General features: G+C 64.7%; 50 protein-coding genes and 2 pseudogenes (2 of these 52 running past the window's edge). 29 read left to right on the forward strand and 23 right to left on the reverse strand.

The window, feature by feature from the left end; all coding sequences use genetic code 11:
• The 3 genes from ACRQ5J_RS16505 to ACRQ5J_RS16515 form a co-directional block, all read right to left on the reverse strand.
• On the reverse strand, positions 1–1,964 hold the 5' portion of the coding sequence (locus ACRQ5J_RS16505) for an ATP-binding protein (RefSeq protein ID WP_432378114.1). Its footprint begins 2,245 nt before the window's first position; 1,964 of the gene's 4,209 nt are visible here — the first part of the coding sequence; it begins with the start codon at positions 1,962–1,964; the stop codon falls past the left edge of the window.
• A gap of 85 nt (positions 1,965–2,049) precedes the next feature.
• Positions 2,050–2,241, reverse strand: a complete 192-nt coding sequence (locus ACRQ5J_RS16510) for a DUF1653 domain-containing protein (protein WP_432378116.1) — start codon at positions 2,239–2,241, stop codon at positions 2,050–2,052.
• Positions 2,242–2,273: 32 nt separating this feature from the next.
• A complete protein-coding gene (locus ACRQ5J_RS16515; protein WP_432378118.1) occupies positions 2,274–2,891 on the reverse strand; it encodes an MSMEG_1061 family FMN-dependent PPOX-type flavoprotein in 618 nt (205 codons plus the stop codon).
• 91 nt (positions 2,892–2,982) lie between these two features.
• Between ACRQ5J_RS16515 and ACRQ5J_RS16520 the strand changes: the two genes are divergently transcribed.
• The gene (locus tag ACRQ5J_RS16520; RefSeq protein ID WP_432378120.1) at positions 2,983–3,750 is read left to right on the forward strand and encodes an AraC family transcriptional regulator; all 768 of its coding nucleotides are present in this window, start codon (positions 2,983–2,985) and stop codon (positions 3,748–3,750) included.
• Between the two features lie 62 nt (positions 3,751–3,812).
• Here ACRQ5J_RS16520 and ACRQ5J_RS16525 read toward each other — a convergent pair whose 3' ends face one another.
• Entirely contained in the window at positions 3,813–4,427 is a 615-nt protein-coding gene (locus ACRQ5J_RS16525; RefSeq protein ID WP_432378122.1) for a trimeric intracellular cation channel family protein, read from the reverse strand.
• Positions 4,428–4,543: 116 nt separating this feature from the next.
• Between ACRQ5J_RS16525 and ACRQ5J_RS16530 the strand changes: the two genes are divergently transcribed.
• A complete protein-coding gene (locus ACRQ5J_RS16530; protein ID WP_432378124.1) occupies positions 4,544–5,458 on the forward strand; it encodes an HTH-type transcriptional regulator ArgP in 915 nt (304 codons plus the stop codon).
• Here ACRQ5J_RS16530 and ACRQ5J_RS16535 read toward each other — a convergent pair.
• On the reverse strand, positions 5,427–6,185 hold the full coding sequence (locus ACRQ5J_RS16535) for an IclR family transcriptional regulator (protein WP_432378125.1): 759 nt from the start codon (positions 6,183–6,185) through the stop codon (positions 5,427–5,429). The genes ACRQ5J_RS16530 and ACRQ5J_RS16535 overlap by 32 nt on opposite strands.
• Positions 6,186–6,305: 120 nt before the next feature.
• Between ACRQ5J_RS16535 and ACRQ5J_RS16540 the strand changes: the two genes are divergently transcribed.
• Genes ACRQ5J_RS16540 through ACRQ5J_RS16560 form a run of 5 tightly spaced genes read left to right on the forward strand, consistent with a single transcriptional unit; the run spans position 6,306 to position 10,800 of the window.
• Complete coding sequence (locus tag ACRQ5J_RS16540; RefSeq protein ID WP_432378127.1) at positions 6,306–7,169, forward strand: branched-chain amino acid ABC transporter permease; 864 nt, start codon at positions 6,306–6,308, stop codon at positions 7,167–7,169.
• 1 nt (position 7,170) lies between these two features.
• On the forward strand, positions 7,171–8,172 hold the full coding sequence (locus ACRQ5J_RS16545; RefSeq protein ID WP_432378129.1) for a branched-chain amino acid ABC transporter permease: 1,002 nt from the start codon (positions 7,171–7,173) through the stop codon (positions 8,170–8,172).
• Entirely contained in the window at positions 8,165–8,929 is a 765-nt protein-coding gene (locus tag ACRQ5J_RS16550) for an ABC transporter ATP-binding protein (RefSeq protein WP_432378131.1), read from the forward strand. The genes ACRQ5J_RS16545 and ACRQ5J_RS16550 overlap by 8 nt, the downstream gene beginning before the upstream one ends.
• A complete protein-coding gene (locus tag ACRQ5J_RS16555; protein WP_432378133.1) occupies positions 8,916–9,623 on the forward strand; it encodes an ABC transporter ATP-binding protein in 708 nt (235 codons plus the stop codon). The genes ACRQ5J_RS16550 and ACRQ5J_RS16555 overlap by 14 nt, the downstream gene beginning before the upstream one ends.
• Before the next feature lie 22 nt (positions 9,624–9,645).
• The gene (locus ACRQ5J_RS16560; RefSeq protein WP_432378135.1) at positions 9,646–10,800 is read left to right on the forward strand and encodes an ABC transporter substrate-binding protein; all 1,155 of its coding nucleotides are present in this window, start codon (positions 9,646–9,648) and stop codon (positions 10,798–10,800) included.
• A gap of 102 nt (positions 10,801–10,902) precedes the next feature.
• Here ACRQ5J_RS16560 and ACRQ5J_RS16565 read toward each other — a convergent pair whose 3' ends face one another.
• The gene (locus ACRQ5J_RS16565; RefSeq protein WP_432378137.1) at positions 10,903–11,505 is read right to left on the reverse strand and encodes a TetR/AcrR family transcriptional regulator; all 603 of its coding nucleotides are present in this window, start codon (positions 11,503–11,505) and stop codon (positions 10,903–10,905) included.
• An 85-nt stretch (positions 11,506–11,590) separates the two neighbouring features.
• Between ACRQ5J_RS16565 and ACRQ5J_RS16570 the strand changes: the two genes are divergently transcribed.
• Genes ACRQ5J_RS16570 through ACRQ5J_RS16610 form a run of 9 tightly spaced genes read left to right on the forward strand, consistent with a single transcriptional unit; the run spans position 11,591 to position 18,322 of the window.
• The gene (locus ACRQ5J_RS16570; protein ID WP_432378139.1) at positions 11,591–12,868 is read left to right on the forward strand and encodes an NAD(P)/FAD-dependent oxidoreductase; all 1,278 of its coding nucleotides are present in this window, start codon (positions 11,591–11,593) and stop codon (positions 12,866–12,868) included.
• Complete coding sequence (locus tag ACRQ5J_RS16575) at positions 12,865–13,632, forward strand: DUF1365 domain-containing protein (protein ID WP_432378141.1); 768 nt, start codon at positions 12,865–12,867, stop codon at positions 13,630–13,632. The genes ACRQ5J_RS16570 and ACRQ5J_RS16575 overlap by 4 nt, the downstream gene beginning before the upstream one ends.
• Positions 13,629–14,834: a class I SAM-dependent methyltransferase gene (locus ACRQ5J_RS16580; protein WP_432378143.1), complete on the forward strand. Its 1,206-nt coding sequence runs from the start codon at positions 13,629–13,631 to the stop codon at positions 14,832–14,834. The genes ACRQ5J_RS16575 and ACRQ5J_RS16580 overlap by 4 nt, the downstream gene beginning before the upstream one ends.
• Positions 14,803–15,363 (forward strand): chalcone isomerase family protein, encoded by a 561-nt coding sequence (locus ACRQ5J_RS16585; protein ID WP_432378145.1) that lies wholly within the window; start codon positions 14,803–14,805, stop codon positions 15,361–15,363. Before ACRQ5J_RS16580 ends, ACRQ5J_RS16585 begins: the two co-directional genes overlap by 32 nt.
• Positions 15,360–15,794 carry an MFS transporter gene (locus tag ACRQ5J_RS16590; protein ID WP_432378147.1) on the forward strand — a complete coding sequence of 145 codons (435 nt, stop codon included), beginning with the start codon at positions 15,360–15,362 and terminating at the stop codon, positions 15,792–15,794. Before ACRQ5J_RS16585 ends, ACRQ5J_RS16590 begins: the two co-directional genes overlap by 4 nt.
• Positions 15,791–16,606, forward strand: a complete 816-nt coding sequence (locus ACRQ5J_RS16595; RefSeq protein ID WP_432378149.1) for an MFS transporter — start codon at positions 15,791–15,793, stop codon at positions 16,604–16,606. Before ACRQ5J_RS16590 ends, ACRQ5J_RS16595 begins: the two co-directional genes overlap by 4 nt.
• The gene (locus ACRQ5J_RS16600) at positions 16,603–17,136 is read left to right on the forward strand and encodes a DUF3833 domain-containing protein (protein WP_432378151.1); all 534 of its coding nucleotides are present in this window, start codon (positions 16,603–16,605) and stop codon (positions 17,134–17,136) included. Before ACRQ5J_RS16595 ends, ACRQ5J_RS16600 begins: the two co-directional genes overlap by 4 nt.
• Complete coding sequence (locus tag ACRQ5J_RS16605; RefSeq protein ID WP_432378153.1) at positions 17,124–17,900, forward strand: SDR family NAD(P)-dependent oxidoreductase; 777 nt, start codon at positions 17,124–17,126, stop codon at positions 17,898–17,900. The genes ACRQ5J_RS16600 and ACRQ5J_RS16605 overlap by 13 nt, the downstream gene beginning before the upstream one ends.
• A complete protein-coding gene (locus tag ACRQ5J_RS16610; RefSeq protein WP_432378154.1) occupies positions 17,897–18,322 on the forward strand; it encodes a nuclear transport factor 2 family protein in 426 nt (141 codons plus the stop codon). The genes ACRQ5J_RS16605 and ACRQ5J_RS16610 overlap by 4 nt, the downstream gene beginning before the upstream one ends.
• Here ACRQ5J_RS16610 and ACRQ5J_RS16615 read toward each other — a convergent pair.
• Positions 18,319–18,750 (reverse strand): DUF2177 family protein, encoded by a 432-nt coding sequence (locus ACRQ5J_RS16615; RefSeq protein WP_432378156.1) that lies wholly within the window; start codon positions 18,748–18,750, stop codon positions 18,319–18,321. The genes ACRQ5J_RS16610 and ACRQ5J_RS16615 overlap by 4 nt on opposite strands.
• A gap of 152 nt (positions 18,751–18,902) precedes the next feature.
• On the opposite strand from ACRQ5J_RS16615, the gene ACRQ5J_RS16620 reads away from it, so the two are divergent.
• From ACRQ5J_RS16620 to ACRQ5J_RS16630, 3 genes are read left to right on the forward strand one after another with little or no spacing between them, the layout of a single operon-like run.
• A complete protein-coding gene (locus tag ACRQ5J_RS16620) occupies positions 18,903–20,201 on the forward strand; it encodes an MFS family transporter (protein ID WP_432378158.1) in 1,299 nt (432 codons plus the stop codon).
• Positions 20,201–21,178, forward strand: coding sequence for a lipid A-modifier LpxR family protein (locus ACRQ5J_RS16625; protein ID WP_432378160.1), 978 nt, complete (start codon positions 20,201–20,203; stop codon positions 21,176–21,178). Before ACRQ5J_RS16620 ends, ACRQ5J_RS16625 begins: the two co-directional genes overlap by 1 nt.
• A 51-nt stretch (positions 21,179–21,229) precedes the next feature.
• Entirely contained in the window at positions 21,230–23,227 is a 1,998-nt protein-coding gene (locus ACRQ5J_RS16630) for a TonB-dependent receptor plug domain-containing protein (RefSeq protein WP_432378162.1), read from the forward strand.
• On the opposite strand, the gene ACRQ5J_RS16635 is transcribed toward ACRQ5J_RS16630, so the two are convergent.
• The 5 genes and pseudogenes from ACRQ5J_RS16635 to ACRQ5J_RS16655 all read right to left on the reverse strand — a co-directional run.
• A complete protein-coding gene (locus ACRQ5J_RS16635) occupies positions 23,228–23,785 on the reverse strand; it encodes a heme-degrading domain-containing protein (protein WP_432378164.1) in 558 nt (185 codons plus the stop codon).
• Positions 23,786–23,835: 50 nt separating this feature from the next.
• Positions 23,836–24,600: a sulfite exporter TauE/SafE family protein gene (locus ACRQ5J_RS16640; RefSeq protein ID WP_432378166.1), complete on the reverse strand. Its 765-nt coding sequence runs from the start codon at positions 24,598–24,600 to the stop codon at positions 23,836–23,838.
• A 98-nt stretch (positions 24,601–24,698) separates the two neighbouring features.
• The gene (locus ACRQ5J_RS16645; RefSeq protein ID WP_432378168.1) at positions 24,699–25,652 is read right to left on the reverse strand and encodes an Rpn family recombination-promoting nuclease/putative transposase; all 954 of its coding nucleotides are present in this window, start codon (positions 25,650–25,652) and stop codon (positions 24,699–24,701) included.
• A 51-nt stretch (positions 25,653–25,703) separates the two neighbouring features.
• Positions 25,704–28,241, reverse strand: coding sequence for a TonB-dependent receptor (locus tag ACRQ5J_RS16650; protein WP_432378170.1), 2,538 nt, complete (start codon positions 28,239–28,241; stop codon positions 25,704–25,706).
• Between the two features lie 71 nt (positions 28,242–28,312).
• Positions 28,313–28,681 (reverse strand): annotated as a pseudogene (locus ACRQ5J_RS16655) (TonB-dependent receptor plug domain-containing protein); the annotation flags it as partial.
• Positions 28,682–28,922: 241 nt separating this feature from the next.
• On the opposite strand from ACRQ5J_RS16655, the gene ACRQ5J_RS16660 reads away from it, so the two are divergent.
• Complete coding sequence (locus tag ACRQ5J_RS16660; protein ID WP_432378172.1) at positions 28,923–30,332, forward strand: glycoside hydrolase family 88/105 protein; 1,410 nt, start codon at positions 28,923–28,925, stop codon at positions 30,330–30,332.
• Here the strand turns inward: ACRQ5J_RS16660 and ACRQ5J_RS16665 are convergent.
• The 4 genes from ACRQ5J_RS16665 to ACRQ5J_RS16680 are packed head-to-tail and all read right to left on the reverse strand — an operon-like array spanning position 30,329 to position 35,794.
• Entirely contained in the window at positions 30,329–31,759 is a 1,431-nt protein-coding gene (locus ACRQ5J_RS16665) for a glycoside hydrolase family 28 protein (RefSeq protein WP_432378174.1), read from the reverse strand. The genes ACRQ5J_RS16660 and ACRQ5J_RS16665 overlap by 4 nt on opposite strands.
• Positions 31,756–32,958 carry a glycoside hydrolase family 88/105 protein gene (locus ACRQ5J_RS16670; protein ID WP_432378175.1) on the reverse strand — a complete coding sequence of 401 codons (1,203 nt, stop codon included), beginning with the start codon at positions 32,956–32,958 and terminating at the stop codon, positions 31,756–31,758. Before ACRQ5J_RS16670 ends, ACRQ5J_RS16665 begins: the two co-directional genes overlap by 4 nt.
• The gene (locus ACRQ5J_RS16675) at positions 32,955–34,622 is read right to left on the reverse strand and encodes a glycosyl hydrolase (RefSeq protein ID WP_432378177.1); all 1,668 of its coding nucleotides are present in this window, start codon (positions 34,620–34,622) and stop codon (positions 32,955–32,957) included. The genes ACRQ5J_RS16670 and ACRQ5J_RS16675 overlap by 4 nt, the downstream gene beginning before the upstream one ends.
• Positions 34,619–35,794 (reverse strand): glycosyl hydrolase, encoded by a 1,176-nt coding sequence (locus ACRQ5J_RS16680; RefSeq protein WP_432378179.1) that lies wholly within the window; start codon positions 35,792–35,794, stop codon positions 34,619–34,621. Before ACRQ5J_RS16680 ends, ACRQ5J_RS16675 begins: the two co-directional genes overlap by 4 nt.
• A gap of 108 nt (positions 35,795–35,902) precedes the next feature.
• Here ACRQ5J_RS16680 and ACRQ5J_RS16685 point away from each other — a divergent pair, with 108 nt between their 5' ends.
• A complete protein-coding gene (locus ACRQ5J_RS16685) occupies positions 35,903–37,858 on the forward strand; it encodes a GDSL-type esterase/lipase family protein (RefSeq protein WP_432378181.1) in 1,956 nt (651 codons plus the stop codon).
• Here ACRQ5J_RS16685 and ACRQ5J_RS16690 read toward each other — a convergent pair.
• On the reverse strand, positions 37,800–40,271 hold the full coding sequence (locus ACRQ5J_RS16690; RefSeq protein WP_432378183.1) for a glycoside hydrolase family 2 TIM barrel-domain containing protein: 2,472 nt from the start codon (positions 40,269–40,271) through the stop codon (positions 37,800–37,802). The genes ACRQ5J_RS16685 and ACRQ5J_RS16690 overlap by 59 nt on opposite strands.
• 222 nt (positions 40,272–40,493) lie before the next feature.
• Here ACRQ5J_RS16690 and ACRQ5J_RS16695 point away from each other — a divergent pair, with 222 nt between their 5' ends.
• Complete coding sequence (locus ACRQ5J_RS16695; RefSeq protein WP_432378185.1) at positions 40,494–42,155, forward strand: sodium:solute symporter family transporter; 1,662 nt, start codon at positions 40,494–40,496, stop codon at positions 42,153–42,155.
• 85 nt (positions 42,156–42,240) lie between these two features.
• On the forward strand, positions 42,241–43,536 hold the full coding sequence (locus tag ACRQ5J_RS16700; RefSeq protein ID WP_432378187.1) for a glycoside hydrolase family 28 protein: 1,296 nt from the start codon (positions 42,241–42,243) through the stop codon (positions 43,534–43,536).
• 83 nt (positions 43,537–43,619) lie between these two features.
• Here ACRQ5J_RS16700 and rhaI read toward each other — a convergent pair whose 3' ends face one another.
• On the reverse strand, positions 43,620–44,915 hold the full coding sequence (gene rhaI / locus ACRQ5J_RS16705) for an L-rhamnose catabolism isomerase (protein WP_432378188.1): 1,296 nt from the start codon (positions 44,913–44,915) through the stop codon (positions 43,620–43,622).
• Positions 44,916–44,925: 10 nt separating this feature from the next.
• Positions 44,926–47,025, reverse strand: coding sequence for a bifunctional rhamnulose-1-phosphate aldolase/short-chain dehydrogenase (locus tag ACRQ5J_RS16710; protein ID WP_432378190.1), 2,100 nt, complete (start codon positions 47,023–47,025; stop codon positions 44,926–44,928).
• 337 nt (positions 47,026–47,362) lie between these two features.
• On the opposite strand from ACRQ5J_RS16710, the gene ACRQ5J_RS16715 reads away from it, so the two are divergent.
• The 6 genes from ACRQ5J_RS16715 to ACRQ5J_RS16740 are packed head-to-tail and all read left to right on the forward strand — an operon-like array spanning position 47,363 to position 54,186.
• Positions 47,363–48,229, forward strand: coding sequence for a DeoR/GlpR family DNA-binding transcription regulator (locus ACRQ5J_RS16715; RefSeq protein ID WP_432378192.1), 867 nt, complete (start codon positions 47,363–47,365; stop codon positions 48,227–48,229).
• Positions 48,230–48,252: 23 nt separating this feature from the next.
• Complete coding sequence (rhaS, locus tag ACRQ5J_RS16720) at positions 48,253–49,236, forward strand: rhamnose ABC transporter substrate-binding protein (RefSeq protein WP_432383670.1); 984 nt, start codon at positions 48,253–48,255, stop codon at positions 49,234–49,236.
• A gap of 12 nt (positions 49,237–49,248) precedes the next feature.
• Complete coding sequence (locus ACRQ5J_RS16725; RefSeq protein ID WP_432378194.1) at positions 49,249–50,829, forward strand: sugar ABC transporter ATP-binding protein; 1,581 nt, start codon at positions 49,249–49,251, stop codon at positions 50,827–50,829.
• Complete coding sequence (locus ACRQ5J_RS16730; protein ID WP_432378196.1) at positions 50,826–51,824, forward strand: ABC transporter permease; 999 nt, start codon at positions 50,826–50,828, stop codon at positions 51,822–51,824. The genes ACRQ5J_RS16725 and ACRQ5J_RS16730 overlap by 4 nt, the downstream gene beginning before the upstream one ends.
• A 20-nt stretch (positions 51,825–51,844) precedes the next feature.
• Positions 51,845–52,837, forward strand: coding sequence for an ABC transporter permease (locus tag ACRQ5J_RS16735; RefSeq protein ID WP_432378198.1), 993 nt, complete (start codon positions 51,845–51,847; stop codon positions 52,835–52,837).
• The gene (locus ACRQ5J_RS16740; RefSeq protein WP_432378200.1) at positions 52,834–54,186 is read left to right on the forward strand and encodes an FGGY-family carbohydrate kinase; all 1,353 of its coding nucleotides are present in this window, start codon (positions 52,834–52,836) and stop codon (positions 54,184–54,186) included. Before ACRQ5J_RS16735 ends, ACRQ5J_RS16740 begins: the two co-directional genes overlap by 4 nt.
• On the opposite strand, the pseudogene lldD reads toward ACRQ5J_RS16740, so the two are convergent.
• The 4 genes and pseudogenes from lldD to ACRQ5J_RS16760 form a co-directional block, all read right to left on the reverse strand.
• Positions 54,183–55,312: pseudogene (lldD, locus tag ACRQ5J_RS16745) on the reverse strand (FMN-dependent L-lactate dehydrogenase LldD). The gene ACRQ5J_RS16740 and the pseudogene lldD sit on opposite strands and share 4 nt — an antisense overlap.
• A 73-nt stretch (positions 55,313–55,385) precedes the next feature.
• Entirely contained in the window at positions 55,386–56,429 is a 1,044-nt protein-coding gene (locus tag ACRQ5J_RS16750; protein WP_432378201.1) for an alpha/beta hydrolase, read from the reverse strand.
• Positions 56,426–56,611 (reverse strand): hypothetical protein, encoded by a 186-nt coding sequence (locus ACRQ5J_RS16755; RefSeq protein WP_432378202.1) that lies wholly within the window; start codon positions 56,609–56,611, stop codon positions 56,426–56,428. The genes ACRQ5J_RS16750 and ACRQ5J_RS16755 overlap by 4 nt, the downstream gene beginning before the upstream one ends.
• A 108-nt stretch (positions 56,612–56,719) precedes the next feature.
• Positions 56,720–56,848: the 3' portion of a bifunctional aconitate hydratase 2/2-methylisocitrate dehydratase gene (locus tag ACRQ5J_RS16760; protein WP_432378204.1), read on the reverse strand. The gene runs 2,457 nt beyond the window's last position; only the last 129 of its 2,586 coding nucleotides appear in the window; the start codon falls outside the window, past its right edge; it ends in the stop codon at positions 56,720–56,722.

The raw sequence follows: 56,848 nt of genomic DNA on the forward strand, positions 1-56,848 counted from the left end.
AGCAGCGACTTCAGATAGGCGCGCATATCGTTGTTGTCGTCGGCGATCAGAATGCGCGGGCGCTGCTGGAGCGCCGCCAGCAGGTCGCCGGACGCCGGCCGTGGCGGCAGCAAGCCTTGATCTTCATCCGGCAGCCAGCGCAAGGCCTCTTCCACGAAAGCGGCGCCGGTGCGCGGCGTGCCGCTGCTGGCCAGCGCCGGATCGGCATCGTGCGCGGCCACGCGGTCGGCCGGCAAATGCCCATGGCCGAACGGAATGTCGACGTCGAAGCGCGTGCCCTCGCCCACCACGCTGTGCACGGCGATCTGGCCGCCGTGCAGGCGCACCAGCTCCTGGATCAGCGCCAGGCCGATGCCGCTGCCCTCATATGTACGCCCCGGCGCGCCCTCGATGCGGTGGAAGCGTTCGAAAGTACGCGGCAGCTCGTGCGCCGGAATGCCGCCGCCGGTATCGATCACCGACAGCCGCGCCATGCCCGCGTGCGCGCGCAGCGTCAGCGTCACGCCGCCTTGCAACGTAAACTTGAACGCGTTCGACAGCAGGTTGAAGACGATCTTTTCCCACATGTCGCGGTCGACGTAGGCCGGTTCCGGCAACGGCGGCAGGTCGAGCGTGTAGCTCAGCCCACCCTTGGCCATGGCCGATTCGAACACGCCGGCTAGTTCCAGCGTCAAGCGCGCCAGGTCCACCGGCTGATAGCTGGCCTGCACGCGGCCGGCCTCGATGCGCGAAAAATCCAGCAGCGAGTTCACCAGCTTGAGCAGGCGCAGCGCGTTGCGGTGCGTGGTCTCGATGCGGCGCCGCTGTTCGTCCGACAGGCCGTCGTTGGCCAGCGCATCGTCCAGCGGACCGAGAATCAGCGTCAGCGGCGTGCGGAATTCGTGCGAGACGTTGGAGAAGAACGCCGTCTTGGCGCGGTCGATGCGCGCCAGCTCCTCGGCGCGGCGCTGCTCCTGCTCATAAGCGGTGACATTGCCGACCGCCGTGTTGAAGGCGGCGCTCAGCAGGCCATAGAAATTGCGGTAGTCGTCGTCCACCGCGCGGCGCGCGCTGACGCCGGCCACCACAAAGCCGAATACCTCCTGCTGGCCCGGCAGGCTGACCGGCAGCACCAGCGCGGAATCGGGCGCTTCCTCATACGGTCCGCAAGCGGCGCCGCCGAAGCGCGGCGCCAGTCCATCGACCTGGCGCGGCTTGCCGTCGGCGCCGGCCGCGGCGAACGGCCATACCAAGTCGTCCATGCCGGTCCGCAGCGGCGCCGGCGCGCTGCCCGCATCGATGCCGGCATGGCCGCGCAGATGCAGTTCGCCGCTTGCCTCGTCGCGCTGGTAGAACAGCAGGAACGGCACATCCAGCGACAGTTGTTCGTATTGCACGTACTGCGCCGCCACTTCGCCGCCGATGTCGTCCACCGTGCGCGCGTCGGCAATGCCGGCGCTCAGGTCGCGCAAGGTTTGCGTGCGGCGCGCGTTCAGCACCATCGCCGTGGTTTCGGTAATCGGGTGGAAGATGCCGCCGACATCGCCGGATTCATCGCGGATCGGCGAGAACGAAAACGTCATGAACGCTTCTTCGAGGTAGCCGTCGCGGTCCAGGAACATGCGCTGGTCCTTGATATACGTGCCCTCGCCCTGTTGCGCGCGGTCGAATTTGTCGCCGACCACCGGCAAGGCGGTGGCCCAGCACACCTTGAACGGTTCGCCCATCGACTGCGGATGCTTGCCGCCACAGATGGGCCGGTAGGCGTCGTTATAGATCTGGATATATTCCGGGCCCCATGCCACCAGGATCGGGAAGGTCGAGGACAGGCACAGGCTGACCGTGGTGCGCAGGCTCTGCGGCCAGCCGTCGATCGGCCCCAGCGGCGTGCGCGACCAGTCGATGGTGGCGATCAGGGCGGCCATTTCGCCGCCTCCCGCGAGCCAGTTGATATCGGTGGTAGTGCTGGACAGCTGGGAGGACATAGCGGCAATCTGGAAGGTGGACCCCTATTCTACCGTGCGTCCCGGCTATTTCGATTGCTTTTAGCCAATCGTGTTGCCAACCGCGTCACTCCTCGATCGGCGTAAAGCGCTGCACCTGCCGGCCTTCGACCTCGATCTGCTCGAAAAACACCGAGCGCGGACGGCACCAGATCGAGCCATCAGCGGCGCGGTACACAATAATCGGCGTCAAGTCCGCCTCCATGGTGGCCTCGCAGACCAGCTCGTAGATCCCGCCCTTGTAATGCCTGAATCGCATCGTTCCCTCCGTAAAACCCTTATTTTACTGCGCTAGTACAGGTCGTTGCGGACGGCATGATCGTAATGGCCGTTGACCTGCGCCACCTGGGCAGCGTCCATATCGGCCTGCGGATCGGCCATCTTGCTGAAGCGCGCGATCATCTGGCCGACTGTCGGCAACCGCGCGCGGTCCAGTTGCGACTCGGGCTGCCACAGCCTGGCGCGGTTGATGGCTTTGCCGCAATGCAGCAGTACCTCGTCAATGGCGACCACGGTGGCGGTCCTCGGCGTCTTGCCGCCCTCGCCCAGTCGCGCCAGCAGGGCCGGATCGGTCGATACCGTGCCGCGGCCATTGATGCGCATGAAGAGCTCCAGGCCCGGGAAGATGAACAGCATGCCCATCCTGTCGTCGCGCACCAGGTTGCGCAGCGATTCGATGCGGTTGTTGCCCGGGCTGTCCGCATACGCCACCGTGCGCTCGTCGAGCACATGCACAAAGCCCGGCGGCCCGCCGCGCGGCGAGGCGTCCAGTCCCTTGTCGCTGCCGGTCGCCAGGCAAAAGAACGTTGCCACGCTCAGATATTCCCGATGGAAGTCGAGCAAGCGGTCCATGACCGCCCGCTGGATCATCTCGGACGGCGGCGCGTAAAGTGCATCCAGGTCTACCATGTTGTGCCCCTAAGTTGATATGGGCACCAGATTAATGCTATTTTAGTGGCGGCTATAACCCATCCAAGCCATTTGATATCATTTATCCGCCATGGCATTCAAGATCGATCCACATTTCGCCACCGATGGCCCGCCCATCATTGTCGCCGTCGGCAGCCAGCAAACCGAGCTGGCCTCGGCGCCGCACAGCCATCCGCGCGGGCAATTATGCGGCTCGCTACGCGGCCTGCTGTCGATCGACGTGGCCGAAGGCGTGTGGGTGGTGCCGGCCATCCACGCGGTCTGGCTGCCGCCGCATCATCCGCATGGCGGCCGTTCGCACGGACCCTTCCACGGCTGGAGCGCCTATATCGCGCCGGCCGCCTGCCGCGACCTGCCCGACCGGCCTTGCATGATCCGCACCTCGGCGCTGCTGAAAGAGGCGGTGCTGCGCGCCAGCACTTGGCCGGCCGGCGAATGGGACCAACGCACCGCCAACGTGGCTGCCGTGATCCTCGACGAGATCCGCAGCCTGCCGGTCGAGCCGCTGGGCCTGCCGCTGCCGCACGATCCGCGCCTGATGCGCATCGCCCAGGCCATCATCGGCGATCCCACCGACGAACGGGACCTGGAAGCCTGGGCCGCGTGGGGCGCGCTCAGTTCGCGCACGCTGAGCCGCCGCTTCGTCGCCGAGACCGGCTTCAACTTCACCGCCTGGCGCCAGCGCGCCCGCCTGATGCGCTCGCTGGAAATGCTGGCCGACGATGTGCCGGTGCAGCGCGTGGCGCTGGACCTCGGCTACTCGACCGCCAGTGCTTTCATCAGCCTGTTCAGGCGCACCTTCGGCGAGACGCCGGCCAACTACCGCCGCCATCTCTAGCGCCTTGCAGGTCCGTGCCGGAAGCGGCCTGCGCGGCGAATGCCGCGGCGCGCCGACGGCCGCTACGCGATGTCGTCGGCCGTCTCCAGCACCGGCAAGGCCAGCACGAAGTAAATTGCCACCAGGCGGAAGCAGAAGCCGACACCCAGCGCCACCAGCGTGGCGACATGCTGGTCAACGTGGAAATGCAGCAGCGCCATGTACAGCGCGCCGGTGCCCAGCGCCACGGTGGCGTACAGGTCGCGGCGCAGCACCAGCGGCACCTGGTTGCACAGGATGTCGCGCAGCAGGCCGCCGGCAATGCCGGTAATCATGCCCATCAACACCACCACCGCCACATGCACGCCCGCGCTGGCGGCGATGTCGCAGCCGATGATGGAGAACGCCACCAGCCCCAGCGCGTCGAGCACCAGGAAGGCCGCGCGCAGGCGGTGCACCAGGCGCGCGGTCAGCGCGGCCACAATCGCCGCGCCTATCGTGTACACCAGGTACTCGGGATGCTGGACCCAACCCAGCGGATAATGCCCCAGCAGCATGTCGCGGATCGAGCCGCCGCCCAGCGCCGTGACAGTGCCGACCACGGCCACGCCAAACAGGTCCATCTTGCGGCGCAGGGCCATCAGCGCACCGGACGCGGCTTCCGCCGAGATGGCGATCAGGTAAATAATATGGAGCAATTGCTACGCCTTCAGGTAAAGTGCCGCATTCTGCCTGTCAACATGGCAAACATGAAGCAACTTAAGGCGTTTTCGCCTACGATGAATTTTTCTTCAGATACGTCTTCCGATACAGCATGGACCTGGAACCGAAACAGAACGAAGCCTTTCTTGCCGTCGCCGACACCGGCAGCTTCGAACGCGCCGCCGCCCGGCTGAACATCACGCCATCGGCGGTGTCGCAGCGGATACGGGCGATGGAGTCGTCGCTGGGGGCGGCGCTGATCCTGCGCACCCGCCCCTGCCGGCCGACGCCGGTGGGCCAGCGCCTGCTGCAATACCTGCGCCGCGCCGAACTGCTGCAAAACGACCTGCGCGCCGACCTGCTGAACCTGGACGCCGGCCCCACCACCGTGTCCCTGGCGCTGAACTCGGACAGCCTGGGCACGTGGTTCTTTCCAGCCATGGCCAGCCTGCTGGCGAAGGACCGCTTCATTCTCGACCTGGTGGTGGAGGATCAGGACCACACGTTCGCGCTGCTCAAGACCGGCATGGTCATCGGCTGCATCAGCACCGACGCCGAGCCGATGCGCGGTTGCAGCGCCGAGGCGCTGGGCACCATGCGCTACCGCCTGATGGCCAGCACCTCGTTCTGCCAACGCTGGCTGCCGGAAGGCCTGACGCGCGACGCCGCCCGCCGCGCCCCGGTGGTCGCCTACACCCGCAAGGACACGCTGCAATCGAGCTTCCTGCTGACCCACTTCGGCCTGCCGGAAGGCGCTTATCCCAGCCATTACGTGCCGGGCGCGGTCGCCCACTTCAACGCCGTGCGCTACGGCGCCGGCTATGCGATGGTGCCCGAATGGCTGTTGTCCGGCGCAGAACACGCCAGCGATCCGCTGATCGACCTGGCGCCCGCGCATCCGACCGATATCGCGCTGTACTGGCATACGTGGACCGTGCAGTCGCCGCGCATGGAGGAACTGTCGACCCACATCGTCGAGGCGGCCGGCCGCATTCTTACTCCTCCAGCCGCCGCGCAATCCCGATAAGCCGCGGCCTGACCTCATCGAGCAGGTATTCGCGCGATACGCTGCTTGCCGGCCCGCCGCAATTGATCGACATCCGCTGGCCGCCTCCGACCGGCATGAAGCTGACGGCGACGCCGTTGATATCCGGCTGCCATTCGCCGAACGAGGTGGCGCAGCCGTACTGCTGCTGGTCGTGCAGCGCACGATCCAGGCCGTTTTGCATGCTCTGGTGGATCATTTCATCGAGGTCGCGCGCGCGGTCGAGGATTTCCTTGCGCTCGGCATCCGTCGCCCTGGCCAGATAGGCGCGGCCCAGTGCCGAGGCCGCCAATTGCAGGCGCGCGCCCACTTGCAGCGACAGCGACAACGCCGCCGCGCTGCGGCAGACATCCACATAAATCATCGACAGGCGGTCGCGCACCGCCAGCGCCACCGTGGTGCCGGAAAAGTCAGCCAGCTCCTGCATCAGCGGCCGCGCCAGGTCGCGCACGTCCAGGCCCTGCAACATGGTGCTGCCGAGCCGCAGCGTGGCGGCGCCCAGCACATATTTTCCGTTGCCGTCCTGCGTCAGATAGCCGAGCCTGGTCAGCGTATAGGTGAAGCGGGTCACGGTCGACTTGGGCAACTTGCAGCGCTCGGCGATCTGCTGATTGCTGAGGCCCTTGTCAGCGACGCGGAAACAGGCCAGCACCTCCAGCCCGCGCGCCAGCGCCGTGATGAAATACCGCTCTTCCAGACTCGCCTGCATTAAATCTCTCCGTTGCAAAAAAACCATTTGCCGAGCTTTCAAAAAAGCAGTACGCTCGTTCTATTCCATTCTACACAACTCGGTTTTGCACAGCAAAACTATCATAATGATGGAGACACAATGGAGTTATTTCTGCAACAGGTCCTCAACGGCCTGACGCTGGGCGGCGTGTATTGCCTGGTGGCGTTGGGGCTCACGCTAGTCTACGGCATTCTGCATGTGCCAAACTTTGCGCATGGCGCGTTTTACATGGCGGGCGCCTATGCCGGCTTTTTCCTGATGGAGCGTCTCGGCTATCACTACTGGATCGCCATGGCGGGCGCGGCGGCGGCGGTGGCGTTGATCTCGGTGCTGTCGGAACGGCTGGTGTTCCATCCGTTGCGCAAGGCGCCCTACCTGCATCACATGATTGCCTCGATCGGGATTCTGCTGTTTCTGGAGGCCGGCATGCAGGCGATCTGGGGCGCGGACTTCCACCGCATGAGCAGCCCTTACCCGCAAATCCTGAGCTTCGGCGATCTCACCTTGCCGGCGCAGCGGCTGATGATCATCGTCGCGGCCTTCGTGCTGGTGCTGCTGTTGCAACTGTTCCTCAAGAAAACTATTACCGGCGCCACCATCGTCGCCATGGCGCAGAACCGCGACGGCGCCGCGCTGGTCGGCATCGACGCCAACCGCGTGGCGATGCTGACCTTTGCCATCGCCGGCGCGCTGGCCGGCATGGCGGCGGTGCTGTACGCGCCGATCAACCTGGTCCACAGCGGCATGGGCCACCTGGTCATCACCAAGGCTTTCGTCATTATCGTGCTGGGCGGTATGGGCAGTGTGCCGGGCGCGATTGCGGGCGGGCTGATCATCGGCTTCGCCGAATCCTTCGGCGCCTTCTATATTTCCACCGATTACAAGGACATCATCGCCTTTGCGCTGCTGGTGCTGATCTTGTCGCTGCGTCCGCAAGGACTGTTCCAGAAAGGAGCGCACTAGCATGAGCCACGCCGCTAAACTCGGCTGGAGCGCCTTGCTGCTGTTCGGCCTGGCCTTCCCGTTCATCGCCGGCAACGACTATCACCTGACCGTGATGTCGACCGCCTATATCTACGCCATCGCCACCGTCGGCCTGAACCTGATCACCGGCTACACCGGCCAGTTCAACCTGGCGCACAGCGGCTTCATGGCGGTGGGCGCCTACACCGTCGGCATCCTTACCGTCGATTACCAGGTGTCGTTCTGGGCGGCGTTCGCGCTGTCCGGGCTGGTCGCCGCCGGCATCGGCTTTTTTGTCGGGCTGGTATCGCTGCGGCTGAAGACGCACTTCTTTTCCATCTTCACGCTGTGCGTCGGCTACATCATGTACCTGCTGATCGAGAAATGGGAAAGCCTGACGCACGGCACGGTCGGCATCGTCGGCATCCCGGCGCCGGAATCGATTGCCGGACTGGATTTCTCCGAGCCGCGCACGCAATACTATCTGGTGCTGCTGTTCCTCGTGGCCAGCATGTGGATCATGCACCGCATCGTCCATTCGCTGCTGGGCCATACCTTCATCGCGATTCGCAACAGCGACGATCTGGCGCAGGCGCTCGGCATCAACCTGATGCGCAACAAGCTGCTGGCCTTCATGCTGTCGGTGTTCTTCGCCGGCCTGGCGGGCGGACTGTACGCGGGCTATGTGCGCTTCCTCGGCCCGGACCTGGGCCGCGTCGAACACACGTTCGACATGACCATGTATATGCTGGTCGGCGGCATCGGCACGCTGGCCGGGCCGCTGCTCGGCGCGATTACCGTGCCGTGGGTGACGCAGCAGCTGCAATTCCTGCAGGACTACCGCTTTGTCGTGTTCGGACCGCTGCTGGTGGTGCTGGTGATTTTCCTGCCGCATGGCATCGTCGGCACCTGGATCGCGCGACGCAAGCGCAAGGCCGCCGCTCGCGCAACGCCGGCGCCCCGGCTGCACGTGGCGGCAAGCAAAGGAGTGCGCCGTGCTTGATATCGCCTCCATCACCAAGCGCTTCGGCGGCCTGACGGCGGTAAACGACGTCAGCGTGCGCTTTGAAGCCGGCACCATCAACGCCATCATCGGACCGAACGGCGCCGGCAAGACCACTTTTTTCAACCTGGCCAGCGGTGCGCTGCGTCCGTCCGCGGGCCGCATCGTGTTCGATGGCCGCGACGTCACCGGCCTGCGCGCCGACCAGATGGCGCGCCTCGGCGTCGCCCGCACCTTCCAGAACACCACGCTGTTCGACAACGCCAGCGTGCTCGACAACCTGATCGTCGGCCACCGCCTGCGCACGCGCGCCAACCTGGTCGACGTGCTGCTGGGCACGCGCCGGCTGCGCGACGAGGAAGCGGCCAGCCGTGCCAAGGCGCGCGAGGCGCTCAACTTCGTCGGCCTGTCGCATCTGGAAGCCCGGCTGGCCGGCGACATTTCGCAGGAGCAGCGCAAGCGCGTGGCGTTCGCGCTGGCGCTGGCCACCGATCCCAAGCTGCTGTTGCTGGACGAGCCGGCCGGCGGCGTCAATCCCGAGGAGACGGCGGGGCTGGCCGAGCTGGTGCGCAAGATGAAGGCGATGGGCCTGACCGTCTGCCTGATCGAACACAAGATGGACATGATCATGAACCTGGCCGACAACATCCTGGTGCTGAACCACGGCGAGAAAATCGCCGAGGGCACGCCGGCCGAAGTGCGCGCCAATCCGGTCGTCATCGATGCCTATCTGGGGAGCGAACATGCTGACGCTTGAACAAGTCTCGCTGGCCTATGGTGGTTTTCAGGCGCTGCACGGCGTCGACATCCACGCCGCCGAGGGCGAACTGGTGGTGCTGCTGGGCGCCAACGGCGCCGGCAAGAGTTCGATCTTCCACACCATCAGTGGCCTGCGCCGCGCCAAGGCCGGCAGCATCCGCTTCAACGGCCGCGAGCTGGTCGGCCGCAAGCCGGCGCAGATCGTCGCCGACGGCCTGGTTCACTGTCCCGAGGGCCGGCAGCTGTTCCCCGGCATGTCGGTGCTGAAGAACCTGCTGCTGGGCGGCTACGTCCACCGCCGCGACAGCCGTGGCAGCCAGCGCATTCTCGACGAAGTGTTCGGCCTGTTCCCGATCCTGCATGAGAAAAAGGATAGCCCGGCCGGCGCGCTGTCCGGCGGCCAGCAGCAGATGGTGGCGATCGGCCGCGCGATGATGGGCCGGCCCAAGGCGCTGCTGCTGGACGAGCCGTCGCTGGGCCTGGCGCCGCTGGTGGTCAAGCAGATGTTCGACATCATCGCCCGCATCAACCAGGCCGGCACCACGGTGCTGCTGGCTGAACAGAACGCCTACGCGGCGCTGAACATCGCCAGCCGCGCCTACGTCATTGAGCAAGGAAAGATCGTACTGGAAGGAAGTCGTGAAGAACTGCTCGGCAACGAGCAAGTGCGTAAAGCCTATATCGGCGCGTAGTTCCATAACTAAGGAGACCATCATGCAAAACCGCTTCAATGTCGCCGTGCTCGCCCTGAGCCTGGCCGCCATCGGCACCGGCGCCCAGGCGCAGGAAACCATCCGGATCGGCTATTCGGGGCCGCTTAGCGGCGGCGCCGCGCTGTACGGCAAGAACGTCCTGAGTGGCATGCAGATGGCGGCCGATGAAATCAACGCCAGGCCGGTCGACATCGGCGGCAAGCGCTACAAGGTGGAAATCGTCGCGCTGGATGACAAATACAATCCGAGCGAAACCGGCATCAACCTGCAACGGCTGGTGCAGCAGCACAAAACCGCCGTGGTGCTGGTGCCGCATTCGGGCGGCGTGTTCGCCGCGCAGGCATCGAACGAAAAGCTGAAGGTGCTGCTGCTGGCCTACACCAGCCTGCCCCAGGCGACCGAACGCGGCAACAAGCTGACGGTGCGCATTCCGCCCGACTTCACCACCTATATTTCGCCGTTTGTGAAGACCGCGATCGGCAAGTACGGCAAGAACGTGGCGCTGGCGCAGGCCGATCACGACTACGCCAAGGCCTGGTCGGCGGCCTTCAGGCCGGCATGGGAAGCTGCCGGCGGCAAGGTGGTGGCGGACAATCCGATGTCGTACAACAAGGCAGCGGACTTCTACAGCGGTGTCAGCCGCGTGATCCAGGCCAAGCCGGATGTGCTGTTCATCGGCGGCGCCTCGGAGCCGACCGCGCTCGTGGCCAAGCAGGCGCGCGAACTGGGGTTCAAGGGCGCGTTCATTGTGCTGGACCAGGCCAAGCTGGATGAGATGGCCAAGGTTACCGGCGGCTACGCCGCGCTCGAAGGCGCGGTCGGCGTGATGCCGATGAGCGGCGACGATCGTCCGGATGCGGCGGCGTTCACCGCGCGTTATCGCAAGGCGAACGACGGCAAGGACCCAAGCAGCGAAGTCGCGCTGAATTATTCGGCGGTGCATGCGACTGTCGCGGCGATGAAGCTGGCGGGCACGGTTGGCGACGCTAGCGCGATTCGTGCGCAGATGGATAAGGCGTTCCGGTCGCTGCCGGGGCAATACAATCCGGCCAGCGTTGAGGGGCTCGATGCGAACGGCGGCGCGATCGTTAATGCCATTGTTGCCTCGGTGGAGAACGGCAAGCTGAAAGGCACGCTGCTGCGCGCCGCACAGTAATCCCCCACACCGTCATTCCCGCGCAGGCGGGAATCCATGCTGAGATGGCCTGCCTGCGGTCTATGGATTCCCGCCTGCGCGGGAATGACGGTGGGGGCGGGGCTACAGGCCTTGAAACGCCACCGTCAGCATATGTCGCACGATATCGTCATCGCTCATCTTGCTAAATTTGCTGAGAAACTCCACCGCCGGATCGCAGGTGCGCGCATAGTAGCTGAACAAAATCACATCACTCGGCAGGGCGGCGTTCAGCAACCCTGCCTTCTGTCCCTGCTTGACCAGCGCCTCCAGCTGGCGATTCAATTTCACCACGCGCAGCATATACTTCACATTGCGCATCAACATATCCCGCACATGCGGACTGGTCGACGGCAGGAACGGCAAACCGCCGCCCAGCCGCACCCGCAGCGCCCATTCCAGCAGCGCCGACAGCTTCTGCACCGGACCCAGCGCCGGGTCCATCGCCGCCACCTGCTCGATCGCCCCGTCCAGCAGGCGGATCATCGCCTCGCCGACCAGTTCTTCCTTGGACTTGAAATGCTTGTACAGGCTCGGCTTCGAAATACCGACCGCGCCAGCCACATCGTCCATGGTCATCAAGTCATAGCCCTTGCCGCTCAACACGGTGGTGGTGGCGTCAAGAATGGCGCTCTCGCGCAGCTTGAACGCCTGATCCTTGAAGCTGAATTTTGAAAGAATACTCATTGGTAAATTTTCGCTACTAATCAGTAGCATTTCTAATTTGTTGGTAGTAATATTAGCATATCGGTAGCTCAACAATGCTAAAACCATGCAAAACCGCAAACGTATTGCCGTCATCGGCGCAGGCATTTCCGGCCTGGCCGCCGCCTACTTCCTGCAACGCCGCCACGACGTGGTGGTGTTCGAGGCCGGCAGTTATCTGGGCGGCCACGCCAACACCGTCGATATTCAGGTCGAAGGCCAGCATTGCGCGGTTGATACCGGATTTCTGGTCTACAACGAAAAAACCTATCCCAACCTGATCGCATTGCTGGATGAATTGGGCGTGGCCAGCATTGCCAGTGACATGTCGTTTGCCGTGTCGATGGACGACGGCGCGCTCGAATGGGCCGGCACCAACCTCGACACCGTGTTCGCCCAGCGCCGCCGCATCGCCTCGCCAGCCTTCCTGCGCATGCTGCGCGACATCCTGCATTTTAATGGCCGCGCCGAGGCGTTTCTTGCGCAAAGCCAGAGCGACGGCGCGACGCTCGGCGATCTGCTGGCCCGCCAAGGCTACGGCAATCTGTTCCGCGACGCCTATTTGCTGCCGATGGCGGCGGCCATCTGGTCCAGCTCGCCGCGCGACATCCTCGGCTTCCCGGCCGCGACTTTCCTGCGCTTTTGCCTGAATCACGCGCTGCTGCAAGTGAACGGCCGCCCGCAGTGGCGCACCGTGCGCGGCGGCTCGCGCAACTACGTGCAGGCCATCGCCGCCACGCTGGCCGATGTGCGGCCGAACACGCCGGTGCGCTCGCTGCGGCGGGAGAGCGGCAAGGTAGTGGTCGATAGCGGCGCACAGGCCGAAGCTTTTGACGATGTGGTCCTTGCCACCCATGCGCCGGCCACATTGGCCATGCTATCAGACGCCAGCGCCGACGAGCGCGCCATTCTTGGCGCCGTGCGCTATCAGCCCAACACCGCCTGGCTGCACACCGATGCGCGCCTGATGCCCCAACGCCGCAAGGTCTGGTCGGCATGGAACTACCTGTCGACCCGGCAGTCGGACGGCAGCCGCCCGGTGTGCGTCAGCTACTGGCTGAACCAGCTGCAAAGCCTGCCGTTCGCCACGCCCGTGGTGGTCACGCTCAATCCGCCAGCGCCGCCGGCGGCCGACAAGGTGCTGGCCCGCTTTGAATACGATCATCCGATCATGGACCAGCCGGCGATCGATGCGCAGCAAGCCTTATCCGGCATTCAGGGCAAAGGCGGCCTGTGGTACGCCGGCGCCTGGACCGGCTACGGCTTCCACGAAGACGGCCTGAAGTCTGCGCTGCGGATTGCCGCCGCCTTCGGCGTCGCGCCAGCCTGGACCACGCTGCCATGAACAGCTCCGCGCCGGCCCAACTGGTCCACGCACGCGTGATGCATGCGCGCTTGCGGCCGGTATTGCATCGCTTTGTCTACCCGGTGTTTTATGTGCGGGTCAACCTGGACCGGCTGGACAGCTGCCAGTCGGCCTGGTTCGGCATCGACCACCGCCGGCCGCTGTCGCTCCGTACCCGCGACTATGGCCCGCGCGACGGCTCGGACCTGGCCTCGTGGATGCGCGCGCTGCTTGCCGCGCATGGCGTCGAGGCCGATGGCGCAATCTGGCTGCAGACCTTTCCGCGCGTGTTCGGCTACGTATTCAACCCGGTCAGCTTCTGGCATTGCCACGACGCCAGCGGCCGCCTGCGGGCGGTACTGGCCGAGGTCAACAACACCTTCGGCGAAACCCACCGCTACCTGCTGCAACTGGACGGCAATGGCCACGGCGCCTGCGTCAAGCAGATGCATGTGTCGCCATTCTGCGCAACCAGCGGCGGCTACCACTTCCGTTTCCGGCTCGACGCCGCCCGTCCGCACACCGCCATCGATTATCACGACGATCAGGGCTTGCTGATCCGCACCACCCTGTCCGGCCGGCCGCAGCCGATGAGCGGCGGCGCCGCAGCCGCCGCCCTGCTGCGCTATCCGCTGCTGGGCCTGGGCATCGTGTTCCGCATCCACTGGCAGGCACTGCGCCTGTGGCTGAAGGGCGTGCCCTTCTTCCGCAAGCCGCCGCGTTCCATTCCCCACATCACCGTCCACGAGGAGCCGCTCCAATGAGCCAAACGCTGTCGACCACCATACAGGCCGCCCCTGCCGCCGCACGGGTCTTCCTGAATCTGCTTGGCCGCATCGGCGCCGGCCACCTGGAACTGATCACGCCCGACCACACCCGCATGGTGTTCGGCAACGCGCATGCGGCGCCCGGCGCCACGCTGGAGGTGCACGACTGGCGCGCCTGCGGCCGCATCCTGCGCGCCGGCGATATCGGCCTGGCCGAAGCCTGGGCGGCCGGCTGGGTCAGCAGCCCGGACCTGGTGGCACTGCTGCGGCTGGCGATCCGCAACGAGGCGGCGCTGGAGCCGGCGCTGTTTGGCGGCGTGCTGGCGCGCTGCTGGTATCGGCTGCGTCATTGGCTGCGGCCGAATACCCGCGAGGGCAGCCGCCGCAACATTCATAGCCACTACGATATCGGCAACGATTTTTACCGGCTGTGGCTGGACCCGAGCTGGACATACTCCGCCGCCATCTTCGACGGCGACCACACCCAGCCGCTGGCGCAGGCGCAGTATCGCAAATACCAGCGCATCATCGACACGCTCGGCCTGCGCGCCGGCGACCGCGTGCTGGAAATCGGCTGCGGCTGGGGCGGGTTTGCCGAGCAGGCGGCGCGCCAGGGCATTCATGTGCATGGGCTGACGATTTCGCCGTCGCAGCTGGCGATTGCCCGCCAGCGCATCGACGCCGCCGGCCTTGGCCACCTGGCGCAGCTGGAGCTGCGCGATTACCGCGATATCGACGGCACTTACGACGCCATCGTGTCGATCGAGATGTTCGAGGCCGTCGGCGAGCGCTACTGGCAGGGCTATTTCGATACCGTGGCGGCGCGCCTGAAGCCCGGCGGGCAGGCGCTGGTGCAGTCGATTACCATCGATGAACGCCATTTCGAGCGTTATCGCAGCACCACGGATTTCATTCAGGAGTACATTTTCCCCGGTGGCATGCTGCCTAGCGTCGAGCGCTTTGAGCGTGGCGCCGCGCGCGCCGGGCTGCGTTCGACCGACCATTACGCTTTCGGCCGCGATTATGCCGAGACCTTGCGCCGCTGGCGCAGCGCCTATCACGCCCACGATGCGCAGGTGCAGGCATTGGGCATGGATAGTCATTTCATGCGCATCTGGGACCTATATTTTGCCTATTGCGAAGCCGCGTTTGATGAGGACCGTACCGATGTCGTCCAGTTCCATCTGCACAAATCCTGAGCGCCGGCGGCTGCTGCGCGCTGCGGTGCTGCTTGCTTGCGCCGGTTGGTGCGGGCAAGCGGCGGCGCAGGATTGGCGCGCGGTGCTGCCACAGGCGCAGGCTATCGGCGGTGGCGACCTGACGTGGTTCGGCTTGCGCATCTACCGCGCCACCTTGTGGTCGGCCAGCAAGCCGGTGGACCTTACGCAACCGTTTGCCTTGCAGTTGCATTATTACCGCGATATCAGCAGGCAGCGGCTGGTGGGCACCAGCATCGATGAAATCCGTCGCCTGAGCCGTGCACCGATTGCCGACACCACGCTGAAGCGCTGGGAGGCGCAGTTGTTGGCGGCGTTTGTCGACGTCAGCGCGGGGGATGAGCTGACCGGCGTGTATCTGCCGGGACACGGCATGCAGTTGTATGATCGTCAGCGCCTGCTGGCCGAGCTGGATGACGACGCGCTCGCACGGGCCTTCTTCGATATCTGGCTGAACCCGCAGAGCCGCGACCAGAAGCTGCGTCAGCGCCTGATGGGGGCGCAGCCATGAGCAATGCCGCATACGGCCTGCTTGGCGCACCGCTGGCGATGGCGGCGTTGCCGTTGTTCGTGCAGTTGCCGGCCTACTACGCCGCGCATCTCGGCATGGCGCTGGGGCCATTGGGCGTGGTGCTGTTTGTCGCGCGCGGCATCGATATGTTGCAGGACCCGCTGCTGGGGCATTTGCTTGATCGCACGCCGCAGTGGCGTCGACGCTGGATGGCGCTGGGCGCGGTGGTGCTCACCCTGACCTTCGCCGCGCTGTGGCTGCCGCCGGTGGTGACGCCTGACGTCGCCATGGGCGTCTGGCTGGCGCTGATGCTGGTGCTGGCTTATGGGGCGCACAGCCTGGTTAACATCGCTTACCTGGCTTGGGGGCACGCCTGCCCGGCGCCTTGGGGGCGGCAGCCTGGCGCGAAGGCCTGGGCCTGGCAGGCATGATAGCCGCCAGCCTGATTCCGGCCGCCATTCTTGCCGGCGACCCAGCGCAAGTGCGCACCCGCCTGGCCGCATACAGCGCCGTCTACGCGCTGTTAATGCTGGCAGGAATGCGCGCCCTCGCCCGCCACGCGCCGCAACCGGCCACCACCGCGCAGGCTGCCGTTGATGCTACCGGCGGTAGTTCGGCCGAAGGCTGGCGAGCTTCGGTGCGAGAGCTGGCGCGCAACCAGGCGATGCGGTCGCTATTGCTACCGTACTTTCTGAACGCGCTGTCGGTTGCCGTGCCGGCCACGCTGGCGCTGTTTTATATTGCCGATCAACTGCGCGCACCGCAGTTGTCCGGTGTTTTCCTGGCTTGCTACTTTGGCGCCGCCGCGTGCGGACTGCCGGCGTGGACTGCTCTGGCGCGAAAATATGGCCCGCTGCGTTGCTGGCGCTACGGCATGGCGCTGTCCATCGCCGGCTTCTGCGGCGCGGCGCTGCTCGGCCATGGCGACCTGACCGCCTACGCCTTCGTTTGCATCGCCGCTGGCGCCGCGCTCGGCGCCGACCTGGCCTTGCCGCCGGTGCTGCTCGGCCAGGCGCTGGGCGACCGCCTCGGCGCCGGCTACGGCCTGTTCACGCTGCTGGGCAAACTGGCCCTGGCGCTCGCCGGCCTGGCGCTGCCCCTGCTATCGTGGCTCGACTACCGTCCCGGCCAGTCCGGCGGCATCAGCCTGGTGCTGGCCTACGCCGTCCTGCCCTGCCTGATCAAACTACTCGCCATCGCGGCACTGAGCCGCTGCACCGACACCACCAGGAGCATTCCATGAAACACATCCTCACCGTCCTACTGGCCGCGCTACTGGCGGGCTGCGCCGGTCCCGACATCCAGCAGTACAAGACCAACACTCCGCAGCTGGACCTGACGGAGTACTTCACGGGCGTCACCGACGCCTGGGGTATGTTCCAGAACCGCAACGGCGAAGTGACCAAGCGCTTTCACGTGGAGATCATCGGCAGCCAGCAGCAAGGCCAGCTGACGCTGGACGAACGCTTCCGCTACGACGACGGCACCACCCAGCAACGCATCTGGCGCCTGGCCAGGGACAGCAACGGCCAATGGCGCGGCACTGCCGATGATGTCAAGGGCGAAGCCCAGGGCAGCACTGCCGGCAACGCCCTGCGCTGGCAATACACGCTGCTGCTGCCGGTCGACGGCGCCACCTACGAAATGCAATTCGACGACTGGATGTTCCTGATCGACCGCTGCACCATGCTCAACCGCGCAAGCATGCGCAAATTCGGCATCGAATTCGGCCAGGTCACGCTCACTTTCCGGAGGCGCGCATGCACGCCTTGAACGCCCCGGTCCGCGACTGGGCAGAACTGCGCGTCTGGATCGTCGGCGCCTCCAGCGGCATCGGCGCCGCGCTGGCACAAGAGGCGCTGCAAGCGGGCGCCCGCGTCGCCCTGTCGGCGCGTCGCGCCGAGCGCCTGCAAACCGTTGCCGGCGGCCACCCGCAAGCGCTGATCGCCGCTTTCGACATCCTCGACCAGCAGGCATGGGGCCGGCACCACGACGCTATCTGCGAACAATTCGGCGGCATCGACCTCATCGTCTTCTGCGCCGCCGATTACCGGCCCGAACGCAGCTGGGATATCAAGGCCGACCGCGCCGCCCATACGCTGGCCACCAATCTCGGCAGCGTCTATACCGGCCTCGCCACCGTCTTGCCGGCAATGCTGGAACGCGGCAGCGGCGGCATTGCCATCATCGCCAGCGTGGCCGGCTACTTTGGCCTGCCCAACGCCAGCGTGTATGGCCCGAGCAAGGCGGCACTGATCAATCTGGCGGAACTGCTATACGTGGACCTGCGACCGCGCGGCCTCAACGTCTACCTGATCAATCCCGGGTTCGTGCAGACGCCGCTGACCGCCAAGAACGACTTCACCATGCCGGCGCTGCAAACGCCGCAAGCGGCCGCGCGCGCCATCCGCGACGGCATCACCGCGGGGCGCTTTGAAATCCACTTCCCGCGCCGCTTCACGCTGGCGCTCAAGCTGGTGCGCTGGCTGCCCTACCGGCTGCGCTTCCCGCTGATCTCGCGGCTGGTGCGCACATGACGACTACGCTGAACCCGCTGCTGGAATGGTACGCCACGCTGGCTCCGCACACCGTCGGCCGCGTGTGCGAATTTTACGCCGCCGACGCGCAATTCCGCGATCCGTTCAACGACGTGCGCGGCGTGCCGGCCATCGAAGCGGTGCTGCGCCACATGTTCGCGCACAGCGACAATCCACGCTTCGTCATTGGCGAGCGCATCGTGCAAGGGCAGCAGGCGTTCGTCACCTGGACCTTCCTCTGCACGCTGCGCGGCAAGGAATATGAAGTGGTCGGCGGCACACATTTCCGCTTCAACGAACATGGCTTGGTTACGCTGCACCGCGATTATTGGGACGCCGCCGAAGAATTGCTGCAAAAGCTGCCGCTGGTCGGAGCGCCGATACGGTGGCTGCGCCGCCGCTTCGCCGTCGCGCCGGATTAAGCCCAGCGCTGCGCCACGAACCAGCCTGCCACCGCCGACAAGGCGGTCATCAACGTGCCCCAGCCGACATCCAGCACCGACAGGCCAAGCGGCCAGGATTTCAGGATCGAATAGTTGGTCACATCATAGGTGCCATACGCCATCAGGCCGACCACGGCGCCATATAGCGCGGCGCTGTGCCAGCCGCCATCGCGCAGCCCTGCCGCCACCGCCAGAAACACCACGCCGGCCGCGTAGACAATGTAAAAGATTGAGGCGGCGCTGAAGCGCGGCTGCGGCAGCATCAGATCCCCCAAGGCTTCCTTGTACGCCGGCGCCATGTACAGGCCAATCCACAAGGCGTCGAGCACCAGCAGCGCCAGCAAGGTGCCGCCGTAGGCGTACAGCCATTGTTGCACGCTGAGTGCCTGGACTGGGGACGTGAGCATAGGAAGACCTCGGTTGGACAGGATGGAGCGATGTTAGCCGAAAAATATTCTTCTCTTCCGTTTGGCAGTGCACATAGCAAACCTTTTGCTCCGCTGCAGCTTTGCTCCGGATGCTTTACAATCGACCGGAAGTTCCAAGCAGCGAGAAAAAAATGACAGTCTCCGAACACCCGCAATACAGCGCTGAGGAAAAACGCAAACGCGTGTTTGCAATCATCAGCGCCTCCTCAGGCAACCTGGTGGAGTGGTTTGACTTCTACGTCTACTCCTTCGCCTCAATCTACTTCGCCAGCCAGTTCTTCCCAAGCGGGAACCCGACCGCGGAATTCCTCAAATCGGCCGCCGTGTTCGCGGTCGGTTTCTTTATGCGGCCCATCGGCGGCTGGATGTTCGGCCGCATCGCCGACCGCGTCGGCCGCAAGAAGTCGATGCTGATCTCGGTGTTGATGATGTGCGCCGGCTCGCTGGCGATTGCCGTGCTGCCGACCTACGCCAGCATCGGCGTCGCCGCCCCCATCCTGCTGCTGATCATCCGCATGTTCCAGGGCCTGTCGGTCGGCGGCGAGTACGGCACTACCGCCACTTACATGAGTGAAGTGGCGCTGCGCGGCCGGCGCGGCTTCTTCTCGTCGTTCCAGTATGTGACGCTGATCGGCGGCCAGTTGCTGGCGGTGCTGACCATCGTGATCCTGGAGCAGTTCCTCAACGAGGCCGAGCTCAAAGCCTGGGGCTGGCGCATCCCCTTCGTCATTGGCGCCATTGCCGCGCTGGTGTCGTTGATGCTGCGCCGCACGCTGCATGAAACCAGCAAGGCCGAGGACATGCAGAACAAGGGAGCCGGCACGCTGGCCTACATCTTCAAGCACCACCGCGCCGCCTTTGTCACCGTGCTGGGCTACACCGCCGGCGGCTCGCTGATCTTCTACACCTTCACCACCTATATGCAGAAGTACCTGGTCAACAGCGCCGGCATGGCGACCAAGACCGCCAGCGTGGTGATGACCGGCTCGCTGTTCCTCTACATGTGCATGCAGCCGCTGTTCGGCATGCTGGCCGACCGCATCGGCCGCCGCCACTCGATGATGCTGTTCGGCGCGCTGGGCGCGATCGCCACCTATCCGATTCTGGCCATCCTGCGCGGCAATAGCAATCCCTACTTCGCCTTCGCGCTGATTACCTTGGCCATGGCCATCGTCAGCCTGTATACCTCGATCGGCGGCCTGGTGAAGGCGGAAATGTTCCCGGCCGAGGTGCGGGCGCTCGGTGTCGGCCTGTCGTACGCGATCGCCAACGCCATCTTCGGCGGCTCGGCTGAATTTGTCGGGCTGGCGTTCAAGAATATCGGGCATGAGAACTGGTTCTTCATCTACGTCACCATCATGATGGTCGTGGCCTTCCTGTTCAGCATGCGCCTGCCTAAAACGCCGTCCTACCTGCATACGGACCACTGATGCGCATCCACTATCTGTTGCCGGCCGCCCTGCTGCTGGCTGGCGCTGCGCGCGCCGAGGAAACGCATTTCTCGGTCACGCTGCAAAACGACATCTTCGCCGGCAGCGACGGCGGCGGCTACACCAATGGCATCGCGCTGGCGCGCATCCGCAGCGTCTCGCCGGGCGAGGCGGCGGTTGCGCCGCAGTGGCTGCTGGCGCCGGTCGCGTCCTGGCTGGGCGTCGGCCATGCGACGCTGACCTTGTCGTCGCTGAACCAGATGATGGTGACGCCGGCCGACCTGACCCGCAAGATACCCGACCCGGCCGACTCGCCCTATATGGGCGCGCTGTGGTACCGGGCGGCGCAGGTGTCGGTGCAGGATGAGGTGGCGGACATGCTGGCGTTTAACATCGGCGTTATCGGCCCCGCTTCCGGCGCGCGCCAGACGCAGACCTTCATCCACCGCATCACCAATTCCGAGAAGCCGGAGGGCTGGGATTACCAGGTCAAGCGGCGGGCCTTGCTGGGCATCGAGCGTTATCGCGCAATCCGCTTCACGCCGGACAACGCGCTGGCGGGCAAGCCCTCCACCGATTTCATCGCCATGGCCGGCGCCTCGGTGGGCAATTGGCAGTCGTCCGCCGGCACCACGCTGATGCTGCGCTATGGCACCAATCTGAAGCAAAGCTATCCGACCGTGATGCGCATCGCGATGCGCGCCGGCGATCCGGTCGTGCTGGGGCGCGGATGGTTCGCCTACACCGGCGTGCACGCCGACCGCATGTTCTCGCAAATGGGTATCGGCAGCAACCAGCCGGTACAGGGCAGCACCGCGCGGCTGCGCGAGGTGCAGGTGATCGGCCTGGCAGGCTTTGCCTACGGCTGGGGCGACGCCTCGCTGTCGTTCTCGGCGCAGAACAGCAGCTCGTTGACGACCGTGACCGGCCGCCGCAAGGCCTACGGCTCCATCACTTACAGCAGTCTGTTGCGCTAGGTAAAGATTGCGCTAACATCGTGTTCATTGCACAATATCGCAATGACACCGATGTTCCGCCTCCGCCACTTCGCCCTGGCGGCCAGCACGCTGGCCGTGGCCGGCGCCGTTGGTGCTGCCGAGGCGGCGCCGCCGCAAGCCTATGCGCCGGCATATTTCACCCAGTTTCAGGCCGGAACGGCGATGGACATGGCCACGCGCCTGCCGGGCTTCGTCTTCGACGGCGGCAACCCGTCGCGCGGCGCGGCCGGCAATGTGCTAATCAACGGCAAGCGGCCCACTTCCAAGACAGAGGGGCTCAACGACGTGCTGGGGCGCATCCCGGCGGCGGCGGTCGAGCGCATTGAGGTCATCAACGGCGGCGCCGGCGGCATCGACATGCAGGGCCACGCCACCGTGGCCAACTTCGTGCTCAAACCGATGGACCTGGTGTCGGCCTCGCTGACGGCCGCCAGCTACCTGATGGCGGACGGCGACTGGCAGCCCGGCCTTGACGGCAATTACAACCTGAAACGCGGCGACAAAAGCATCAACCTGTCGCTGGGCTGGCGCCGCTCGCCGGACACTTCGCAAGGCCAGGGCCAGCGCACCACGCAATTTGTCGACCGCCCGCAGCTGGCGGAGCTGGCCATCGCCGGCGCCGGTCTGTCGGAAAGCAAGACGATCAAGCTGAACTATGCGCAGGAATTGTTGGACGGTGAACTCAGCTGGAACGGCGCCTACAATCCATCGACCTATCAGTCGCAGGCGCGGCAGGAGGCGGAAAGCTCTGCCATCGCCAGCAATGACAACACCGTGCGCACGCGTGAACAAGGCCTGGCCTATACGCGCGACCTGTGGCCCGGCGCCAGCATGGACCTCAAGGCGCTGTACCGCAGCTCGGATTTCAGCGGCGACGCCGGCTATGCTTCGGGCGGCGCCACGTCGCATTCGGTAACCATCAACAGCGCCAGCGAACAGATTCTGGCCGGTCAGCTGACGTGGCAGGCGCTCGACGGCGTCACCCTCCGTGGCGGGCTGGAACGGGCGGTCAACGCCAATGACAGCGTCAATACCTGGCAGCCGAATGCGCAAGCTGCGGCTGTACCAGGCGTCAGCGCCTGGGTGCAGGAATCGCGCGTCGAGGGCCAGCTGTCGTCGGCGTGGCAGGTCGACAGCTCGCTCAGCGCGGAAGCCGGCTTGCGGCTCGCCCACTCCAGCTTTAGCACCAGCGCCAGCCAGGCGGACGGCAAGGCCTACATATATCCCAAGCCGCGGCTGCGGCTGGCGCTGTCGCCGACGCCGGCGCTGCAACTGCGCTTGCGGCTGGAACGCGACGTCAGCCAGTTGAACTTCGGCGATGCGGCAGCCTACTTCGGCATGGCCGACAAGAGCGTGCGCGCAGATTATCCGGACCTGGTGCCGGCCAAGACCTGGCTATGCGAAGGCGCCGTCGAATACCGTTTCTGGGACCGCGGGGCCGCCATTCTGAGCTACACGCAATCGCATATCAGCGACGTCATCGACCGCATGCCAATCCGCACCGCCGCCGCCACCTACGACGCCGCAGGCAATATTGGCGACGCCAGCGCCGACAGCGTCACCGGCATGCTGAACCTGCCCACCGACACCTGGTCGCTGCCGCAGGGGCTGCTCAAGCTGTCGACCACGTGGCGGTCGTCGGCCGTCACCGACCCGACCACGCAGGCCACGCGCCGCCTGTCGGGCGAACAGCCGTTGTCGTGGCGGCTGGAGTTTGCGCAGGATTTGCCGCAGCAGCGCACGGCGTGGGGCTTCTCGGTGGACAACGGCTGGAATAACGACAGCTGGCAAGTGGCCGAGCGCGACACCAGCAGCGGCAGCGGCTGGGCGCGCGCCTATATCAACTATCGTCCCGCCTCGAACATGATGCTGACGCTGGAGCTGAACAACCTGGCCAGCCGCAACATCACCTACGACCGGCTGCACTACGCCGGCGGCGACCGCTACGCCAGCAATGTCGACTTCCTGGAACACAGCGTCACCCGAACCCAACCGTATGCAATGCTACGGCTGCGCCACGAGTGGTGATTACAGCTCGTCTTTGATGTTCAGGCAGGATTTGAGCGCAGCCACCACCAGCGCGTGATCGTCCGGCCCCGGCAGGCCGGTCACGGTGATGGTGCCGATGCGGCCCTGCCCCTTCAGGATCAGCGGGAAAGAGCCGCCGTGGGCCGCGTAGTCGCGCATATCGAGTCCCGGCAACTGCTCGAAATTGCCGCCGCTGCTCTTCACTTCATTGTGGGTGTAGAACGAGCTGTGGCCGGTGCGGTTGACCAGGTTGCTCTTGCGGCGTATCCAGTTGGCGTGGTCGGCCGTCATGCCTTCCATGCCGAAGTAAAAAACCATCAACCCGTCACGCGTGACGTTGACCGCGACCTTTTTGTTGGCCGCGCGCGCCAGCTCGACCACCTTGTTGCCAAGCGCCAGCGCCGTATCGGTGTTGAAGCTGTCGAATTGCAGCACCTGCTCCTGCCGCGCCAACACAGCCAGATCGACCACCGGCTCGGCATGGGTCCAGGCGGCCGGCGCCATCAGCATGGCGGTCACGATGGCGGCCAGGACAGGGCGGCGCGGGAATATACTCATGGTGTCTCCTGTGATGTTATAGCTGCAATTCTACCGCAGCCACCCAGCGCTCAGGCCGGCAGGAACATCAGTACGGCGGTGCCCAGTAGCACCAGGCTGAACATGAACCGCAGCGCCGCTTCGCTAAAGCGGTGGGCCAGCGCCACGCCGCTCGACACGGTCAGCACGCCGCCGGCCGCCAGCGGCAAGCCGGTGCTCCAGCTGACATTGCCGGCGCGGGCGTAAGTCCCCAGCGCCACCAGCGCGCCCGGCACCACCAGCGCCAGTGCGATGCCCTGCGCGCGCGCCTGCGCCATCTTGAACAGGTTGACCAGCGCCGGCACCACGACCAGCCCGCCGCCGACGGTGAAAATGCCCGACATCGCCCCGCTGGCGAGGCCTAGCAGCGGCAAGGCTGCGGGCGGCAATGGCGACGCCTGGCTGTGGCTGGCGGCGGTGGCGCCACGTGAACGCAGGCCGAAATACACGGCCAGCACCACCAGAAACGCGGCAAACGCCAGGCGCAGGTGATGCGAGTCCATGCCGGTGGCCAGGTGCGCCGCCAGCCACGCTGCCAGCGTCGAAAACACGCACATCAGCACCACGCCGCGCAGTTCGAAATGATGCCGCTGGCGGTAGCGCACAAAGCCGATCAGCACGTTGGGCGCGATCATCACCAGCGCCGTGCCTTGGGCCAGGTGCTGATCCATGCCGTAAAAATAGCCGAGCAGGGGAATCGCGATCAGGCCGCCGCCGATGCCGAGCATGCCGCCGGCCAGCCCGAGCAGCGCGCCCAGGCCGAGATTGATAAGTATGGGGATGAGGATGGTGTGCATGTATATCCAGCGCTCCCGGCGCCGGGCCGGACTGCGCATTGAGCTAAAGAGATCGCGAGGCCGGATTCTACCGCAAACCTGTTGCGGCGTTGCGAGTGCTATTTGAAGAGTTCTTTCAGCGACCTCGCCTCGTGAAGCACATCGCTCCATGCTTCCAATTGCGCCATGCTCGCCCGCGCCAGCCTGGTGCGTACGCTTTTGGGCAGCGCGCCGAATCGACGCGTGAGTTGCCTCTCCAGCACCGCCGCGACGCCGTCTCTGCGTCCCTTTTCCAGGCCTTTTTCCCATCCCTTGTCCATGAATGACTGCTCCAACGGGCTAATCCATTCCATTTTTCGCTCCTTCTCCAGTTTCAGCACGGCATGCCAGTAGCGTTGCTGATACGGCTCCGGCAGGGCCATCATCCAATCAATCACTTTGAATAGAACGATTATGCGCTCCTTGCGCCAGCCGTGTTGGTACAGGACTTTGGTAAGCTGCCACTTCGCCGCGTAGAGTTGATCAGCATCATGACCGGCTTGCTGCGTGCGCAAATGAGCCAGCGTAAGCCACGCAAACGGATTGTGCGAGGCTGACAACTCATCGGTTAGCCCGGAATAATCCAGCAGCTTGGCGACGGAAAACGAGATACCCATCACTGTTCCCAGGATCCGGTTGTGAAATGCTGTCGGGCGCCAATCAGGATCGTCATCGGCCAGCAACACTACACTGGCTACCGGCTGTGCATATTCGTTGAAGATACGGTAGTTGTAGTCCAGCACGCGGCGTGCCAGAGCGGCATCGCGTTGCGACTGGACTTCGATGTGGATCAGCACCCATTGCACCCGGCCATCCAGCAGGCGGACTTCGACCAGCTTGCCCGCTACCAGGCCGCCGGGCGGACGGCCGAGGCTGATGCCGGCGAGCTCCTTGTCGCGGAAGCGGGGCCGTTTCGACCAGTCGATTTCCTTGCTCAGTTCGGAAAAATAAAACGCCATGAAAGCCCGGAAAGCATGGGACAGCGCAGCTTTCCAGGGCGTGTCATAGCGGGCGGATGGCGTGGGATTCGGCATCCGCCCAGTCTACGGCCTGGATTACCGAGGCCGTATTGCGGCATGACAAAGCTAGAACTTGTAATTCAGTCCCAGCACAAAGGTGCGGCCCGAATGCACGTACAGCAGCGTGTCGTTGCGCTGCGTATCGCGGCCATAGCGCAGCGGCGTGTCGCGCAGGTTTTGCCCTTCCAGGCTGACGCGCAACTGCGGCGTGATGTTGTACGACAGGCTCATGTCCACATTGGTCGAGCCATCGACCACGGTGTAGTCGGCGCCGTTGACATCGCCCAGCACCGCCAGGATGTATGACGAACGATAGGCCGCCGACACCCGCGCGCTGAATTTCTCGTCCTCGTAATACAGCGTGAGGTTGCGCGTGTTCGGCGACAGGCCGGTGAAGTTGGCCACCTGCGTCAACTGCTCGTTGGCTGGCGTGGTCGGATTGTCCACCCGCGTGATATAGGTAATCTTCGACTTCACGTGCGTGGCATTGGCCAGCACGCCGAAGTTGTTCCACGGCGCAGGCAGGAAGCTGAACGGCGCCTGCAGGTTGAACTCCAGGCCGTTCAGCGGACCGCCTGCCGTGTTCACTTTGCGGCTCACTACCACCTCGGTGCTGGGTAGCGTCGGGCACACCGGCGTGGCGCCGGTGATCGAGCAGCCATTAAACACCAGCAGCTCGTTCGGCAGGCCCAGCGTGTTGTACGGCACGCGCTCATTGACGCTCTGGATGAACGAACCGATATCCTTGTGGAAGTAGCCCAGCGACACCATGGCGTTCTTGGCGTAATACCACTCGGCCTGCAAGTCATACGTCTTCGCGCGGATCGGGTCGAGCTGCGGATTGCCGATCGACACCGACTGCGAAATCTGCGACACGGTGGCCGACGGCGCCAGGTCCACATACTCAGGCCGCGACAGCGTCTTGCCCGCCGAGAAGCGCACGAACACATCCTTCGGCAGCTGGGCGGTCAGGTTCAGCGCCGGCAGCCAGTCGCGGTACTTCTTCACGCCGGTGTTGGGCTGCAACGCGCCGTTGACGTTGATCAGCGCGGTCGCCGTGGCGGTGGTGTCGGCGCCGCGCACGCCGACATTGCCGCGCCAGCCGATGCCCAGCGCGTCGTAGTTGAAGTCAACCATGCCGTAGACGGCGTCGATCTTCTCTTCCACGCGGCGATTGGTCTGGCCGAGAATGTTATATTCCGAGCCCGGCACCGCCGAGCAATGGCATTCGATGTTATACACGGCCAGGAATTTGTCGAGATCCACCGCCGACCACGACGACGGAATGCCCGATCCGCCCAGCCCCTTGCCGAAGCCGGTAATCTGGCGCGAAATGCTCGACATGGTGACGCCCGACGGCAGTATCAGCCCATTGGCGCCCGACCCGACCTCGTAGTTGCTCCAGGTGTTCTTGCGCTTGGAGACGCCAAAGCGCGTGGTCAGGTGGTCGTTCAGCTCCCAGCTCAGGTTGGCCGCATGCGTTTGCAGCTTGTTGGTGGTGTCCAGGTAGCGCCCGACGAACTGGCCGTGCACCGTGCCGTCCGCGTCCTGCGGCCCGAAGCTGAAGCTGTTCGGATTGTTGATGTCGATGCCGAAGTTCAGCGTCGGCACATCGCGGTTGCTGCGGAAGTCCCACGAGAAGCCATTGGCGTTCGGCGAATCGAACTGCACGGTCGCGCGCATCGGCTCGTTCAGGTTGCTGTTCGAGCTGCCGGTCATGAAATCGAGTTTGACGGTGTCGCTGAACTTGTGGCTGCCGGACAGCACATGCTGGCGGAACTTGGTGGTGTACACATCCACCAGCCCCTCGGTGCGCACGTCGACGCCGTTGAACTTGCCGTAGTCCCAGCTGCCGCTTTCATTGAAATGCGCATCGACGATGGACGTCTGCGGCTTGCCATTGGCCGCACCCAGCGTGCGGCCGAACGAGATGGCCGAAATGTAATTGTCATAGCGCGTATTGGCGAATTTGCCGTACATGAAGTCGAGATTGAACTCGGTCTGGTTGTTCGGCCGCCATTGGTAGGAGTTGGTGATGCCGGTGCGCTCGTAGTCGGTCTGCGAGCGGCGATAGCGCGGGATGCGCGGCGCAAACGCGCCCGACCCGGCCGCCGGGCTGGCGACCGTGCCGCCGTAATTGTCCAGCCGGTTCATCACATCGTTATAGGCAGCCGGCACCGAGGTGCGCGGCAGGTTGAAACCGCAGTTGGCGGCGGTGATGCCCTTGACCGCGCTGTTGGCCGGATTCTGCACCGCCGCGCCGACCGGCGAACAAAAGCCGCCGTCGGCACTGGCGCTGAGCAGTTCCACCGCTTCGTAACCTTCCTCGGTAGCGCGGCGCTTGGCGAAGGCGCCGGAAATCAGCGCGCCGAACTTGCCGTAGTCGGTGTTCCAGCGGTCCGACAGCAGGCCGGTCACGCGCGGCTGGGTCTTTTCAGTCAGCGTATTGTGGAACTCCTGCACGCCGAGGCTGATGGTGCGATCCTTGAAGTCGAACGGGCGCGCGGTGCGCAGGTCGACGGTGGCGCCAAGCGATCCCTCTTCCACCGACGCTTCCGAGGTCTTGCGCACTTCCAGGCTGTTGAACAGCTCCGACGCGAACACCGAGAAGTCGAAGCCGCGCCCCGGTTGGTGCTGCCGTTGATGTCGGACGCGCCGGTCGCCGCCACGCCCTCGATGCCGTTGATGCGCACGCGCGTAAAGCCGGCGTTCAGGCCGCGCACGGTGATCTGCTTGCCCTCGCCGCCATCGCCACGCGCCAGCGCCACGCCGGGGACCCGTTGCAGCGACTCGGCCAGGTTGGCGTCCGGGAACTTGGCGATGTCTTCCGCCTTGATGACATCGACAATGCCATCCGAGTTCTTCTTGGTATTCAGCGCGCTGTTCAGGCTGGCGCGAAAGCCGGTGACCACCACCACCGTTTCATTATTTTCCTGCGCGGCCGGGGCCGCCTCCTGCGCGTTTGCCTGCAACGACGCCAGCGTGGCGATCACCGCGACATGGATCAAGGTTGGCCGCATCCCGTTGTTTTTGCTTGTTTGCATACGAGTCTCCAGTTATTTTTATCAGAGCTTGGTGCTCATGGAGCATGTTACGTAGCAAACGCGATGCGGTAGACAAGCGCTGTGGCGGCGAAACCGCGCTTTTGAGAAATACTCAACGAGTTGATCGCAATGCTGGACAGCTTCAATCAACAATAAGATTATTCGCTCATTTCCGGTGCAAATCCGTGGCTGCATCGGTTAGTGTGACGTGTTCGATACCTATTCTGGAGACAGCAAACAAGTGAAAACCAAACATCTGCTGATGGCTGCCGTGATCGCCGCCCTGCCCCTGTCCGGCCACGTGCTGGCCCAACATGCGCCGCCGCCGCAAGAGAAAGGCCCCAACACGGCGGACGCCATGCTGCACGCGCTGGACGTCAGCTATCCCAATCCCTACCGCGCCATGGACGAAGCGGCCGTCAAGGCGGTGCTGGACCGCGTATTCGCTTATCTGGACGCCGTGACGCCGGCGGCGCTGATCAACAAGAACAGCCACGCGCCCATCGCCAAACTGGAGCGCGCCGATCCGGACGCGGTGCTGCAACCGGGCGACTTCCGCCTGACTAGCTACGAATGGGGCGTGACCTACGCCGGCATGCTGGCCGCCGGCCGCGCCACCGGCGACCGCCGTTACACCGATTACACCGTCAAGCGCCACCAGCTGCTGGCCGACCTGACGCGGCTCTATCTGCCGGCCGTGAAGGCGGACCAGCAAAACGCCCAGGCGCCGATCAAAAGCTTCCTGAACCCGCACGCGCTGGACGACGCCGGCGCACTGTGCATGAGCTTCCTGAAAGCGCAGCAGGCCGGCGTCAAGGTCGACTACAGCCAGCTGGTGCCGGTGTGCAGCAGCTTCGTCACCGAGAAGGAATACCGCCTGAAGGACGGCACGCTGGCGCGCGGCGGCCCGGGCGCCGACGGCAAACCGAAGATGCGCCCGCTGCCGGATACGCTCTGGCTGGACGATATGTTCATGGGTGTGCCGACCATCGCGTTGATGGGCAAGCAGACCGGCAACGCCAAATACTATGACGACGCGGCCCGCCAGGTGCTGCAATTCTCCAGGCGCATGTTCAACCCGCAACTGGGCATCTACATGCACGGCTACGTCGAGGGCATGCGCGACCATCCGGAGCTGCACTGGGCGCGCGCCAACGGCTGGGCGCTGATGGCGATGGTCGAGGTGCTGGACGTGCTGCCGAAGAATCACCCGCAGTACCGGGCGGTGGAGACGCAATTTCGCGCCCACGCCAACGGACTGGCGAAGTATCAGCACAAGGACGGCCTGTGGCATCAGTTGATCGACCGCCCGGACTCTTATCTGGAAACCTCGGCCACGGCGATCTACACCTACGCCATCGCGCGCGGCGTCAACCGGGGCTATCTGGACCAACAGATGTTCGGCCCGATGGCCAACCTGGCGTGGAACGCGGTCGCCGGCAAGGTCAATGCCAGGGGCGAGGTGGAAGGCGTCTGCGTCGGCACCGGCATGGCGTTCGACCCGGCGTTTTACTACTATCGCCCGGTGAGCACCAAGGCCGCCCACGGCTACGGCCCGGTGCTGCTGGCCGGCGCCGAGATCATCGAGATGAACAAGAAGTTCAAGTTCGGCCTCAATGACAGCGGCTTGATGTACCAGGGCGCGCGTTAAGTATTGACCAGGCCTTCGACGTTGCTGACGTTGAAGGCCTGGTCGCGCACCTTTCCTACTTTCACACCCTGCAGCGTAACGTTCCTGACCGGCAGGCCGGCATCGCCCTGAATGCGGCAGACAAACCTGGCCTCCGCCACCCGCACGTCGCTGACATACAGGCCATCGATCGGCGTCAGGCGGCGCTCGTAGGTCGGCACCAGATTGCGCCACTGGTACAGCACATCCGTCTCCACGCACAGCGGGCCGCCGGCGATGCTGGTCGCCGTCACATTGCGCATATGGATGTTGCGCACGTAGCCGCCGCGCCGTTCGTTGGTCTTCACGTACAGGATGTTGTTGATCTCGACCAGCGTGGTGCCCTTGACCGGGCCGTCGGCATCGCCGCGATCGAAATGGCAGTTCTCCACCAGGATATTCTCAACACCTCCCGACAACTCGCTGCCGATGGCCAGAAGCTGGTGGCCGTTCTTGATGCGGCAGTTGCGGATAACGATGTTCTTGGCCGGTGAAGCCAGCCGCCAGCCGTCAAACTCACGGCCGGATTTGACGGAGATCGCATCGTCGCCCTGATCGAAAATGCAGTCTTCTATCAGCACGTTCTGGCTCATCTCGGGATCGACGCCGTCGTTGTTGTGGCCATGCGCGCGGATATCGACCCGGCGTATTACCACGTCCTGGCACATGTACGGGTGGACGGTCCAGAACGGGCTGTCGCGGATGGTGATGTCTTCGATCAGCACATTACGGCAGCGGTTGAACTGCACGAACTGCGGGCGCAGATGCGCTTCGCCTTGCGCCATCTGGCGTTGACTGAGCGGGACGTTATGCACGGCATGCTGGTACAGCGCAACCAGCGCCTCCATGTGCGGCTTGGGCCGCGCATACCACAGGCGCCAGACATCCAGTTCCGCCTTCAGCGTGCCTTTGCCTGTCAGCGCGACGTTGTCGCAGTCAAGGGCGTAGACCAGCGGTGAGTAGTTGTAGCATTCGATGCCTTCCCAGGACGTTATCACCGCCGGCAGATAATCCTCCGGCTGGCCGGAAAACAGCAGAACCCCGCCTTCTTCCACATGCAGGCCGACATTGCTTTTCAGGTGAACCGCGCCGGTGAGCCAGGTCCCGCCTGGGACGATAACGCGGCCGCCGCCAGCGGCGTTGGCGGCGCTGATCGCGGCGGCGATTGCCTTGGTCGTCGCGGCCTTGTCACCAGTGGCCGCACCATAGCGGCGAATGTCGAACCGCGGTGCGTCGGCAAAGTCGGGCACGCGAATCGGCGGCATGTCGAACGGCGCGCTGGCCTGCACCTCCCGCATAGGCAGCGGGGAGCGCGAACCCGGTGCGGATGCGGCGGTGGCGCGCAACAACGGCAATGCCGGCAGCAGCGCGGCAGACTGCAACAGGGTGCGACGCAGCCTGCTGCTCATGATGGCGCCTTCATGCTGTTTGCCGCCATCTTTTTCAGTTCCGCCGCGGCCAGCAGGAAGCCACCGACGCCGTAGTTGTAGCTCGACGCCGGCCGGTAAAACGCCGGTTCGGCGCCGGTCTGCTGGATGCCGCCCAGGCGGCCGTCGGCATACACATTCTTCAGCAGCCCGGCCCAAGCGCGTTCGATCACCGGCCGGTATGTCCTGGCATCCAGATAGCCCTTGTTGACGCCATAGGCCATGCCGTACACGAACAGTGCGGCGCCCGAGGTTTCCGGCAGCGGATAAGTGTCCGGGTCCAGCAGGCCTGCATGCCATTGGCCATCCGCGTCCTGGATGCGGGCGATGCTGGCGGACATCTGCTGGAGCTGCTCGATATAGAACGGGCGTTGCGGATCGTCGGCCGGGATGTAGTCCAGCGTACGTGCAAGGCCACCCATTACCCAGCCTTCGCCGCGCGACCGGAATATCTTCTTGCCGTTGGCTTCGCGCCTGGTCTTGTAGCTGGCGTCACGCGCGTACAGGTGCTCTTCCTTGTCGTACAGCAGATCGTAGGTCTGGCGCCACTGCGTGTGCACATAATCGAGGTATTTGCGCTCGCCGGTGGCCTTGTACATTTTCACCCACACCGGCGGCGCCATGAACAGCGCGTCGCACCACCACCAGGGCTGGCGTTCGTCGCCGGGGCGCAGCGTTTTCAGGTTAATCAGCGTATCCAGCTGCTCCCTGGTGTGTGCGATGCGTTCAGGCGATGGCTGCTGGAAGTACAGCTCCAGATAGGTCTGGGCGACGGCGATATCGTCTGCGTTCGGATATGGCGTGCGCAGTTTCCATTCAAAGCCATTGGCCATGGTCAGCATGGCATCGCGGTATTTTGGATCGCCGGTGGATTCGGATACAGCCATGAAGCCGCTGAACAGGACCGCCGAGGTCCAGATTTTGTCCAGGTGCTGCATGGTTCGCGGCAGCTGCCAGTCGGCCACCTTGCGCATTGCCTTGTCGATGGCGGCCGGCGTCAGCGCCGGCGACAGATCGGTGGCGCGCGGCCCGCCGTCGGCTGGCGCGTCGCCGAAGTGGCGGCCGATGTCCTTGTCGATGATGGCTTGCATCTCGGGCGTCGGCTGCGGATAGTTTTGCTGGGCGTGCGCCGGCGTGGCGAACGCCAGCAGCAGCGACAGGCATAAGGTGTTTTTCTTCATTGCTTGGTCTCCGAAAGCAGTCGCACCTGTCCCAGCATGCCTGAGGGTCGTGGGCTGATCAGGTGCGTATCTTGTGGCACGAAACGCTGGCCGTAGCGGGCCGACAGCAGGCGGTAGTCAGGGCGCTCCTGGCCTGCCAGCAGGTTGATCGATAAATTGGCTACCTGTACTTCGATGCGGTTGTCGCCAGGTTTGAGCAGCTTGCCGATGTCGATCTGGTACGGTGGATGCCATACGGCGCCGGCGCGCCGGCCATTGATGTACACCACAGCGGCCTCGCGGATCGGGCTGTCCAGCATGGCGCGCATGCCGGCGGGGACTTTAGGCGTGCTTTCCAGGGGCGTACCCTGGCCGAAATCGAGTTTAATGGCCTGCGATTGCAATTGCGAGGCTTCCAGCGTGATGTTCCTGCTGTAGATGCCGATGCCTGAATAGTAGCGCGTGGCGGGATTGTCGGTCCACGAGATGAGGCGATCCAGCAGGCGAGGTTGCGCCAGCGCGCCATCGGCGCCGGGAAAACTGAGCCGCCAACCGCTGCCCAGATCGGCCAGCGTGACAACGCGAGGAGCATCGGCGGTGGCGGTGGCGTTGGCGTTGGCGTTGGCGTTGGCGAGAATGCTACCCTCATGCGAGGCCGCAGGCGAGATCGCCGTTGGCCGCAGCGCCGTGCCGCCCGCATTGGCCACCGTGCTCGCGCCATCCGACAGCACCAGCACGCGCGATTCGTACGGCGCCAGCACCAGCGCAAACGAAGGGTGCACGGAGGCTGGCGTTACCGTGCCATCGTGCGGATTCCACCACGCCGCGTGCTTGCGCGTAGCTGAGGCCGAAGCGACCGTCGCGGTGGTGCGGACCTCGCGGTTACTGGTATTGGCGATGAAATAAATATCACCATCCGCCAGCTTGCGCCGAATGAAGCCTATCGACGCCGCCTGCGCCGATACGCGGAAGTCCGGCGCAATCGCCTTGCCGACCGCCGCGCCCAGCGCGGCCTCCTCGGTCACCAGTTGCGCGCCCGGCAGCGCAAACAGCCGGTCACTCAGCTGCCGCACGAGTTCCGCCTGCGCCGCAGCATCACGGTAGCCCGGCGCGAGCGACGGCTTGCTGCCGACCGCAATCAACTTGCCATCTCCCTCAACATGCCTGATCAACCGCTCCAGCGTGGCAACCGGCATGCGCGTGACATGCGGCAGCACGATCAACGGATACCGCTTGCCGCTGTCGCGCAACGCCTCATCATCAAGAAAGTCAACGTTATGGCCAGCGTCGAGAACCTGCTCCATGACCACCGGCGTCACATGCTTGTGCATGCCCGCCGACAGCGACACCTTGCCCGGCTCCGACGCCGCATACACATCATCGTTCGGCAGCAGCAGCGCCACGTCATTGGCCGGTTCGCCCTGACGCAGCAGATAGCTGGTGCGCTGCAAATACGCATTCACATCCGGCATCACGTTCCACCACGGCTGATGGTGGTTGAAAACCGCCGCCGCGTAAAACGCATAACCCGGCTCCTGCACGCCAGGCGGCGTGTACGGCCAGCCATGACCGACAAACAGATTCACCCCTTGCAACAGCATGCGGTCCGCCTCCACCTTCATATCCAGCGGCGTGGCGCTGAACGCGGGGGAATTCAGCCAGGTCCAGGTTTCGGCCGAAATCACGTTGCGGCCATACAGATGCCCGGCCGACGTGGCCAGGCGAGTGAACGAAAACTCGCGGAACTGCGGCCCCTCCCCTCCGGCAGCGCCACCAGCCGGTTGCTGGACAAGGATACCGCCGGCTCGCCATACGTTTGCGAACGAAAGCGGGTGCCATGGCGCTTCGCCCAATCGTCCACCGGCGTCAGATAGCGTTCGTTGACCAGCTCCGTCTGCGTCAGCGCCCAGTCGCGCCGCAGCGCGCCCGCATCCGGGCCTTGTCCGCTATACACCACCGGCAGATGTGGTTTCAGATCATAGCCCCGGCGGCGCTGGAACTCGGCCAGAAAATCGTCGGTCCAGTCGGTGCCATACACCTCCAGGCTATCCGAAAACACCGCATACGGCGGCTGCGCGCCAAAAGCCTTCAGCAACGGCTCGGCCACCTCTTGCAGGTGATGGTCGATCGCCTTGCGGCTCAAATGGTCGAGCACAAATCCCTCGGCGCCCAGCGCCGCGCGCTTCACCTGCTGCGCCGTGCGGCTGGCGATGTAAAACACCACAACGCGCGCGCTATCGGCGGGCGCCAGATACGCGCGGCCATTGGCCAGCGCCGGCTCGATCATCGCCAGCCGCGTCGCATCGAACTGTTTGCCATCGCCGGCGCCGGCAAACGTCGCCACCAGTTTCTCGCCGCTGCCAATGGACGGCAACGCCACCGAATCAGCACCGGCAGGCACCGGCACCGGGGCCACGCGCAGGCGCGACGCCGCCTCGGTCACCGGCACATGCGGCCCGCCGTAAGGCCAACCGCTTGCCAGCGTCATGTCGACACGCAGATTGCTTTCATGCGCCTTGCGGTTCACAAAGCTCACCGCATCCAGAAAATCCGGCGACAAATAGGGCAAGTTGCGGATGCCGCGCATTGGATCGTCCAGCTCCATCGGATACACCGGCTGAATCTCGAATCCGCCAAAGCCGCCCTGCTTCATCGCCAGCATCTCGCGCTCCAGTTGCGGCTTGACCACCGCCGGGCCAAACCACCACCAGCGCACCATCGGCCGGGCGTTATCCGGCGGCGCTGCCAGATGGCGCTGCACATCGGCCACCGTGGAAAAACGGTAAGCGCTGTCGGCCGGCTCCCCATGGGCGCTCGCCGCCGCGCAGATCAACAGGCACAGGATACTTTTTTTCATCCATTCAGTAGAAATCAGCGGACCGGCGCATGTCAACCGCGCAAGGAGAATAATCATCCTCGTGATTGCAGTATCATGGTGGCCAATAAATTAACGATAACGAGACAAATGCGCTCCCTTTTCATCCTCGCGGCGAGCCTGCTCGCGCTGTCCGCACACGCCCAGACCTATGACTTCAGCGCGCGCCCGTCTGCCGGCGCCATCGCCGTGCAGCACGACACGCTGCCGCGCTACGACGCCGCCACCGGCTACGGCTTTGTCAACCAGACCGGCGCCCTGCCCGCGCGCCCCGTTCATACCGACACCATCCGCCGCGAAGCCGCCGGCTATGTCATCACCGAAGCGGCCATCGATCCGGATACCGGCAAGGATCATTACAACAACTACGGCATGGCCTTCCGCATCAAGGCCGCGCCGGGCGCGTATGCGATCACCGTCCGCACCACCTCGGACGCAGCCGACACCAGCGTCGCCATCAGCGGCATGCAAACCAGCCGCCTGCTGGCGCCCGTGTTCTGGGACGCCGCCAGCCTGCTGCCGAACAAAACGCCGATGAACGTGCAAGGCCACGACTGGAGCTACCGCTACGTCAATGGCCGCGACTACATCGACATCGAGGTCGAGCCGAAGAAGGCAGGCGTGCCGGTGGGCCTGAGCCAGATCACGCTGACGCCGATCGGGCCGCGGCAACGCCCGGCCGGCGCGCTGCCCGCCATTTACACGCTGGGCGACTCCACCGTCAAATCCTATACCTTTGACGAAGCGCCGATGAGCGGCTGGGGCCAGGTCTTCGACCACCTTTTCGATCCGGCCAAAGTGCGTGTGCTGAACTACTCGATGGGCGGCCGTTCGTTCCGCAACGCCTACGCCGAGGGACGCCTGAACGACCTGCTGCTGGCTGCCAATGCAGGCGACATGCTGCTGATACAGTTCGGCCACAACGACGAAAGCCTGGACGAAAACCGCCGCTACGGCCGTGGCGCCACCGAGGCGATGTACGAGGAAATGATACGCAAGGTCTACCTGCCGGCGATCCGCGCGCGCGGTGTGCTGCCCGTCTTCGTCACGCCGATGTCGCGCGTGAACGGCGCGCAAAAGCCCGGTCAGCCCTACATCAACTCCTTCGACAAGCGCCGCTTCCCGGAGCTGATGAAGAAGCTGGGCGCGGAACTGGGTGTTCCGGTGGTGGATCTGAACGCGCGCAGCATCGCGTACTACAACGCCACCGGCAGCGCCTCCATCACCGCCATGGTGATGTCGGTTGAAGCCGGCGAAACACCGGGCAAGACCAACGACGGCAGCTACGCCAACGGCCATCCCGCCAACAAGATCGACGGCACGCATTTCAAGGAATCGCTGTCCAAGCAGTATGCGCGCATGGTCGTCGCCGGCCTGACAGAGGTGATGCCCCAAGTAGCGCCGCTGCTGCGCAAGGACTGGGCAGCCATGCCCGAAATCGCCGCCGACATTACCGATGGCGACAACGCCTACTATCGCAACCAGATTGAAAAGCTGCTGCAACTGGGCGTGCTGCACAAGGATGCGCAAGGCTTGTTTCATCCGCAGGCGGCCATGCAGGCCAGCGAGTTTGCGGCGGCGCTGGCCAAGCTGATGCGCGTACAAACCGGCGTGGTTGCCACGGACGGGCCGCTGACCCGCGAAGTGATGGGCGCCATGCTGCTGGACGCCTACCACGCGAAATTCGCCAGCAAGCCGGCCTACATGACCGACTACAACGGCAAAACCATCCTGCCCGGCAGCGCGGGCTATGATCCGAATCTGGACAGCGGTGCACAGGGGGCAATGTACTACCCGCTGCTGCGCTGGGAGCAGTTGCAGGACGGCGCCAGCGTCTCGCCGGCCTACGCCGCCAAACTGCGCGACGCTTATGAACTGGGCCTGATCCGTTCGGAAAACGGCATCGAACGTGGCCGGATGGTCAACGGCCGCTTGATCGAACCGCACGCGCAGGTTACACGCGCCAAGGCCGCCAAGGCACTGTACTTCATGTGGGTGCTGGCGCAGCCGCCCAAGAACGAGAACGATCTGTCCGCAGCACTTTGACTGCGGCCGTCAGCCCGGCGGCCGTCACCTTGACATTGACGACGCCCGGCGCACGGCCGGAGCGCAGGATCGCCTGCGCGAAGCCGTTGTGCAGGCGTGTGCCCTTGACGGTGAAAACCGCGTCGGTCGAATGGTCGCCATTATCCAGCGCGAGCAACTGCGCCGCGCCGCTGACGTCCACCGTGATCTCGTCCCGCGCCACCGGCACCACGCGCCCCTGGCGATCCACGGCACGGATTTTCAGGTAATGCAGGTCCATGCCACCCGCGCGCCAGTCGGCCGCCTCGGATTCGATCTGCAAGGCTAACGCTTTGCCGGCCGTGTGCAATTCATGGCGCGCCACTTCCCTGCCGCCGGTACGCGCCACCGCGGTTAGCGTGCCGCCGCTGCCGTATGGGACCGCCTTCCAGTAAATGATGTTGCGGCTTAACGCGTCACCGCGCGGATTCGGCTGCGTGCCGCAGGACTTGCCGTTGACCAGCAACTCCACCTCGTCCGCATTGGTGTAGGTGAACAGGCTTTGCTGGCTGCCCTCCGGCCAGTTCCAATGCGACGATACCGGCGTCTTCCCGACCTGTACATCGTTCCATTCCAGCGTTTCGCCGGCGCCATCGGCAACGCCGATGCGCACCAGCGGCGCGTCCGCAAACGCCGCCTTGACGAGGTAGGCCTGCGGGTACGGCTCCATCGTATGGCTGAAGAACGAAAAGTTCCAGCCCTTGCGCGGCCATCCGTGCGACTCGCCCCAATACTCCACCGCGCCCCAATAGGCCAGGCCCACCATCTTGTCCCGGTCCATGCCGTAGAAGGCGCCGGTCAGGGTGGAAGTCGCCGCCTCGCTCTGGTAGATAATCAGGTGCGGCGCCTGCTGCAAGTACGCCTGGTATGCCGGATACTGGTAATTGAAGCTGGCCACCTCGGTCACCAGCGACAATTCCGGCGGCGCCAGCCGGGTATGGAAATCGGCAGAACTGCGCATGGCCGCATTGGCGCGCGCCGGGAACATCGCCACCGTGGTGTTGCGCGTGCTGTCGAAGCGCTTGAGCAGCGTATCGAGAATTTTGTAGGTCGTCACACCCCAGTCGCCGGTCGGGAAGCCCGCCCACGCCTCGCGCACCTGCAACTCGTTCCCCAGGCTCCAGAGGATCACTGACGGGTGATTGCGGTCGCGCCGCACCCATTCCGGCAAAATCCTGTACCACAGCTGCGAAAATGGTTTCTGCCCTGCCCAGTATTCGCTCTCGCTCCATTTGTCGGCCAGTTCGTCGACGATCAGGATGCCGTGTTTGTCAGCCAGCCGCAAAAACGATGTCGAATACGGATTGTGCGAGGTGCGCACATGGTTGAAGCCGAATTCCTTCAACCGAACGAACATGCGCTCGATGGCGCGCTCGTACACCGCCGCCCCCAGCGCACCCAGGTCGTGATGATTCGATATCCCTTGCAGGAACACCTTTTTGCCATTCAGCCGAAAGCCGGACTCCCGCGAAAACGCAATGCTGCGAATGCCAAACTGCTCGCTCACCTGATCGACCGGGCGGCCGTCCAGCAGCACGGTGACTTCCGCCGTGTACAGCTGCGGCGTCTCGCAGGACCACAGCCTGGGCGCCGGTACGCGCAGCGGCGGCACGGCCACCGTCACCACCGCCAGCCGTATGCCCTGCGGCGCCGGCGTCGTGGTGTGCGATACGCGGCTGCCGTCGGGCGCCAGAATGCTGGTGCGGACAGCGACGTCCAGCCTTTTACCGGAGACGCCATCCAACTCCACCTGAACCGCCACTTCGGCGGCCTGTTCCGACACCACCGGCGTGGTGACAAACACGCCGTGTCGCGCAATCGACACCGGTTCCTTCACCAGCAGATGCACATCGCGGAACAAGCCGCCGCCGGTGTACCAGCGCGACTGGCGCGTGCCACCGGTGCTGGCGCGCACCGCAAGCAGGTTATCGCCATCGTAGTTCACGGCCTGCGAGACATCGACCTCCGCGCCGAGGTAGCCGTAATCGATATCCGCCACCTTGCGCCCGTTCAGCCACACATCGCCGTACAGCATCAGGCCCTCGAAGTCGAGCAGCACTTTTTTACCTTTCCAGGCCGGCTCGCCCTTGAACCGCTTGCGATACCAGCCCGTGCCCATGGCCTTGAAGCCGCGCGCCGCACCGGCCGACTGGTCCCACGGCTGCTCGATCTGAAAGTCATGCGGCAGGTCGAGCTGGCGCCAGCCGCTGTCGTCCAGGCCGGGCGCGCTGGCGTCCGCCGCGTCGCCTGCCTGGAACTTCCAGTCGAAGTTGAACAACTGGCTGCGACGGCCACCAGCCGGCGCTGTCTGCGCGGCAGACAGTCCACCCACACCCAGTCCGGCGCCCAGAATGGCGGAATATTGCAGGAAGTTGCGTCGTGTCGTGATATCCATTGCCGTCCCTTGAGGTTCTCAGCAATGTAATACTGCGCACAGGTTTTTCCCACCGGTGGCGGCAATCACTCACGCAGTTGATCGGGCGCGCCGATTGCTGCGGTGCTTATATGAATTACGCATGCTTAATGCGAATTTACTTATGCCTATTCGACAAGTTTTCACGCTAGCATCGGTATAATTTGCCCAGCTAATTATTTTAATAATGAAGGGACGTGTATCTTGAGTAATCTGGATTTGTTTGTATTCTTTGCCTACATCCTGCTGGTCGCCGGCTACGGCCTGTGGGTGCACTATCGTAAGCAGCAGGCGGCGGCATCGCCTTCGCATGCCTATTTCCTGGCCGAAGGTTCGCTGACCTGGTGGGCCATTGGCGCGTCGCTGATCGCGTCCAATATTTCCGCAGAACAATTCATCGGCATGAGCGGTTCCGGCTTCAAGATGGGCATGGCGATCGCCGCCTATGAATTCCTGGCCGCCGCCACGCTGATCATCGTCGCGGTATTCTTCATGCCGGTGTACCTGAAAAACCGCATCTATACCATGCCGCAGTTCCTGCGCCAGCGCTACAACAACACGGTAGCGACCGTCATGGCGGTGTTCTGGCTGACGCTGTACATCGTGGTCAACCTGACCTCGATCCTGTACCTCGGCGCGATTGCCATCAGCGGCATTTCCGGCATTGGCATCATGCCGTGCATGGTGGTGCTGGCGGTGCTGGCGATGTTCATCACGCTGGGCGGCATGAAGGTGATCGGCTATACCGACGTGATCCAGGTGGCCTGCCTGGTGGCCGGCGGCCTGGCGACGACCTGGCTGGCACTGGAAATGGTGGCCAACCTCGACGGCAGCAACAGCGTGGTCCACGGCTTCAAGCTGATGACCGAACGCGCGCAGGACCATTTCCATATGGTGCTGCAACCGTCCAATCCAAATTACATCGACCTGCCGGGCCTGACCGTGCTGCTGGGCGGCATGTGGATCGTCAACCTGAACTACTGGGGCTGCAACCAGTACATCACGCAGCGGGCGCTGGGCGCCGATCTGAAAACCGCCCGCGCCGGGCTGCTGTTCGCCGGTTTCCTCAAGATGCTGATGCCGCTGATCGTGGTGGTGCCGGGCATTGCCGCGTTCGTGCTGCATCAGTCCGGTGCGCTGGGCAACGCCATGAACCACGCCGGCGAACTGAATCCCGACCGCGCCTACCCTGTGCTGCTGGCGCTGCTGCCGTCGGGCCTGAAGGGCGTGGCGTTCGCTGCGCTGTCGGCGGCCGTGGTGGCGTCGCTGGCGGGCAAGGCCAACAGTATCGCCACCATCTTTACGCTCGATATTTACAAGGAAAAGTTCGCGCCGGAAGCCAGCGAGCAAAAGCTGGTGTGGATGGGCCGCGTCACCATTGTCGTCTCGCTGCTGCTGGCGGTGCTGATCGCGCCATTCCTCGGCATCGACAAGAAAGGTGGCTTCCAGTACATCCAGGAGTACACCGGCTTTGTGTCGCCGGGCATCTTCGCCATGTTCCTGCTGGGCTTCTTCTGGAAGCGCACGACCTCGGCGGCGGCGATGTTCGCCACCATCGGCGGTTTCATCTGCTCGCTGATCTTCAAGTTCCTGCCGGACTGGGTCAACCTGTCCTTCCTGGCCAGTTCCGGTTTCGCCGTGCCCAACGCGGCCGGCGTGTACGAGATTCCGTTCCTCGACCGCATGGGCTTTGTGTTCGTGATTTGCGTGATCGGCATGATTCTGATCAGCCTGGCACAGCCGCGCGACAAGTCGGCCAGGCCGATGGAATTCGATGTCTCGATGTTCCGCGTGGACCGTCGTTTCGCCGTCGGCAGCGCGATCGTGCTGGCGATGCTGGTGGCGGTGTACACCATCTGGTGGTAATTACTCAGCGGGTTGATTGATACCCGCTTGCGCGGCGGGCTGAACAAGGCTCATCATGTCCGCTGATAGATTATCAGGGGAATTCATGTCTGCCGATGTCGCTCGCCGCCGCTTCACCCGGGCCTTGCTGGCTTCCTCGCTCGCCGTCGCGGTGGGCAAGGTCGCCGCGCAAGGCGCCGTCCGCAAAACCGTTACTGAATTCGGCGCTGTCGCCGACGGCAAGACGGTCAATACCGGGGCAATCCAATCTTCCATCGACCAGCTGGCGGCGCAAGGCGGCGGCACGGTGGTGGTGCCGGCCGGCAGGTTCGTCAGCGGCGCGCTGTTTCTCAAGCCGCAGGTGCACCTGCATTTCGAGCCGGGCGCGGTGCTGGAATGCTCGACCGACATGCACGACTTCCCCGGCCGCCGGACCCGCATCGAAGGCCACTTCGAAGACAATTTCACGCCGGCGCTGATCAACGCCAAGGGCTGCCACGGCTTGCGCATCACCGGCGAGGGCACGCTCGACGGCGCCGGACGGCCGATCTGGGATCAGTTCTGGAAGCTGCGCAACGCCGCGCCAGATCCGCACAACTTCCCCAACCTCGGCCTCCCGCGCGCGCGCCTGGCGCTGCTTGAAGAGTCGCGCGATGTGCTGGTGGAGGGACTGACGTTCAAGGATGCGCAGTTCTGGAACCTGCATATCTATAACTGCCAGGACGTCATCGTGCGCAAGGCGCGCTTCGTGGTGCCGGACGATTACCAGCAGGCGCCCAGCACCGACGGCATCGACCTGGACAGCTGCCAGCGGGTGACGGTCGAAGGCTGCTATTTCTCCGTTACCGATGATTGCATCGCCGCCAAGGGATCGAAAGGCCCGCTGGCGCTGGACGATCGCAGCAGCCCGCCGGTGGAGCATATCCGCGTGCGCAACTGCGTGTTCAAGCGCGGCCACAGCGTGCTGACGCTGGGCAGCGAGGCCACCATTGTGCGCGATGTGGTGATCGAGGATTGCGAGGTTGGCGATGTGCGTGTGGCGCATCTGAAGCTGCGGCCGGATACGCCGCAGCGTTATGAGGATATTCATTACCGCAACATCAAGCTGGCGGGCCACAGCGCTTCGATTCTGGATATCATTCCGTGGTCGCAGTATAAGAATCTGCAAGGGCAAAGGCCGCCGCAGTCGGTGGTGCGCAATATCAGCTTTAGCGGATTTAGCGGCTCGGCCGGAACGCTGGGCAATATCGCACCGAATCCGGGGCAGACCGCGATTGGCGATATCCTGTTGAAGGATTTCGATGTGCGGCTGCGGGATGGCCGGCTGCGTGCCGAGGGCGTGAGCAAACTCACGCTTGATAACGTGGTGGTCAACGGCAAGCCGTACACCACCACCTCCTGACCGTCGTTCCCGCGCAGGCGGGAACCCATGGAACGCCGGCAGGGCAAGCGCCGCATGGATTCCCGCCTGCGCGGGAATGACGGTCAGACGATGCCGCTGCTGCTGGCGCCGGCTTTGGGCGGGCGGTCGGCCGCCACCTTCTCGCGGTAGCCGGCGCGGCGGTACGCGGCCACCGGATCGACCGCGCCGCCAGCACGCAGCCGCGCCATCGCCAGAATCGGGCTGACATCGGTACGGAACGCCTTCTTCAAGATCTGCGCCGCATTCAGCACATCATTCGATTGCTGGAATTCTTGCAGCGCCACCCGGTCCACCAGCGCCGCCTGAACGTAGGCGCGCTGCACCTCGACCGCGCTGCTGATCAGGCTTTCAATCGGATCGGTCACATTGTGCGACTGGTCCAGCATATTCGCCGTCCTGAACGACGCCCCCTCCCGCTGCGCCGCATCGGCCAGCTCGTTAAACACCAGGAACAGCTGGAACGGATTGATCGAGCCGGAATCCAGGTCGTCATCGCCATACTTGCTGTCGTTGAAGTGGAAGCCGCCCAGCTTGCCGAACTGCGCCAGCCGCGCCACGATCATCTCGATATTGGTATTCGGCGCATGGTGTCCCAGATCGACCAGGCACTTGGCCTTCGGCCCCAGCTCCTGCGCGCACGCAAAGCTGGTGCCCCAGTCGGCGATGGTGGTCGCGTAGAACGCCGGCTCGAACAGCTTGTGCTCGATGTAGACCTGCCAGTCGTCCGGCAGCGCCGCATAGATCGCGCGCATGCTGTCCAGATAGCGTTCCAGCGAGCCGCGCAGATTGTGCTGGCCGGGGAAGTTGGCGCCATCGCCGATCCAAACGGTCAAGCCCTTCGAGCCGAGCGCCCGGCCCAGCTCGATGCACTCGATATTGTGCGCCACCGCCTGCTCGCGCGCGGCGGCGTCCTGCGCGGTCAGACTGCCGTACTTGTAGGTATGCGCCTGCCCCGCCTGGTCCTGGAACGTGTTGGAATTGACCAGATCGAAATACAGTCCATAGCCGTGCGCCTGCTCGCGCAGCCCGGCCGTATCGCTGATCTTGTCCCACGGGAAGTGCAGCGACACGCCCGGCGTCGCCCGGCTCAGTTGATGGATGACCGCGCAATCGTCCAGCTTTTCAAACACATTGCGCGGCTCGCCCTTGCCGGGAAAGCGCGCAAAGCGCGTGCCGCCGGTGCCGGCGCCCCAGCTGGGCAGCGCCACCGCAAACTGCTGGGCCGCCGCGGTCAGCGTTTCGATATCGACGCCGCGGCGCGACAGCATGCCCGCCAGCGCCTCGTAGTCGGCGTTCAGGTCCGCCAGCAGGCCGGCGTTATGCTCGGCCACCAGTCCCTGGTCGATAAGTGCCACCATGTTTGTCTCCTTAGCGGGTGAAGGCGGCGGCGTTGCCGGCGTCGACGTTGATGATGTTGCCGGTGCTCTTGCCCGCCTTGTCCGAGGCCAGGAAATACACCGCCTCGGCGATGTCTTCCGGCAGCACGCTCAGTTTCAGCATGCTGCGCTGGCGGTAGAACTCTTCCACATCATCGGCGCCGATCTTGTTCGACTGCGCGCGCTCCTGCTTCCACTTGCCGTCCCAGATGCGCGAGCCGCGAATCACCGCGTCCGGATTGACCACGTTGACGCGGATGCCGTGCGGCGCGCCTTCCAGCGCAATGCAACGCGCCAGGTGGATTTCCGCCGCCTTGGCGGTGCAGTAGGCCGACGCCCCGGCCGAGGCCACCAGGCCATTCTTGCTGGCAACGAACACCATCGAGCCGCCCAGTTTTTGCTGCTGCATGATGCGGAAGGCGGCGCGGCTGACGAGGAAATAGCCTTTGACCAGAATGTCCTGGTTGCGGTTCCACACTTCCAGCGTGGTGTCTTCCAGCGGCGCCGACGAGGCGATGCCGGCGTTGGAAATCAGCAGGTCAACGCCGCCGAAGTTCAGCGCCGATGCCTTCAGTATCTCGTCGACCGCCGCTTCGCCGGTGATGTTGGCGACCACGCTGGCGACGTTGTCCTTGCCGGCCACCTTGGCCAGGCTGGTTTGCGCGGCGGCCAGCGCCTCGCTGTCGATGTCGGTCAGCAGCACGCAAGCGCCCTCCTGCAACAGCTGCCTGGCCACCGCCTGGCCGATGCCGCCGGCGCCGCCGGTCACCAGCGCGATGCGGCCGGCCAGCGATTTCGGCTTCGGCATGCGTTGCAGCTTGGCTTCTTCCAGCAGCCAGTATTCGATGTCGAAGGCCTCCTGCTCCGGCAGGCCGACATACTTGTCCACGCCGTTGGCGCCGCGCATGACGTTGACCGCGTTCACATAAAACTCGCCGGCAATGCGGGCGGTGGCCTTGTCCTTGGCGAAGGACAGCATGCCGACGCCGGGAATCAGGTAGATGATCGGGTTGGCGTCGCGCACGGCCGGGCTGTTGCTGCGCTTGCAGCGCTCGTAATAGGCCCGGTAATCGGCGCGGTAGGCCTCGAGCGCGTCGTCGAGCCCGGCCACCAGCTTGTCGAAGTCCGGCCTGGACGGATCGAAATCCACCACGAACGGGCGTATCTTGGTGCGCAGGAAGTGGTCCGGGCACGAGGTGCCGAGCGCCGCCAGCGGTTGCAGGTCGCGGCTGCACACGAATTCCAGCACCGCGTCCTGATCGTCGAAGTGGCCCAGCTTGAATTCATCCTTGCTGATCTTGCCGCGCAGCAAAGGCATCAGGCGCGCGGCGAACTCGGCGCGCTGTTCTGGCGGCAGCGGCTGCACGGCGGCGCCGCCGAACGATGGCTGCGCCACGTTCGCGTCCAGCCAGTCGCCGGCGCGCTTGATGATGGCCAGCGTGGTTTCGTAGCAGGACTTGGCGGTATCGCCCCAGGTGAACAGGCCGTGGCCTTCCAGGATGATGCCCTTCAGCTGCGGATTATTTTTCGATACCTGTTCCAGTTTCAGGCCCAGGTCGTAACCCGGACGCTGCCACGGCAGCCACCCCAGCTCGCCCTCGAAGATTTTCTGCGTCAGCTCCTTGCTGTTGGCGCAGGCGGCGATGGCGATCACCGAATCCGGGTGCATGTGGTCGACGTGCTTGCGCGCGATGTAGGCATGCAACGGCGTGTCGATGCTGGCCGCGCGCGGGTTCAGGTTGAAGGTGCAGTGCGGCAGGTAAGCGACCATCTCGTCTTCGTGCTCGAGGCCGCGGTAACGTTGTTTCAGCGCGTACAGCTTATCCATGTACAGGGTCGAGAAGCCGTCCAGCTTGATGCTGCCGAGATCGCCGCCGGAACCTTTCACCCACAGCACTTCCACTTGCTCGCCGCTGAGCGGGTCGGCCATCAGCACCTTGGCCGAGGTATTGCCGCCGCCGAAATTGGTGATGCGCAGATCCGATCCGAGCAGGTTGGAGCGGTACAGCAGCAGTTCAGGCTCGTTCATCTGCGCGGCCTTGCTGTCGTCCCACAAAGAGCTGATCGGTTCTTTCTGCTTCGCTTGGTTCATTGCTGATCTCCGTTGTGAATGTATTGGTTTGCCCTTTGCGGCAATGGCATTCAGTAGAAATCAGCAGGCGCCGCAGTGTCAATCGACGAACGATCAAGATCATGATTAAGCGCGAAATAATCAAAATCGTGATCACGCCCGCCGACCCCAAATCAAACAATCACGGAATTGATCGCGGGGTGATTGACGATCGATTTTGAAATGGATAGCCTTGCAGACAATAAAGCAACATTTCACCCGGTCGTTCCCGTGCAGGCGGGTATCCATGCTGACTATGGGTTCCCGCCTGCGCGGGAACGACGGTGGCGATGATTGCAAAAATTATCAGGAGACAACGATGATCAAGCACAAGCGGCGCAAGCGCATGCTCAAGCTGTTGGCCGAGCATCAAAGCGCGACCGTGCAGCAATTGGTCGACTGGCTAAGCTCGTCGCCAGCCACCGTGCGGCGCGACATCGGCTGGCTGGCCGAACGCAACCTGCTGACGCGCACGCGCGGCGGCGCCGCCAATCTCCAGCAAAAACTGCGCAACCTGGCGCACGCCAGCGAGACCTTCCAGAACAATATGCAATGCCACGCCGAGCGCAAGCGCGGCATCGCGCGCCATGCGGCCGGCATGTGCAATGACGGCGAAACCATCATCATCAACGGCGGCACCACCACCTTCATGATGGCGGAATTCCTGGTCGACCAGCACCTGAAGATACTCACCAATTCCTTCCTGATGGCCGAGCGCCTGCTGAGCACCAGCGAGAACGAAATCATCGTCCCCGGCGGCAAGGTCTACCGGGAACAAAACGTCATCCTCAGCCCGTTCGACAACGACATCACCCAGCACCACTACGCCGCCAAGATTTTCATGGGCGTCTACGGCCTTTCGCTGCTGGGGCTGCTGGAAGCCGATCCGCTGCTGATCCAGGCCGAGAAGCGCCTCATCAGCCAGGCGGAACAATTGATCGTGCTGGCCGACAGCTCCAAGTTCAGCCGCAAGGCCGGCCTGATCCTGTGCGGCCTTAACCGCGTCACCGCCGTCATCACCGACACCCACGCCTCCGACGCCGCCGTGCAGCTGCTGGAGCAGCACGGCGTGCGCGTGGTGACGGTCGAGCCGGAAGCCGTGCCGCCCGCCGCACCGGCCGCCACCTATGGCAACGTTTTCGACTTGCAACTGGAAGCCCTGTACCAACCGGAGATTTCGCATTGAAAAAGCACACACGCATCGCGGCCATGCTGGCCGCCGCCCTCCTCGCCACGCTGGCCGGCTGCGGCAAGCAGCCGGCCGATGACAAGGTTCGCATCGCCATGGTGGTAAAGAACCTGGGCAACGGCTTCTTCGACGCCGCCCACAACGGCGCCACCCAGGCCGCCGCCGAGCTCAAAAACGTGGAGATCATTTACACCGGCCCGACCACGCCGTCGGCCGAGGGCCAGATTGAAATCATCAACTCGCTGATCAGCCAGAAAGTCAACGCCATCGTCATTTCCGCCAACGACCCGAACGCGCTGGTGCCGATCGCCAAGAAAGCCATGGCGCGCGGCATCAAGGTGCTGTCGTTCGACAGCGGCCTGGCGCCCGAGGGCCGGCTGATGCAGCTGAACCCCTCCAACGCCGGCCTGATCGGCGAGAAGCAGGTTGAAATGGCGGCCAGGGCGGCCGGCGGCCGGGGCGACATCGCCATCCTGTCGGCCTCGGCACAGGCGACCAACCAGAACATCTGGATCGGCGTGATGAAGCAGGTGCTGGCCAAGCCGGAATACGCCGGCCTGAAGCTGGTGGCCACCGCCTACGGCGACGACCAGTCCGACAAGAGCTACCGCGAGGCGGTCGGCCTGCTGCGCAGCTATCCGGGGCTGAAAGCCATCATCTCGCCGAGCACGGTCGGCATCAACGCCGCCAGCAAGGCGGTGGTCGATGAAGGCCTGGTCGGCAAGGTGGCCGTGACCGGACTGGGCCTGCCGTCCGAAATGGCCGGCCACGTCAAGAGCGGCGCCGTGCGCGAATTCGCTATCTGGAATCCAATCGACCTCGGCTACACCATCACCTATGCGGCCTATGGCTTCGTCAAGGGCGATCCGGCGGCCAGGCCGGGCGGCAGCGTCAGCGCCGGCCGCATGGGCAGCATCGCACTCGACGCCAACGGCGACGGCGCCATGGCGCCGCCGTTTGTGTACGATAAATCCAATGTCGACCAGTTCTCCCGAATTTTTTAAGCGGATAGTTCCATGCACATGAATGTATCGGCAGCGCAGGCCCAGACCCTGCCTTCCCCGCACCGCGCGCCACTCGACCGGCTGGCGCGGCCGGTGCTGCACTTATCCGGCGTCAGCAAGCGCTTTGCCGGCATTGTGGCGCTCAACAAGGTATCGCTCAGCGTCCGTCCGGGCGAGGTGATGGCGCTGATCGGCGAAAACGGCGCCGGCAAGTCGACGCTGGTGAAAACCCTGACCGGCATCTACCAGCCCGACGAGGGCACGCTGGAACTGGACGGCCAGCCGCTGCGCTTCAGCAGCGCCCAGGACGCCACGCGCGCCGGCATCACCGCCGTGCACCAGGAAAGCGTGATGTTCGACGAGCTGACCGTGGCGGAAAACATTTACGTCGGCCGCCACCCGAGCCGCGCCGCCGGCCGCATCGACTGGCGCCGCATCGAGGCGGAGGCGGAACAGCTGTTCGCCCGGCTGGAGGTGGCGCTGCCGGTGCGCGCCCGCGTCAAGGACCTGAGCGTGGCGCAGCGCCACTTTGTCGAAATCGCGCGCGCGTTGTCGCAGCAGGCGCGCGTGGTGATCCTGGATGAGCCTACCGCCGCCCTGTCGCAGCGGGAAATCCAGGAACTGTACCGCATCATCGGCCAGTTGCGCGCGGCCGGCACGGCGGTGATTTTCATCTCGCACAAGTTCGACGAAATCTACGCCGTGGCCGACAGCTACACCGTGCTGCGCGACGGCCAGTTTGTTGCCGAGGGCGCGCTGGACGCCATCAGCGAACAGGAACTGGTGGCGCTGATGGTGGGCCGCGCCGTGCATCAGGCCTACCCGAAGGCCGAGATGACGCCCGGCGAGGTGCTGCTGGAAGTGGATGGCTTCTGCCATCCGACCGAGTTCCGTGACATCAGTTTCAAGTTGCGCAAGGGTGAAATCCTCGGCTTTTACGGCCTGGTTGGGGCCGGCCGGTCGGAGGTGATGCAGGCGCTGTTCGGCCTCAGCCCGGCGGCGCGCGGCAAGGTCACGCTGGACGGCCGCCCGGTCTGCATCGGCTGCCCGGCGGACGCCATCCGGCACGGCATCGCCTACGTGCCGGAAGACCGCCAGCAACAAGGCGCGCACCTGTCGCTGCCGATCCTGCACAACATCACGCTGCCGATCCTGAACCAGTTGGGCTTCATGCTGCGCGGCCGGCGCCAGCAGGAAAACGCGGTGGCGCGCCACTATGCCGAGCAGCTGGAGTTGAAGGCGCACAACCTGTGCCAGCCGGTGTCCGAACTATCCGGCGGCAACCAGCAAAAGGTGGTGCTGGGAAAATGGCTGGCCACCAGGCCGCGCGTCATCATCCTCGACGAGCCGACCAAGGGCATCGATATTGGCGCCAAGGCTGCGGTGCACCGCTTCGTCGCGCAACTGGTCACGCAGGGCCTGTCGGTGATACTGGTGTCGTCCGAGCTGCCGGAGGTGCTGGGGCTGGCCGACCGCGTGGTGGTCATGCACCAGGGCCATATCATCAATGAATACAGCCGCGCCGAGGCGACGCCGGAAATCGTGGTGGCGGCGGCATCGGGCGTGCATCTGGCCGCCGGGGAGCCACAATGAATCTGCTGAAATTACGGGAAGTACAGCTGGCGCTGCTGACGGTGGCGCTGATCCTGCTGGTCGGCTGGCGCGCGCCGGTGTTCCTCACCGGCGGCAGCCTGGCCAATCTGCTGACCGACTCGACGCTGCTGATCATGATGGCGCTGGCGCAGATGCTGGTGCTGGTGACGCGCGGCGTCGACCTGTCGGTGGCGTCGACGCTGGCCTTGTCCGGCATGCTGGCCGCGCTGTTGGCCTCGCAGCATCCGCAACTGCCGCTGGCGCTGGTGCTGCTGACGGCGGCCGCCATCGGCCTGCTGCTCGGCCTGGCCAACGGCTACCTGATCGGCTACCTGCAACTGCCGCCGATTGTCGTCACGCTCGGCACCATGAGCGTGTATCGCGGACTGGTGTTTGTGCTGTCCGGTGGCGCCTGGGTGTCGTCGCACCAGATGCCGGCCGACTTCATCGCCTTCCCGCTGGGCCGCCTGTTCGGCCTGACGCATCTGGTCTGGATCGCCGCCGCCGCCGTGCTGCTGGCGTGGTACGTGGCGCGGCACAGCCGCTACGGCCGCGACCTGTACGCCATCGGCAACGAGCCGGCGGCGGCGCGCTATGTCGGCATACCCGTCGCGCGGCGGCTGCTGTGGACCTACGGACTGTCGGGCCTGATGGCCGGACTGTGCGGCTACCTGTGGGTGGCGCGCTACGCCGTGGCCTATACCGAGATCGCCTACGGCTTTGAGTTCACCGTCATTGCCGCCTGCGTCATCGGCGGCGTCAGCATCGCCGGCGGCTGCGGCAGCGTGGCCGGCGCCGTGCTGGGCGGCTTCTTCCTGGCGGTGATCGGCAATGCGCTGCCGGTGGTCAAGGTGTCGCCGTTCTGGCAAGGCGCGCTGACGGGCGCCGTCATCCTCACCGCCGTGCTGCTCAATTCGCGCGGCGGCGCCGGCAAAGGGCGGCAAATCCTGCCGCTGCAATCGTTACAACCACAGGCCACCAGGAGCGCCATTTGAACCAGACCGTACTTACATCCGTGGCCCACAATTCACGCCATGTCATCGCCGACAAGCCGGCCTTCAGGCTGCGCTCGGCGCTGGGGCGCTGGGAGACGCTGCTGGCGCTGCTGCTGGCGATCGCCTTTGCCGTCAATGGCGCGCTGCTGCCGACCTTCCTCGATCCGTACAACCTGGCCGACGGCACCTTCAACTTCAGCGAGAAAGCGCTGATCGCGTTGCCGATGGCGCTGCTCATCATCATCCGCGAAATCGATATTTCGGTGGCCGGCATCCTGGCCCTGTCGTCGGTGGCGATGGGCATGGCGCACACTGCCGGCGCGCCGCCGGAATCGCTGCTGCCGATCGCACTGGCGACCGGCATGGCCTGCGGCTGCCTCAACGGTGTGCTGGTGACGCGCTTCGCGCTGCCATCGATTGTGGTGACCATCGGCACGGTGTCGCTGTTCCGCGGCCTCGCCAGCGTGGTGTTGGGCGACAAGGCCTTCACCGGCTATCCGCAAATCATGGCGGACTGGGGCCAGGGCTATTTCTTTGACGTCATCCCGCGCGAGTTCGTGCTGTTGCTGGTGTTCGCCGCCGTGTTCGCGCTGGTGCTGCACGCAACGGCCTGGGGGCGCCGCATCTACGCCATCGGCAACAATCCGGTGGCGGCGCGTTTCTCCGGCATCCCGGTCGAGCGCTACCGGCTGGCGCTGTTCATGCTGACCGGTCTGATGGCCGGCCTCGCCGCCTGGCTGCTGACGGGCCGCATCGGCAGCACGCGGCCAAACATCGCCATGGGCTGGGAGCTGGAAGTCATCACCATGGTGATACTGGGCGGCGTCAGCATCGCCGGCGGCGCCGGCACCATGGGCGGCGTGCTGCTGGCGGTGCTCACGCTGGGCACGGTAACCTACGGCCTGTCGCTCGCCAACATCCCCGGCATCTACATGACCATCGTGGTCGGCGTGCTGCTGCTGGTGACCATCGCCCTGCCCCGCCTGCTTGGCGGCAAAAAGGTGGCCAAATGAGCGCCACCATCGTGCTCGACATCGGCAAGACCAACGTCAAGCTGGTGCTGCTCAACAGCGAAGGCGACACGCTGGCCACGCGCCGCATGCCGAATGTGCCGGCCACGGACGGCCCTTACCCCCATCACGACACCGAGCGCATCTGGCACTGGCTGCTGGACACGGTGCGCGGCTTGGCCGGCATGGCGCAGGTCTCGGCCATCGTGCCGGTCACCCACGGCGCCACGGCGGCGCTGGTTGACGACGCCGGCCTGGTGCTGCCGGTGGCCGATTACGAGTACGAGCCGCCGCCCGCGCAAACCGCGCATTACGCCGCGTTGCGGCCGGCCTACGCCGACACGCACTCGCCGCAGCTGCCCGCCGGCCTGAACCTTGGTCGCCAGCTCGCATGGCTGGCAGGCGCCTACCCCGAAGCGTTCGGCCGCGCCCGCCGCATCCTGATGTATCCGCAATACTGGGCATGGCGGCTGTGCGGCGTGGCCGCCAGCGAAGTCACCTCGCTCGGCTGCCATACCGATTTGTGGCAGCCCGCGCGGCAACAGTATTCCGCGCTGGTGGCCCACATGGGCTGGGGCGGCCTCTTCCCTCCGCTGCAACCGGCATGGGCGCCGCTGGGCGCGATCACGCCGGAGGTGGCCGGGTACACCGGACTGCCGCGCGACTGCCAGGTCATCTGCGGCATCCACGACAGCAACGCCTCGCTGCTGCGTCATCTGCACAGCGGCGGCGAGCCGCTGACGGTGCTATCGACCGGCACCTGGGTCATTGCCGCCGCCATCGGCCAGCCGCTGGAGCAACTGCGCGAAGAAGCCGACATGCTTGCCAACAGCAACGCCCTCGGCCAACCGGTAGCCTGCATGCGCTTCATGGGCGGCCGTGAATTCGGCGAACTGGCCGGCGCCGAGCCGCAAGTATGCGGTGTGCAGGATCTGCAAGACCTGATCGCGCAAGGAACAATGGCGCTGCCCTGCTACTCGGCCGCCGGCGGTCCGTTCGCCGGCCGCGCTGGCCGCATCGAAGGCCCGCCGCCGCAAGGCAAGCAGCAAGCCTACGCGCTGGCCACGCTGTACTGTGTGCTGATGAGCGACTACTGCCTGACGGCGCTCGGCGCCGCCGGACCGGTGGTGGTGGAAGGCAGTTACACGGACAATCCGCATTTCGCGCCGCTGCTGGCGGCGCTGCGTCCGCAGCAGTCGGTGTCGTCTTCGGCCGACACCAGCGGCACCACGTGCGGCGGCTGGATGCTGCATCACTGGGGCCAGGCGCCGCAAGCCGGCGGCACGGCGGCCACGCCATTGCATTTACCCGGCTGGCAGGCTTACCGCCAGCGCTGGCTGGAAACGCTCTAAGCCAGCAGGTGCGGGCCGATATCCTTGACCGACTTCACGCCGGTCAGCACCATATTGGTCCGCATATCTTTTTCCAGGATGGCCAGCAGCTTTTGCACCGCCGCCTCGCCGCCGACCGCCAGCGCGTAGACAAAGGCGCGGCCCAGCAGCACGCCATCGGCGCCGAGCGCCAGCAGGCGGAACACATCGGTGCCGGTGCGCGCGCCGCCGTCTGCAAAGATGCGCATCCGCTCCTTCACCGCCGCCGCAATCGCCGGCAGCGCCCTGGCGGTGGACAGCGCCCCGTCCAGCTGGCGGCCGCCGTGGTTGGAGACAACAATGCCATCGGCGCCGAACGACAAGGCATCGCGCGCATCATCCGCTTCCAGAATGCCCTTGATGATCATCGGGCCCTTCCACTCGTCGCGTATCCACTGCAAGTCCTTCCAGCCGATGGCCGGATCGAAATTGGCGCCCAGCCAGCCGATATAATCTTCCAGCTCGGTCGGGCTGCCGCGATAGGCCGAGATATTGCCCAGGTCGTGCGGCCGGCCCAGCAGGCCGACGTCCCAGGCCCAGCGCGGATGCATCAACGCCTGCATGATGCGCCGCTGCGCGCCATACGGCCCGCTCATGCCGCTGTGGGCGTCGCGGTAGCGCGCGCCCGGCACCGGCATGTCCACCGTAAAGACGAGTGTACTGGCGCCCAGCGCCGCGGCGCGTTGCAGCACGTCGCGCATAAAGCCGCGGTCCTTCAGCACGTACAGCTGGAACCAGATCGGCTGCGTCACCGCCTGCGCCACCTCGGCCAGCGGGCACACCGACACGGTGGACTGGATGAATGGAATCCCCCGCTGCGTGGCCGCGCGCGCGGCCTGCACCTCCCGCGGCGCGCGTACATGCCGGTCAGGCCGACCGGCGCCAGCGCCATCGGCAGGCTGTACTGCTTGCCGAACCATTCGGCCGACAGATCCAGCTGTTCCGAGCCTTGCAGCACGCGCTGGCGCAGCTTCACCTGCTGCAAGTCATCGACGTTGGCGCGCAGCGTCTGTTCGGCGCCAGCGCCGCCATCGAGATAATGGAACAGGAAAGGCGGCAGCTTGCGCCGCGCGGCCTCACGGAAGTCGGTAGCGGAGGAAATGATCATTATCGAGTGGTATCGAAAAATCGTGGTGGTCTAGTCTAACATTGCCATCGCCGCAATTCGAGTACTCCGCAATTCAATCAAATATTTGCTCAGATCCCGTCGTTCCCGCGCAGGCGGGAACCCATGGAACGCGTGCCTGATGCTCAGCATGGATTCCCGCCTGCGCGGGAATGACGGCGGCTACGCAGCCATGCGTGTACGCGGCTGCGGGTTGCCGCCGCCAGGCGGATCGGAAAGCGGATAAAGCCATGCGCGGCCTCGGGCAGCACATGGCACTCAACTTCCGCAGCGCGCCCCAGCGTTCAGCCAGCAGCATTGTGTCGTCGCGCAGCGGGTCGCGCTCGCCAGCGATCATGATGGCCGGCGGCATGCCGGCAAGGTCGCCATAAAGCGGCGACAAAGGCGGCTGTCGGCGTTGTTCATCGCTCAGTCCGGGCGTGAGCAGCCGCAGCGAGGACAGCATGGTCGGGCCGTGCAGCACCAGCGTGTCGGCGCCTGCAGCGCGCACGCTGGCCGTGCCGGCCAGGTCGTACACGCCGTAATACAGGACCGCGCCGTCGACGCGGCGCAGCAGCTCCGGCCATTCTTTCACGCGCAGCAGCGTGGCCGCCGCCAGATGGCCGCCGGCGGATTCGCCCAGCACATAGACCGGCAAGCCAGCATATTCGGGCAGGCCGTCCGCCAGCAGCCAGCGGGCGGCGGCGAGGCAGTCGTCCATGATCGCGGCCAACGGGCATGAGGTCGCCAGCCGGTAATCGACCGAGACGACCGCGACATCGCAGGCCGTCACCATCTCGGCGTTGAGCTGGTCGTTCATGCGGGCGTTACCGATAACCCAGCCGCCCCCATGAAAATCCAGCACGACAGCGCACGGCGGACTGGCGCCGCGCATGATGCGCACCGGCACGCTCAGCCCGCAGGCTTGCGCTATCCGCTGCTCGACGCGCACGCCGCCTGCGGCAAGCCTGACGCCGGCGCCAACTTGCGACAGCCGCAGCAAGCCTTGAATCAGGGCCGGCGTCACGCGGTTGCTGATTTTGAAGCGCGGCAGCCAGGCCAGTTTGCGATTGAAGGCGCGCGCTTCGGCCACGGTTGCGCTATGCGGCGCCAGGCTCATGGCGCGCAGTCGTCGCGGCGGCAGGTAGAAGAAAGAATGCGCTCGACAACCGAACGCGGCACATTACGAAACAGCAGATAGGCCGCCGCGCTGCGCTGGCCGTAGGTGCGCGCCCATTCAATGCCCTGCCGCACGATCGAGGCCTGGCGCGCATCGGAACGGGGTGTGAAATTGGTATCCATCCCCCACTATCTCACATCAGCCCGCCGCACGCTGTGCGGCGGCCAACAGACGGCCAATGAAAAAAGCCCCGCCAGACTACAGCGGGGCTTTGAACCGATGCTACAAGCTTACACTTGTACCGAGTCGGCGACGGTGCGGAACTCTTCGATCTGGTCGAAATTCATGTAGCGGTAGATGTCGGCGGCGTTCTTGTCGATCACGCCGATGTGCGACATATACTCTTCCCGCGTCGGGAT

This window comes from Duganella sp. P38 (assembly GCF_050859475.1).
Taxonomy (GTDB): domain Bacteria; phylum Pseudomonadota; class Gammaproteobacteria; order Burkholderiales; family Burkholderiaceae_D; genus Rugamonas.

Bases quoted from the DNA above. Each gene is read 5' to 3' on its own strand.
- ACRQ5J_RS16510 (WP_432378116.1), bottom strand. From the start codon at position 2,241: ATGCGATTCAGGCATTACAAGGGCGGGATCTACGAGCTGGTCTGCGAG.
- ACRQ5J_RS16515 (WP_432378118.1), bottom strand. From the start codon at position 2,891: ATGGTAGACCTGGATGCACTTTACGCGCCGCCGTCCGAGATGATCCAG.
- ACRQ5J_RS16520 (WP_432378120.1), top strand. From the start codon at position 2,983: ATGGCATTCAAGATCGATCCACATTTCGCCACCGATGGCCCGCCCATC.
- ACRQ5J_RS16530 (WP_432378124.1), top strand. From the start codon at position 4,544: ATGGACCTGGAACCGAAACAGAACGAAGCCTTTCTTGCCGTCGCCGAC.
- ACRQ5J_RS16535 (WP_432378125.1), bottom strand. From the start codon at position 6,185: ATGCAGGCGAGTCTGGAAGAGCGGTATTTCATCACGGCGCTGGCGCGC.
- ACRQ5J_RS16540 (WP_432378127.1), top strand. From the start codon at position 6,306: ATGGAGTTATTTCTGCAACAGGTCCTCAACGGCCTGACGCTGGGCGGC.
- ACRQ5J_RS16545 (WP_432378129.1), top strand. From the start codon at position 7,171: ATGAGCCACGCCGCTAAACTCGGCTGGAGCGCCTTGCTGCTGTTCGGC.
- ACRQ5J_RS16555 (WP_432378133.1), top strand. From the start codon at position 8,916: ATGCTGACGCTTGAACAAGTCTCGCTGGCCTATGGTGGTTTTCAGGCG.
- ACRQ5J_RS16560 (WP_432378135.1), top strand. From the start codon at position 9,646: ATGCAAAACCGCTTCAATGTCGCCGTGCTCGCCCTGAGCCTGGCCGCC.
- ACRQ5J_RS16565 (WP_432378137.1), bottom strand. From the start codon at position 11,505: ATGAGTATTCTTTCAAAATTCAGCTTCAAGGATCAGGCGTTCAAGCTG.
- ACRQ5J_RS16570 (WP_432378139.1), top strand. From the start codon at position 11,591: ATGCAAAACCGCAAACGTATTGCCGTCATCGGCGCAGGCATTTCCGGC.
- ACRQ5J_RS16575 (WP_432378141.1), top strand. From the start codon at position 12,865: ATGAACAGCTCCGCGCCGGCCCAACTGGTCCACGCACGCGTGATGCAT.
- ACRQ5J_RS16580 (WP_432378143.1), top strand. From the start codon at position 13,629: ATGAGCCAAACGCTGTCGACCACCATACAGGCCGCCCCTGCCGCCGCA.
- ACRQ5J_RS16585 (WP_432378145.1), top strand. From the start codon at position 14,803: ATGTCGTCCAGTTCCATCTGCACAAATCCTGAGCGCCGGCGGCTGCTG.
- ACRQ5J_RS16590 (WP_432378147.1), top strand. From the start codon at position 15,360: ATGAGCAATGCCGCATACGGCCTGCTTGGCGCACCGCTGGCGATGGCG.
- ACRQ5J_RS16595 (WP_432378149.1), top strand. From the start codon at position 15,791: ATGATAGCCGCCAGCCTGATTCCGGCCGCCATTCTTGCCGGCGACCCA.
- ACRQ5J_RS16600 (WP_432378151.1), top strand. From the start codon at position 16,603: ATGAAACACATCCTCACCGTCCTACTGGCCGCGCTACTGGCGGGCTGC.
- ACRQ5J_RS16605 (WP_432378153.1), top strand. From the start codon at position 17,124: ATGCACGCCTTGAACGCCCCGGTCCGCGACTGGGCAGAACTGCGCGTC.
- ACRQ5J_RS16610 (WP_432378154.1), top strand. From the start codon at position 17,897: ATGACGACTACGCTGAACCCGCTGCTGGAATGGTACGCCACGCTGGCT.
- ACRQ5J_RS16615 (WP_432378156.1), bottom strand. From the start codon at position 18,750: ATGCTCACGTCCCCAGTCCAGGCACTCAGCGTGCAACAATGGCTGTAC.
- ACRQ5J_RS16620 (WP_432378158.1), top strand. From the start codon at position 18,903: ATGACAGTCTCCGAACACCCGCAATACAGCGCTGAGGAAAAACGCAAA.
- ACRQ5J_RS16625 (WP_432378160.1), top strand. From the start codon at position 20,201: ATGCGCATCCACTATCTGTTGCCGGCCGCCCTGCTGCTGGCTGGCGCT.
- ACRQ5J_RS16630 (WP_432378162.1), top strand. From the start codon at position 21,230: ATGTTCCGCCTCCGCCACTTCGCCCTGGCGGCCAGCACGCTGGCCGTG.
- ACRQ5J_RS16635 (WP_432378164.1), bottom strand. From the start codon at position 23,785: ATGAGTATATTCCCGCGCCGCCCTGTCCTGGCCGCCATCGTGACCGCC.
- ACRQ5J_RS16640 (WP_432378166.1), bottom strand. From the start codon at position 24,600: ATGCACACCATCCTCATCCCCATACTTATCAATCTCGGCCTGGGCGCG.
- ACRQ5J_RS16645 (WP_432378168.1), bottom strand. From the start codon at position 25,652: ATGCCGAATCCCACGCCATCCGCCCGCTATGACACGCCCTGGAAAGCT.
- ACRQ5J_RS16665 (WP_432378174.1), bottom strand. From the start codon at position 31,759: ATGAGCAGCAGGCTGCGTCGCACCCTGTTGCAGTCTGCCGCGCTGCTG.
- ACRQ5J_RS16670 (WP_432378175.1), bottom strand. From the start codon at position 32,958: ATGAAGAAAAACACCTTATGCCTGTCGCTGCTGCTGGCGTTCGCCACG.
- ACRQ5J_RS16680 (WP_432378179.1), bottom strand. From the start codon at position 35,794: ATGAAAAAAAGTATCCTGTGCCTGTTGATCTGCGCGGCGGCGAGCGCC.
- ACRQ5J_RS16685 (WP_432378181.1), top strand. From the start codon at position 35,903: ATGCGCTCCCTTTTCATCCTCGCGGCGAGCCTGCTCGCGCTGTCCGCA.
- ACRQ5J_RS16690 (WP_432378183.1), bottom strand. From the start codon at position 40,271: ATGGATATCACGACACGACGCAACTTCCTGCAATATTCCGCCATTCTG.
- ACRQ5J_RS16700 (WP_432378187.1), top strand. From the start codon at position 42,241: ATGTCTGCCGATGTCGCTCGCCGCCGCTTCACCCGGGCCTTGCTGGCT.
- rhaI (WP_432378188.1), bottom strand. From the start codon at position 44,915: ATGGTGGCACTTATCGACCAGGGACTGGTGGCCGAGCATAACGCCGGC.
- ACRQ5J_RS16710 (WP_432378190.1), bottom strand. From the start codon at position 47,025: ATGAACCAAGCGAAGCAGAAAGAACCGATCAGCTCTTTGTGGGACGAC.
- ACRQ5J_RS16715 (WP_432378192.1), top strand. From the start codon at position 47,363: ATGATCAAGCACAAGCGGCGCAAGCGCATGCTCAAGCTGTTGGCCGAG.
- rhaS (WP_432383670.1), top strand. From the start codon at position 48,253: ATGCTGGCCGCCGCCCTCCTCGCCACGCTGGCCGGCTGCGGCAAGCAG.
- ACRQ5J_RS16725 (WP_432378194.1), top strand. From the start codon at position 49,249: ATGCACATGAATGTATCGGCAGCGCAGGCCCAGACCCTGCCTTCCCCG.
- ACRQ5J_RS16730 (WP_432378196.1), top strand. From the start codon at position 50,826: ATGAATCTGCTGAAATTACGGGAAGTACAGCTGGCGCTGCTGACGGTG.
- ACRQ5J_RS16740 (WP_432378200.1), top strand. From the start codon at position 52,834: ATGAGCGCCACCATCGTGCTCGACATCGGCAAGACCAACGTCAAGCTG.
- ACRQ5J_RS16750 (WP_432378201.1), bottom strand. From the start codon at position 56,429: ATGAGCCTGGCGCCGCATAGCGCAACCGTGGCCGAAGCGCGCGCCTTC.
- ACRQ5J_RS16755 (WP_432378202.1), bottom strand. From the start codon at position 56,611: ATGGATACCAATTTCACACCCCGTTCCGATGCGCGCCAGGCCTCGATC.